This is a genomic window from Bradyrhizobium sp. Kon10, assembly GCF_055807395.1.
This window is the reverse complement of the sequence record NZ_JBVVOZ010000013.1, coordinates 1-57,201: the sequence shown is the minus strand read 5'-3', so window position 1 is coordinate 57,201 and position 57,201 is coordinate 1. Positions and strand designations below refer to the sequence as shown.

The 57,201-nt window shown below is 60.2% G+C and carries 52 protein-coding genes and 2 pseudogenes (1 of these 54 only partly in view); 24 read left to right on the top strand and 30 right to left on the bottom strand.

Annotated elements, in window-relative coordinates; genetic code table 11:
• Nucleotides 1-651 carry the 3' portion of an Ig-like domain-containing protein gene (locus AC0L2O_RS19365; protein WP_473370818.1) on the top strand. It extends 3,228 nt beyond the left edge of the window, so only the last 651 of its 3,879 coding nucleotides appear in the window; its start codon lies off the left edge, out of view; it ends in the stop codon at nt 649-651.
• 434 nt (nt 652-1,085) lie between these two features.
• Nucleotides 1,086-1,304, top strand: a complete 219-nt coding sequence (locus AC0L2O_RS19360; protein ID WP_473370817.1) for a P63C domain-containing protein — start codon at nt 1,086-1,088, stop codon at nt 1,302-1,304.
• Nucleotides 1,305-1,339: 35 nt separating this feature from the next.
• On the opposite strand, the gene tnpC is transcribed toward AC0L2O_RS19360, so the two are convergent.
• The 3 genes from tnpC to tnpA are packed head-to-tail and all read right to left on the bottom strand — an operon-like array spanning nt 1,340 to nt 3,771.
• A complete protein-coding gene (tnpC, locus tag AC0L2O_RS19355; RefSeq protein ID WP_473370816.1) occupies nt 1,340-2,980 on the bottom strand; it encodes an IS66 family transposase in 1,641 nt (546 codons plus the stop codon).
• 42 nt (nt 2,981-3,022) lie between these two features.
• The gene (gene tnpB / locus AC0L2O_RS19350; RefSeq protein ID WP_473370815.1) at nt 3,023-3,373 is read right to left on the bottom strand and encodes an IS66 family insertion sequence element accessory protein TnpB; all 351 of its coding nucleotides are present in this window, start codon (nt 3,371-3,373) and stop codon (nt 3,023-3,025) included.
• Nucleotides 3,370-3,771, bottom strand: coding sequence for an IS66-like element accessory protein TnpA (gene tnpA, locus AC0L2O_RS19345; RefSeq protein ID WP_473370814.1), 402 nt, complete (start codon nt 3,769-3,771; stop codon nt 3,370-3,372). The genes tnpB and tnpA overlap by 4 nt, the downstream gene beginning before the upstream one ends.
• A gap of 273 nt (nt 3,772-4,044) precedes the next feature.
• On the opposite strand from tnpA, the gene AC0L2O_RS19340 reads away from it, so the two are divergent.
• A complete protein-coding gene (locus AC0L2O_RS19340) occupies nt 4,045-4,185 on the top strand; it encodes a hypothetical protein (protein WP_473370813.1) in 141 nt (46 codons plus the stop codon).
• A 155-nt stretch (nt 4,186-4,340) separates the two neighbouring features.
• Here the strand turns inward: AC0L2O_RS19340 and AC0L2O_RS19335 are convergent, their stop codons facing one another.
• The 3 genes from AC0L2O_RS19335 to gmd form a co-directional block, all read right to left on the bottom strand.
• A complete protein-coding gene (locus tag AC0L2O_RS19335; RefSeq protein ID WP_473370812.1) occupies nt 4,341-4,691 on the bottom strand; it encodes a hypothetical protein in 351 nt (116 codons plus the stop codon).
• 156 nt (nt 4,692-4,847) lie between these two features.
• Nucleotides 4,848-5,804 (bottom strand): GDP-L-fucose synthase, encoded by a 957-nt coding sequence (gene fcl, locus AC0L2O_RS19330; RefSeq protein ID WP_473370811.1) that lies wholly within the window; start codon nt 5,802-5,804, stop codon nt 4,848-4,850.
• Nucleotides 5,785-6,852, bottom strand: a complete 1,068-nt coding sequence (gene gmd / locus AC0L2O_RS19325) for a GDP-mannose 4,6-dehydratase (protein WP_473370810.1) — start codon at nt 6,850-6,852, stop codon at nt 5,785-5,787. Before gmd ends, fcl begins: the two co-directional genes overlap by 20 nt.
• Before the next feature lie 258 nt (nt 6,853-7,110).
• Between gmd and AC0L2O_RS19320 the strand changes: the two genes are divergently transcribed.
• On the top strand, nt 7,111-8,457 hold the full coding sequence (locus AC0L2O_RS19320; RefSeq protein ID WP_473370809.1) for a glycosyltransferase family 4 protein: 1,347 nt from the start codon (nt 7,111-7,113) through the stop codon (nt 8,455-8,457).
• 1,018 nt (nt 8,458-9,475) lie between these two features.
• Nucleotides 9,476-10,330, top strand: coding sequence for a class I SAM-dependent methyltransferase (locus AC0L2O_RS19315; RefSeq protein WP_473370808.1), 855 nt, complete (start codon nt 9,476-9,478; stop codon nt 10,328-10,330).
• A gap of 470 nt (nt 10,331-10,800) precedes the next feature.
• Here AC0L2O_RS19315 and AC0L2O_RS19310 read toward each other — a convergent pair.
• From AC0L2O_RS19310 to AC0L2O_RS19285, 6 genes and pseudogenes are all read right to left on the bottom strand, one after another.
• A pseudogene (locus AC0L2O_RS19310) lies at nt 10,801-10,914 on the bottom strand (polysaccharide biosynthesis protein); the annotation flags it as partial.
• Between the two features lie 74 nt (nt 10,915-10,988).
• Nucleotides 10,989-12,092, bottom strand: a complete 1,104-nt coding sequence (locus tag AC0L2O_RS19305) for a DegT/DnrJ/EryC1/StrS family aminotransferase (protein ID WP_473370807.1) — start codon at nt 12,090-12,092, stop codon at nt 10,989-10,991.
• Nucleotides 12,092-12,820 carry a formyltransferase family protein gene (locus AC0L2O_RS19300; RefSeq protein WP_473370806.1) on the bottom strand — a complete coding sequence of 243 codons (729 nt, stop codon included), beginning with the start codon at nt 12,818-12,820 and terminating at the stop codon, nt 12,092-12,094. Before AC0L2O_RS19300 ends, AC0L2O_RS19305 begins: the two co-directional genes overlap by 1 nt.
• Nucleotides 12,821-12,823: 3 nt before the next feature.
• Complete coding sequence (locus AC0L2O_RS19295; RefSeq protein ID WP_473370805.1) at nt 12,824-13,882, bottom strand: Gfo/Idh/MocA family protein; 1,059 nt, start codon at nt 13,880-13,882, stop codon at nt 12,824-12,826.
• A gap of 196 nt (nt 13,883-14,078) precedes the next feature.
• The gene (locus tag AC0L2O_RS19290; protein WP_473370804.1) at nt 14,079-15,404 is read right to left on the bottom strand and encodes a hypothetical protein; all 1,326 of its coding nucleotides are present in this window, start codon (nt 15,402-15,404) and stop codon (nt 14,079-14,081) included.
• Complete coding sequence (locus AC0L2O_RS19285) at nt 15,401-16,666, bottom strand: O-antigen ligase family protein (RefSeq protein ID WP_473370803.1); 1,266 nt, start codon at nt 16,664-16,666, stop codon at nt 15,401-15,403. Before AC0L2O_RS19285 ends, AC0L2O_RS19290 begins: the two co-directional genes overlap by 4 nt.
• A 379-nt stretch (nt 16,667-17,045) precedes the next feature.
• Here AC0L2O_RS19285 and AC0L2O_RS19280 point away from each other — a divergent pair, with 379 nt between their 5' ends.
• From AC0L2O_RS19280 to AC0L2O_RS19265, 4 genes are read left to right on the top strand one after another with little or no spacing between them, the layout of a single operon-like run.
• On the top strand, nt 17,046-18,407 hold the full coding sequence (locus AC0L2O_RS19280; protein ID WP_473370802.1) for a hypothetical protein: 1,362 nt from the start codon (nt 17,046-17,048) through the stop codon (nt 18,405-18,407).
• Nucleotides 18,408-18,422: 15 nt separating this feature from the next.
• Nucleotides 18,423-19,535, top strand: coding sequence for a dTDP-glucose 4,6-dehydratase (rfbB, locus tag AC0L2O_RS19275; RefSeq protein WP_473370801.1), 1,113 nt, complete (start codon nt 18,423-18,425; stop codon nt 19,533-19,535).
• Between the two features lie 3 nt (nt 19,536-19,538).
• Nucleotides 19,539-20,735 carry a CgeB family protein gene (locus tag AC0L2O_RS19270; RefSeq protein WP_473370800.1) on the top strand — a complete coding sequence of 399 codons (1,197 nt, stop codon included), beginning with the start codon at nt 19,539-19,541 and terminating at the stop codon, nt 20,733-20,735.
• Nucleotides 20,732-21,520, top strand: coding sequence for a class I SAM-dependent methyltransferase (locus tag AC0L2O_RS19265; protein ID WP_473370799.1), 789 nt, complete (start codon nt 20,732-20,734; stop codon nt 21,518-21,520). The genes AC0L2O_RS19270 and AC0L2O_RS19265 overlap by 4 nt, the downstream gene beginning before the upstream one ends.
• A gap of 36 nt (nt 21,521-21,556) precedes the next feature.
• On the opposite strand, the gene AC0L2O_RS19260 is transcribed toward AC0L2O_RS19265, so the two are convergent.
• From AC0L2O_RS19260 to AC0L2O_RS19250, 3 genes are all read right to left on the bottom strand, one after another.
• Nucleotides 21,557-22,258: an NDP-hexose 2,3-dehydratase family protein gene (locus tag AC0L2O_RS19260; RefSeq protein ID WP_473370798.1), complete on the bottom strand. Its 702-nt coding sequence runs from the start codon at nt 22,256-22,258 to the stop codon at nt 21,557-21,559.
• A 1-nt stretch (nt 22,259) separates the two neighbouring features.
• Nucleotides 22,260-23,360, bottom strand: coding sequence for a DegT/DnrJ/EryC1/StrS family aminotransferase (locus tag AC0L2O_RS19255; RefSeq protein WP_473370797.1), 1,101 nt, complete (start codon nt 23,358-23,360; stop codon nt 22,260-22,262).
• A gap of 171 nt (nt 23,361-23,531) precedes the next feature.
• The gene (locus AC0L2O_RS19250; protein WP_473370796.1) at nt 23,532-24,560 is read right to left on the bottom strand and encodes a hypothetical protein; all 1,029 of its coding nucleotides are present in this window, start codon (nt 24,558-24,560) and stop codon (nt 23,532-23,534) included.
• 254 nt (nt 24,561-24,814) lie between these two features.
• On the opposite strand from AC0L2O_RS19250, the gene rfbA reads away from it, so the two are divergent.
• Complete coding sequence (rfbA, locus tag AC0L2O_RS19245) at nt 24,815-25,693, top strand: glucose-1-phosphate thymidylyltransferase RfbA (RefSeq protein WP_473370795.1); 879 nt, start codon at nt 24,815-24,817, stop codon at nt 25,691-25,693.
• A gap of 13 nt (nt 25,694-25,706) precedes the next feature.
• Here the strand turns inward: rfbA and AC0L2O_RS19240 are convergent, their stop codons facing one another.
• Nucleotides 25,707-27,281, bottom strand: coding sequence for a lipopolysaccharide biosynthesis protein (locus AC0L2O_RS19240; protein WP_473370794.1), 1,575 nt, complete (start codon nt 27,279-27,281; stop codon nt 25,707-25,709).
• A 91-nt stretch (nt 27,282-27,372) separates the two neighbouring features.
• Between AC0L2O_RS19240 and rffA the strand changes: the two genes are divergently transcribed.
• On the top strand, nt 27,373-28,515 hold the full coding sequence (gene rffA, locus AC0L2O_RS19235; protein ID WP_473370793.1) for a dTDP-4-amino-4,6-dideoxygalactose transaminase: 1,143 nt from the start codon (nt 27,373-27,375) through the stop codon (nt 28,513-28,515).
• Nucleotides 28,516-28,536: 21 nt separating this feature from the next.
• Here the strand turns inward: rffA and AC0L2O_RS19230 are convergent, their stop codons facing one another.
• On the bottom strand, nt 28,537-30,546 hold the full coding sequence (locus AC0L2O_RS19230) for a hypothetical protein (protein WP_473370792.1): 2,010 nt from the start codon (nt 30,544-30,546) through the stop codon (nt 28,537-28,539).
• A 722-nt stretch (nt 30,547-31,268) separates the two neighbouring features.
• Between AC0L2O_RS19230 and AC0L2O_RS19225 the strand changes: the two genes are divergently transcribed.
• The 5 genes from AC0L2O_RS19225 (at nt 31,269) to AC0L2O_RS19205 (ending at nt 36,067) form a co-directional block, all read left to right on the top strand.
• The gene (locus AC0L2O_RS19225) at nt 31,269-31,964 is read left to right on the top strand and encodes a WbqC family protein (RefSeq protein ID WP_473370791.1); all 696 of its coding nucleotides are present in this window, start codon (nt 31,269-31,271) and stop codon (nt 31,962-31,964) included.
• A 503-nt stretch (nt 31,965-32,467) separates the two neighbouring features.
• Nucleotides 32,468-33,448, top strand: a complete 981-nt coding sequence (locus tag AC0L2O_RS19220; RefSeq protein ID WP_473370790.1) for a glycosyltransferase family 2 protein — start codon at nt 32,468-32,470, stop codon at nt 33,446-33,448.
• Nucleotides 33,445-34,092 carry a methyltransferase gene (locus tag AC0L2O_RS19215; RefSeq protein WP_473370789.1) on the top strand — a complete coding sequence of 216 codons (648 nt, stop codon included), beginning with the start codon at nt 33,445-33,447 and terminating at the stop codon, nt 34,090-34,092. The genes AC0L2O_RS19220 and AC0L2O_RS19215 overlap by 4 nt, the downstream gene beginning before the upstream one ends.
• A gap of 5 nt (nt 34,093-34,097) precedes the next feature.
• Entirely contained in the window at nt 34,098-35,240 is a 1,143-nt protein-coding gene (locus AC0L2O_RS19210) for a class I SAM-dependent methyltransferase (RefSeq protein WP_473370909.1), read from the top strand.
• Nucleotides 35,237-36,067: a phytanoyl-CoA dioxygenase family protein gene (locus AC0L2O_RS19205; RefSeq protein ID WP_473370788.1), complete on the top strand. Its 831-nt coding sequence runs from the start codon at nt 35,237-35,239 to the stop codon at nt 36,065-36,067. The genes AC0L2O_RS19210 and AC0L2O_RS19205 overlap by 4 nt, the downstream gene beginning before the upstream one ends.
• A 6-nt stretch (nt 36,068-36,073) precedes the next feature.
• Here the strand turns inward: AC0L2O_RS19205 and AC0L2O_RS19200 are convergent, their stop codons facing one another.
• From AC0L2O_RS19200 to AC0L2O_RS19190, 3 genes are all read right to left on the bottom strand, one after another.
• A complete protein-coding gene (locus tag AC0L2O_RS19200) occupies nt 36,074-36,994 on the bottom strand; it encodes a hypothetical protein (RefSeq protein ID WP_473370787.1) in 921 nt (306 codons plus the stop codon).
• An 8-nt stretch (nt 36,995-37,002) separates the two neighbouring features.
• Nucleotides 37,003-37,671, bottom strand: a complete 669-nt coding sequence (locus AC0L2O_RS19195; RefSeq protein ID WP_473370786.1) for an acetyltransferase — start codon at nt 37,669-37,671, stop codon at nt 37,003-37,005.
• A gap of 385 nt (nt 37,672-38,056) precedes the next feature.
• Nucleotides 38,057-40,258, bottom strand: a complete 2,202-nt coding sequence (locus AC0L2O_RS19190) for an NF038122 family metalloprotease (RefSeq protein WP_473370785.1) — start codon at nt 40,256-40,258, stop codon at nt 38,057-38,059.
• Between the two features lie 328 nt (nt 40,259-40,586).
• Here AC0L2O_RS19190 and AC0L2O_RS19185 point away from each other — a divergent pair, with 328 nt between their 5' ends.
• Complete coding sequence (locus tag AC0L2O_RS19185; RefSeq protein WP_473370784.1) at nt 40,587-41,780, top strand: CaiB/BaiF CoA transferase family protein; 1,194 nt, start codon at nt 40,587-40,589, stop codon at nt 41,778-41,780.
• A 34-nt stretch (nt 41,781-41,814) separates the two neighbouring features.
• Here the strand turns inward: AC0L2O_RS19185 and AC0L2O_RS19180 are convergent, their stop codons facing one another.
• The 6 genes from AC0L2O_RS19180 to AC0L2O_RS19155 form a co-directional block, all read right to left on the bottom strand.
• Nucleotides 41,815-42,789, bottom strand: coding sequence for a UDP-glucuronic acid decarboxylase family protein (locus tag AC0L2O_RS19180; RefSeq protein WP_473370783.1), 975 nt, complete (start codon nt 42,787-42,789; stop codon nt 41,815-41,817).
• 144 nt (nt 42,790-42,933) lie between these two features.
• Entirely contained in the window at nt 42,934-44,436 is a 1,503-nt protein-coding gene (locus AC0L2O_RS19175; RefSeq protein WP_473370782.1) for a tripartite tricarboxylate transporter permease, read from the bottom strand.
• A gap of 11 nt (nt 44,437-44,447) precedes the next feature.
• Complete coding sequence (locus AC0L2O_RS19170) at nt 44,448-44,990, bottom strand: tripartite tricarboxylate transporter TctB family protein (protein ID WP_473370781.1); 543 nt, start codon at nt 44,988-44,990, stop codon at nt 44,448-44,450.
• Nucleotides 44,991-45,209: 219 nt separating this feature from the next.
• Complete coding sequence (locus tag AC0L2O_RS19165; RefSeq protein WP_473370780.1) at nt 45,210-46,196, bottom strand: tripartite tricarboxylate transporter substrate binding protein; 987 nt, start codon at nt 46,194-46,196, stop codon at nt 45,210-45,212.
• A gap of 135 nt (nt 46,197-46,331) precedes the next feature.
• Nucleotides 46,332-47,129 carry an enoyl-CoA hydratase/isomerase family protein gene (locus tag AC0L2O_RS19160; protein WP_473370779.1) on the bottom strand — a complete coding sequence of 266 codons (798 nt, stop codon included), beginning with the start codon at nt 47,127-47,129 and terminating at the stop codon, nt 46,332-46,334.
• A 32-nt stretch (nt 47,130-47,161) separates the two neighbouring features.
• Nucleotides 47,162-48,361 carry a pyridoxal-phosphate-dependent aminotransferase family protein gene (locus AC0L2O_RS19155; protein ID WP_473370778.1) on the bottom strand — a complete coding sequence of 400 codons (1,200 nt, stop codon included), beginning with the start codon at nt 48,359-48,361 and terminating at the stop codon, nt 47,162-47,164.
• Nucleotides 48,362-48,594: 233 nt separating this feature from the next.
• On the opposite strand from AC0L2O_RS19155, the gene AC0L2O_RS19150 reads away from it, so the two are divergent.
• From AC0L2O_RS19150 to AC0L2O_RS19140, 3 genes are read left to right on the top strand one after another with little or no spacing between them, the layout of a single operon-like run.
• Nucleotides 48,595-51,603, top strand: coding sequence for an FAD-binding and (Fe-S)-binding domain-containing protein (locus AC0L2O_RS19150; RefSeq protein WP_473370777.1), 3,009 nt, complete (start codon nt 48,595-48,597; stop codon nt 51,601-51,603).
• Nucleotides 51,596-52,024, top strand: coding sequence for a GlcG/HbpS family heme-binding protein (locus AC0L2O_RS19145; RefSeq protein WP_473370776.1), 429 nt, complete (start codon nt 51,596-51,598; stop codon nt 52,022-52,024). Before AC0L2O_RS19150 ends, AC0L2O_RS19145 begins: the two co-directional genes overlap by 8 nt.
• 32 nt (nt 52,025-52,056) lie before the next feature.
• Nucleotides 52,057-52,179, top strand: a complete 123-nt coding sequence (locus tag AC0L2O_RS19140) for a hypothetical protein (RefSeq protein ID WP_473370775.1) — start codon at nt 52,057-52,059, stop codon at nt 52,177-52,179.
• A gap of 10 nt (nt 52,180-52,189) precedes the next feature.
• Here the strand turns inward: AC0L2O_RS19140 and AC0L2O_RS19135 are convergent, their stop codons facing one another.
• The 3 genes from AC0L2O_RS19135 to AC0L2O_RS19125 form a co-directional block, all read right to left on the bottom strand.
• The gene (locus AC0L2O_RS19135; RefSeq protein ID WP_473370915.1) at nt 52,190-52,516 is read right to left on the bottom strand and encodes a recombinase family protein; all 327 of its coding nucleotides are present in this window, start codon (nt 52,514-52,516) and stop codon (nt 52,190-52,192) included.
• Nucleotides 52,467-52,673 (bottom strand): recombinase family protein, encoded by a 207-nt coding sequence (locus tag AC0L2O_RS19130; RefSeq protein ID WP_473370908.1) that lies wholly within the window; start codon nt 52,671-52,673, stop codon nt 52,467-52,469. Before AC0L2O_RS19130 ends, AC0L2O_RS19135 begins: the two co-directional genes overlap by 50 nt.
• A 124-nt stretch (nt 52,674-52,797) precedes the next feature.
• A complete protein-coding gene (locus tag AC0L2O_RS19125; RefSeq protein WP_473370774.1) occupies nt 52,798-53,016 on the bottom strand; it encodes a hypothetical protein in 219 nt (72 codons plus the stop codon).
• A gap of 1,260 nt (nt 53,017-54,276) precedes the next feature.
• Between AC0L2O_RS19125 and istB the strand changes: the two genes are divergently transcribed.
• Nucleotides 54,277-54,948, top strand: a complete 672-nt coding sequence (istB, locus tag AC0L2O_RS19120; protein WP_473370773.1) for an IS21-like element helper ATPase IstB — start codon at nt 54,277-54,279, stop codon at nt 54,946-54,948.
• 540 nt (nt 54,949-55,488) lie between these two features.
• Here the strand turns inward: istB and AC0L2O_RS19115 are convergent.
• Complete coding sequence (locus AC0L2O_RS19115) at nt 55,489-55,917, bottom strand: hypothetical protein (protein ID WP_473370772.1); 429 nt, start codon at nt 55,915-55,917, stop codon at nt 55,489-55,491.
• Nucleotides 55,918-56,088: 171 nt separating this feature from the next.
• Here AC0L2O_RS19115 and AC0L2O_RS19110 point away from each other — a divergent pair, with 171 nt between their 5' ends.
• From AC0L2O_RS19110 to AC0L2O_RS19100, 3 genes and pseudogenes are all read left to right on the top strand, one after another.
• Nucleotides 56,089-56,307: a zinc ribbon-containing protein gene (locus tag AC0L2O_RS19110; RefSeq protein WP_473370771.1), complete on the top strand. Its 219-nt coding sequence runs from the start codon at nt 56,089-56,091 to the stop codon at nt 56,305-56,307.
• 402 nt (nt 56,308-56,709) lie between these two features.
• On the top strand, nt 56,710-56,982 hold the full coding sequence (locus AC0L2O_RS19105) for a hypothetical protein (RefSeq protein ID WP_473370770.1): 273 nt from the start codon (nt 56,710-56,712) through the stop codon (nt 56,980-56,982).
• A gap of 15 nt (nt 56,983-56,997) precedes the next feature.
• A pseudogene (locus AC0L2O_RS19100) lies at nt 56,998-57,201 on the top strand (helix-turn-helix domain-containing protein); the annotation flags it as partial.

The window sequence follows — 57,201 nt, the reverse complement described above, 5'->3', positions numbered from 1 at the left end:
ATCACCAAGGCTCACATCATTGCCGGAGCGGGCGTCGTTCCCAATAGTTGGCATATCGCCGGCACCGGCGACTTCGACGGTAACGGTCAGAGCGACGTCCTCTGGCGCAACGACAACGGCGCAGTTTCGATTTGGGATAACGGTAATATCGCCAAGGCTCATATCATTGCCGGAGCGGGCGTGGTTCCCAATAGTTGGCATATCGCCGATACGGGCGACTTCGACGGCAATGGCCAGAGCGACATCCTCTGGCGCAACGACAATGGCGCAGTTTCGATTTGGGACAACGGCGATATCAACAAGGCTCATATCCTTGCCGGAGCGGGCGTAGTCCCAAATAGCTGGCATATCGCCAGCACCGGCGACTTCGACGGCAATGGCCAGAGCGACGTCCTTTGGCGCAACGACAATGGCGCAGTGTCGATCTGGGACAACGGCGACATCAACAAGGCTCATATCATTGCTGGAGCGGGCGTCGTCCCCAATAGCTGGCATATCGCCGGCACTGGCGACTTCAACGGCAATGGCCACAGCGACATCCTCTGGCACAACGACAATGGGGCGGTTTCAATCTGGGATAATGGGCAGATTGGGGCAGCGCATCAAACCGTTGGTGCGAACTTAGTCCCCAACGACTGGCACATTGTGTAAAGCAAGCTTCTCGGCGGTCAAAGGTGCGGCCGGGATCCGATCAAAGTCCACCGAATGGGCAGTGTAAGTGACAGATGCCGACCGAGGCGCTCAAAAGAAAAGTCGGCCGCGCTAAAGCGGGATGCCGTATCTATTGTCGCCGCACTTATAGCGCGCCCCCGCAGTTTGCGCAGAACGCCGCGCGCTGGGATGATTATATGAACTATCACAATGCGAGTTTTGGAAGGATCCGGGACACGCGCGCCCGTGGCCTCGCGATAGATACCGCTTTGCTCATTGTCGTCTCTCAAAATGGGGTGGTCCGGCCGGTGGAAGATCAGCCGGCGGCTTCGTGGCATTTTCAACTTAGCGAGCATGAGCCAGCTCCTCAAAATGCGGATTGGCGGACGGCATCCGCAGGGCGGCCATAGGCGGCAACCCAGCGTGGTTTCGACGTGCAGTCCGCTGCACTGGCGCTAAGCCGTCGCCTGCATCGCAACCTGATCGCGGTAGAGCTTCGCCGCTTCGCTCGCGTTGGCATCCGGGCCCCGTGCCTTCTGGAGGAGCTTAAGAAGACTAACCCAAGCCAAGAGGGCGGCCGTCGGAAGCACAAGCATTTTCAGTGGCTCACAAACAACCGCGCATACCCAAATCGCACGGTAACCGTCCGGTGAGGGCCGCGGGAAGATCGCGTGGCGCGGTGGCCCGATCAGGCCGCAGACTGAACGGGGGTTCTCTTCCATTCCCAAGGCAGCAGCTCATTGAGCCGACCTTGCCGGGTGCTGGCGATGCGGGCCAGGACGTCCGCCAGCCAGGCTTGCGGATCGAGGTCATTGAGCTTTGCCGTCATGATCAGCGTCGCCATGACGGCGGCACGGTCGGCACCGCGTTCGGAGCCGGCGAAGAGCCAGGACTTGCGGCCGAGGGCAAAGCCGCGCAGCGCGCGCTCCGCCGCATTGTTTGTCAGGCAGATCCGTCCGTTGTCGACGAAGCGGGCGAACCGGTCCCAGCGGCGCAGCATGTAATCGATTGGCTTGGCGACCGATGAGGAGTTCGACAGCCTGGCACGCTGATCGCGCAGCCATGCTTCCAATGCAATCACAAGCGGGGCGCTTTGTTCGTTGCGCACCCACAGCCGCTCTTCGGCACTTTGGCCGTTGATGCGCACGCTCAATATCGAACAGCGCATCGATGCGCTTGACCGCCTCCAGGGCAATCGGCGAGATCGCCGCGGCGTTCCTGTCTCGCCTTGCATGGCGGCGATATCCGCCAGCTCGAAGAACTGCCGCCTGGCATGGGCCCAACAGTGTGCGGGCGTGATCGGCCCTTGCGCGCGCGAAGCGTCATACAGCTCATTATAGCCGCTATAGGCGTCGGCCTGCAGGATGCCGGTGAAGCTTTGGAGATGCCGTGTGGGATGCTCTTGCCGTCGGTCGCGTGAGGCATAATAGAGCGCCGCTGGCGGCGCCCGGCCACCAAACGGCCGGTCGTCGCGGACATAGGTCCAGATATGCCCCTTCACCGTCTGGCCCTTGGCCAGGATCGGCACCGTGGTGTCATCGCCGTGCAACCGCTCGGCGGTCAGGACGTGGCGCTCGATCAACCCATAAAGCGGATGCAGGGCCGTCGCACAGGCGCCGACCTGGTCGGCCATTGTCGACAGGCTCAGATCGATGCCCTCTCGGGCGTAGCGCTCGCTCTGCCGGTTCAAGGGCTGATGCTGGCCGAACTTCTCGAACAGGATCATTGCCAGCAGGTTCGGCCCGGCAAAGCCGCGCGGCGTCACGTGGAAGGGCGCTGGCGGCTGGGTGATCGTCTCGCAGTTCCGGCACGAGAACTTCTCCCGCACCGTCTGGATCACCTTCCATTGCCGGGGAATGACCTCCAGCGTCTCGGTGATGTCCTCGCCCAGCTTTGACAGCTTCGATGAGCCGCAACAGGGGCAGCTCTCCGGTGCGGCGACCACGACCCGCTCGCGCGGCAGATGATCGGGGAACGGTTTGCGCGACGGGCGCTTACGCTCGAAGGATTGTACGGTCTGCGTCTTGGCCGCCGCCCTCTCCGCTGCGAGTTCGTCTTCGGTCGCGGTTGCTTCCAACTCTTCGAGCTCAAGCTCCATCTGTTCCAGGAGCCGTGCCTTGCGCTCCGAGCGGCTGCCATAAATCTGGCGACGCAGCTTCTCGATCTCGAGCTTGAGGTAACTGATCAGGGCCTCAGCCGCCTTCGCGTCGGCAGCTTCCGCTTTGGCGCTCGCCGCGACCGCTTCCGCTTGAAGACGCGCGGCGCGCTCCGCGAGGATCATCGCATGCGCGGCGGCAAGATCGGTGGGGAGCGATTCAGATGTGGTCACGACGATGATGGAATCACATCCACGATCCGCAAGCTCAAAGCCTCATCCGACCGATGTCGGCCGCCACGTCTCTTGTGGGTGCCGCCAGTCGATCCCGGACAAAAGATAGCCGAGCTGCGCCGACGAGATCGTCACCACACCCTCCGCGGGGCTCGGCCAGATGAAGCGCCCCCGCTCCAAGCGCTTCGTGAACAGGCAGGCGCCCTGGCCGTCATGCCAGATCACCTTCAAAAGATTGCCCCGGCGTGCGCCGCGGAAGCAAAACAGGTGACCGCCAAGCGGATCGCGATGCAAGATTTCCTGAACCTGCAACGCCAGCGACGGAAAGCCCTTCCGCATGTCGGTATGGCCGGTCGCGAGCCATACCCGCACGCCGGCCGGCAACGGGATCATCGTGGCCGTCCATCAGTCAGCGCTGCCACGACTGCGCTCAGCGTCGCCACGTCAACCGCGCCCGTGATCCGCATCCGAGCCCCGGCCGAGAACTCAATCTCGATCGTACCGCAGCTTCCGGAGGGACCCGTCAACGATTGCCGGTCGGGCGCAATGGAGACTGCCGCAAAACGGACTTCGCCATCCTGCCGCTGCATCGGCTCGGGCCCGCAAGCGAGGACGCCTGTGCGCGCCTGCCGCCGCCAGGCCGTAACCAGATTGCGGTGAACGTCATGTCGCCGAGCAACCTCGACAACACTGGCTCCAGGCGCCAGACTCTCCTCAACGATCCGAAGCTTCTCGGCGCTCGTCCACCGCCGCCGCCGCTCTGGACCGGACAGAACCGTAACCGTCGTCACGTTTGCTCATTTGCTTGCGAATTAATGAGCAAATCATCTCACGCTCGAACCCGATCCGGGAAGGCGGCCTCCACCGGAGGCTTACATCGCACGAGCATCTTGGCGCGGTGGTCGCCACTATGAAGCTCAGCAGCGGTTGGCACGACTTCAAAGCCAAACTGGATTAAGAGAAATTTTCGGGGAGCGAACGGCTACCCATCGGCGGCTGGGCCGGCAAGATCGCTCCGAGTTCGCCTTGCCGCATCCAAAAAGCCCGTTGATGAGGTCGCTGTGATGGATATTGAAGCAAGAGACAGCGCCATCAAGGCGTTGTTCGGCGAGATGCACATCAAGCTCAGGAAAGCAGAACTGGTCCTCAAAGCTGCCTGCGCCTGTGCGGACGCTTCAGCATCTCGGATTCCGTTCGCGTCTTGATGGATCAGCATCAACACGTCAAAGAGTTCAGCAGCCTACATGACGCAATCACTTTACTCGGGTGCTTGACTGGCACAATACTGCGATCACGAGTTGATAGGCGCCGAAGCTAAAAGGGGCAAGCACATTCGCCCGCACCAAACACTAGTTCGCACTCACCAGGGAACGAAGATTGCGACATACAAGCCGGCGGTAAGGACTAAGACAGCCGTGAGCAAGAGACCCGCAGATTCAAAGGGTTGGTGGAGACGAGCAGCGATGGCTGGTCGATCCTCCTGAACAACCTGCTGCGAGTGCAGCCCGCGATCTGCCATCACCCAACCAAACAATTCGCGTGCCTTCTCCCACCGACCCGGCCGACCGACCGCCGCCAAATTCTCAGCAGCTTGCCGACAATCTTCAGCAACCTTCAAAAACGCGGCCCGCTCAATTTCCGTGGGTGCGGCTAGCGCCTGATCCAAGCAGATCCGGTGCATTCTCCGGAATTCTTTCAGATCTCTGCTCATCCCGCCTGGTTCCTTTGATGAAGGTGGAGTCGCGAACGTATCCCAGAGCGCGAACGCTTTCAACGTGCGGCATCTCTTTTGGTCATCCCGATCTTCGCAAAATCGAAATGAAGAAGCTCCAACAGATACGCGCTCCCTGACGCAATTCGAGCGACATCACTGGGGCGCGCAACTGTCTAGATGTTCGTACAGGCGATAGGCTTGCCTCAAACCTTCCTCAAGGGAACTCTGCGCGCGCCAGCCGAGCTTGTCGAGGCGGCTGACGTCGAGCAGCTTGCGAGGCGTGCCGTCGGGACGCGAGGTGTCGAAGCTGATCTCGCCGCGATAACCGATGATCTCGGCGACCAGGCGCGCGAACTCGGCGATGGCGATGTCCTTGCCGGTGCCGATGTTGATCAGCTCCGGACCCGAATAGGTCTTCATCAGGTGCACGCAGGCATCGGCCATGTCGTCGACATAGAGGAATTCTCGGCGCGGCGTACCGGTGCCCCAGACCACGACGCTGGTTGCGCCCGACACCTTGGCCTCGTGAAAGCGCCGGATCAGGGCGGCAACGACGTGGCTCATTTCGGGGTGATAATTGTCGCCTGGGCCGTAGAGATTGGTCGGCATCACGCTGATGAAGTCGCTGCCATACTGGCTGCGATAGGCCTCCGCCATCTTGAGGCCGGCGATCTTGGCAATCGCGTAGGGCTCGTTGGTCGGTTCCAGCGGACCCGTCAGGACGGACTCTTCACGCAAGGGCTGAGGGGCATGCTTCGGATAGATGCAGGACGAGCCCAGGAACATCAGCTTCTCGGCGCCGTTTCGATGCGCGGCGTGAATCACATTGGCCGCGATCGCGATGTTGTCGTAGATGAACTCGGCCCGCAGCGTGTCGTTGGCGACGATGCCGCCAACCTTGGCAGCCGCGAGAAAGACGACCTGCGGCCGCGCCTTCGCGAACCAGTCGAACACCGCGGCCTGGTCGCAGAGATCGACCTCGCGCCGGTCCACCGTGACCAGCTTGACGTCCTCCCGCGCGAGCCGGCGCACCAGTGCGCTGCCGACCATGCCGCGATGGCCGGCGACGTAGACGCTCTTGCCTTTCAGCTCAAACGGAGCGTTTGCCATTTGCGACGTCCCGTTTGACCTCAGCCAGATCGCTGGCCACCATCTCCGCGACCAGTTCCGCAAAGGTCCGCTTCGGCGTCCAGCCGAGCACCTCGCGCGCCTTGCTAGCATCGCCGACGAGGAGATCGACCTCGGTCGGGCGGAAATAGGTCGGGTCAATCTTCACAACCGTCTTGCCACTCTTGGCATCGACACCCGTCTCGTCGACGCCCTGGCCGTGCCATGCGATGCGGCGGCCGACTTGCGCAAACGACAGCTCGACCATCTCGCGGACCGAGCGCATCTCGCCAGTGGCGAGCACGAAATCGTCCGGCTTGTCCGCTTGTAGGATCTTGTGCATGCCCTCGACGTAATCCCTGGCGTGGCCCCAGTCGCGCTTGGCCTCGAGATTGCCGAGATAGAGCGTCTCTTCCAGCCCGACCTCGATGCGGGCGACGCCACGCGTAATCTTACGGGTCACGAACGTCTCGCCGCGGATCGGGCTCTCATGGTTGAACAGGATGCCGTTCGAGGCGAACATGCCATAGGCTTCGCGATAGTTCACGGTGATCCAGTAGCCGTAGAGCTTGGCGACGCCGTACGGCGAGCGCGGATAAAACGGCGTGGTCTCCTTCTGCGGGATCTCCTGCACCAAGCCGTAGAGCTCTGAGGTCGAGGCCTGGTAGAACCGCGTCTCCTCCATGCCGAGGATGCGGATCGCTTCCAGCAAGCGAAGCACGCCTACCCCGTCGGCGTTAGCCGTATATTCAGGGCTCTCAAAGCTGACGGCGACGTGGCTTTGGGCGGCGAGATTATAGATTTCGGTCGGCCGGATCTGCTGCATCAGACGGATCAGATTGGTGGAATCCGTCATGTCGCCGTAGTGCATCTGGAACGGCACGTTGCCAAGATGAGGGTCCTGGTACAGATGGTCGACGCGGGCTGTGTTGAACGAGGACGAACGCCGTTTGATGCCGTGCACGACATAGCCGAGCGACAGCAGATATTCGGCAAGATAGGCCCCGTCCTGGCCGGTCACACCGGTGATCAGAGCAACCCTTTTGGTCATGGCCTGCCTTGTTCCCGCAGCAATTGAAAGAGATGGCCGCCGAGGAAGCGTATTCTCCAGCCTCTCTCTTGGACATGCGGCCATTCGCGGTCAACCCCAATTCGTTGCTTAGACACCCCTGCTCTTGACTAGCCTGGAGGAGGACCGCAATACCCGTCCCCAATGGATGGCACTTCCTAAACATGATACTGGAGATCACGGCCTCGTCGAACTGCATCGGCAGTTTGCTCCCCAAGAGAACGCAATGGTCAAGCTGGAATGTCCCAAAATCGTGAAAGCACATCATCGACCAACTGCCGCGCCACGCCGCGGGCTTACCGGGCCACGTCTTTCGGCACGGAAATCTCTTGGGCTTCATTATCCCGATCCTGGCGGTCACGCAACGCCGTGGCGAGGGTTCCGACATTCATTCTTGCGACGGAATTTTATCCACCGGATGGAAGCACAACCGCAACCTATCTCGGTGCGATTGCGCGTGCGATCGCACTGGATATGAAGGCAGTCGTCTTTTCCGGAACGCCCTCTTCTGCGAGCCGGGAACAGGCAGATCAGGCGACACCTGTCGTGATCGAAGTCGCGCACTGGAAGCCCCCCCAGCGCGCGCTTGGGAAGCGCTTCATCGCGAGTTCGGCGCTGGCCATACGGATGTTCTGGGCGGTCTACCGTCGAGCACGCCGGGGCGACGTCGTCATGTCGGTGACTAACCCTTTCACCCTGCCCTATGCAATCACGCTTGCGGCAAGGCTGCGACGCGCCAAGACGGCGCTCCTGATCAACGACCTTTATCCGGAAGCGCTCGAGGTCGCCGGTCTTGCCAAACGCAGCTCCCTGATTGCGCGCACCCTGCGTCTTGCCAATGCATGGCTGTTCAGGTCGCTGAGCGCGATCTTCGTCATCGGCCGGGACGTGCCCCCTCTTCTGTTGTGTTACCCGCGAGTCAGTGCCGACAAGATCCATTACGTGCCCAATTGGACATTGCTGCCAATCGGCTTCCGCGAGCCCGATAACGAAAGTCACTTCAGGAAGTCCTGCCCCGCGCAATTCGTTGTAGGCCTGTGCGGCAATCTCGGCTTCACGCACGCACCTCGCACCGTCTTCGAGGCCGCACGGCTATTGCAGAACGACAAGGGCATACACTTCGTTCTCTCCGGATGGGGAATAGGCTGGACCGAACTGAAAAGCCTTCAGGCCTCGGAGCATCTCAGAAATCTCACCCTGCTCGATCCCGTGGCCGAGGACCAGCTCGCAGAGTTTCTGTCGATGGCCGACACCTGGGTCATTCCCTACCGACGCAACGTCGCCGGCGTTTCGATTCCAAGCCGCCTCTACAATTTGCTAGCGGTCGGCCGAGCCGTCATCGTCGGAGCGGAGGCGAATTCCGAAGCCGGCATTGCGGTGACAGAGGAGGAAATCGGCTGGGTCGTGCCTCCAGAGGATTCTACTAGCCTCGCGCAGGCAATATCCGAAGCGGCTGCTGATCGCACAGCAACTCTCGAACGGGGCCGCTTGGCCGCGGGCGCCGCACTGAAATACAGCGAACACGCTTCGACGCTTCGTTACCGGGAAATTGTGCGACGCCTCCGCGAGGACGGCGGCTCGAATTAAAAGTTCTTGATTAACCGAGCAACCTCGCCCTGCTGCTCGCAGGTGATCTCCGCGAACATCGGAGGGAGAGGATCTTGAGAAGCTCGCTTGATGGATAACAAAGCAGGTGCCGGTAGAGTATTGAATTACTCTCTTCGGCGATTTTGATGGCACGCTGCTCGGTTCGGATCATCGGCATGTTCTATGCCTAATGTCCGGTTGAGAGCCCGCAGAATTGTCGGGTCCGGTCCCGGCTTGATTGGCATAATCGATGGCGCTGAAAGTCACGGCCGAGTCCCCGCGTCGGCCGTTCGCTGAGCGTCTTCGGAAGGACCGCGCCGCTACCGTGATGCTGCTTCGGCCGGGCCGGAGACTACCGATTTCGAAGGAGCTTTGGGCGGCCACCGGAGTGCATAGGAAAAGCGAAGGAAATGTGGTCAAAGCGGCACCAGCTCGCAGCTCCTGCTGGAGGTACCAGGCCAATGAACGCGCACCTTTCGATGGCCACCAGCCACAAACGGTAAGTCCTATACGAATCGGATCGAAGTCTTCCGCTCCCAATTGAGACCGTCTGCACCATCATCAGGCAGTTCAGAAGAAAAGTCCAGGCACATCGCTCCCAAATCGGCAATCGAAGGGCTCCTCGCCGTCAATATCGCCGGACTATCCTATGAGATGCAGCGCTATTGTGTGCTCGAGTTCGCCTAGAGCGGTTAGCGCCAGAGAGAAGTGAGATTACGCTTCTGCGCAGGAAGCGGCGGGCATCGCTCCTGAATTGCAAACCAGTGTGGACTTCTACAACGCCTAGGATTTGCCAATTCAATACGATTCACGAATAAGCACTCCATCAGAATGAAGTCAACGTTCAGGCGGCGTATCCTCGTCTTTAAAACGGCTTAAATGGCGCACAGCTTGGACCTCCTCCTAAGAACTCAAATTTGCGTCCAATCAACTTCCGTTTTCAAATTGGATAGCCCAGTCAGCTTGACGCAACATAACTGAGCACCGATACTCACCGTCTTATTTGGAAATGATCTATATGCAGGTCAGAAATCGCCTGAGCGCGGCCAAGCGCCGCCTGATGAAGTATCCTTTTTTCCCGGCAATCAATATGCCGTTTCGGGCTTACGAAACTGGAAGAGACTATATTGCTCCGGTTGTTGCAAACTGGACTAAGTGGCTTTTCAGATCGCGGGCTGACGCCAACTTTACCTATAACCTCACCGATAGGTGTCGGACCAATCTTGCTGCCGGCCTTAGTGGGATCGTCGGTGTCCCCTTCGAAACGATTCGATCATATTTCCGAGAAATTGAAGAGGATGTCGAGTTTAATAATCACATAAACGGGCTATGGAAAGACCATCCAGAGCGGTTTCGTACGGACCAGTGGCCTCACGTAGGACGCCGCATGGTCTGGTACGCTATCGCTCGATCGGTGAAACCAAGGGTTATTATCGAAACCGGTGTCGATCAGGGGATGGGAGCAGTGGTGCTGTGCGCCGCACTATTGCGCAACACAGCGGAAGGACACCCCGGTCGTTATTACGGAACGGATATCAACAAAGACGCTGGCTTCTACTTGAAGCCTCCGTATTCGTCCATTGGAGTTGTTTTATACGGAGATTCTATCCAGTCTCTCCGCGCCTTTGACAGCCGGGTCGATTTGTTCATCAATGACAGTGAACACAGCGCAAAATATGAGGCCGAGGAATACCAGGCCATAAAAGAAAAGTTGTCCGCTCATGCAATCGTTCTTGGTGACAACTCGCACGTCACTTCTAAGCTTGCTGAATTTTCAATGCGCGAGGGACGGCGATTTGTCTTTCTAGCGGAAGAACCTGCCGACCACTGGTATCGAGGCGCCGGCATCGGTGTCTCTTGGAAGGTCACCTAGGGCTCACAACATGGCCGACCCTCGCCTGCAGGACCACAGTGATCTGGCACCCGTTCCGTCATCCAATCTATCGTCTAATCTTATGGTGGCGGCAGCAATACGACACCTGCCATGTCCCCGCGCGCGACACCGGTTCCGATCACTTCGGCCCGTCGTCTGTTGACCAGCTTGAGGCGTTTGAGCACACGCCGCTGTCGCGCCTGGGAAGACTTCTCGTAGCGCTCCAGGCCGAGCAAGTTTTGCCTTTGCTCCGGGGCACCGATAAGCACCGATTAATCGGAACCTAAGATCTCGGATCCGATCCTGCCGAGCTTGGCTAGAGCAGGTCCTGCGCACCGACCTAGGCGATCTCGGCCATGATGCCATGATCGCCGCCGTCGTGCTTGGATCCGGCGGGTAGTGCTGGCTCGCGACGACTCACCGTGACTGCGCCCTTCTTGCTGCCTTATGCGGCGGTGGCTGCTGCAAATCGGCTTGGCGTCGCCGCTGCCTGCCGCAAGGTCACGGTCGAGCGCCTGGCAATACATTTCGGCGAAGCGCTTGGTCAGGCCCAGCATCGACACCGGTTCGATCGCCTTGTCGGCGTCGCCGGCAAGTACAGCGAAGACGTCGCGATCCAGCGCTATCGCGAAGTCGTCGGCGCTGCGGGAAGCAGACCCTAACCTTCGAACTTCCGGATCAAACCGACGACGTAGTTCTGCTGCTCCCGGCTGATCTCGGCGAACATCGGCAGAGAGAGTATTTTCTGCTGATTGCCAACCGCGTTTGGAAACTGCTCCGAGGTGTGCTCATACCGGCTGTATGCTGGTAACAACGGCAACGCCGTCGGGTAATTGATTGCCGTCTGCACGCCGTTTGAACTCAGGTAGCTCGCCAAGGCGTCGCGCTTCGGATGCTTGACGGTGTAGAGATGGTAGACGTGCGTGCGCCCGGGCGCGACCTGCGGCACCTGGAGATCCTCGATCTGCGTGAGGCCGGCATTATAGACCGATGCAGCTTTTTGTCGGGCCTCGGTCCAGGCTTTGAGATGCGGCAGCTTGGCCGACAGGATTGCCGCCTGCATTCCGTCCAGACGGCTGTTGATGCCCTCGATGTCGTGCTTATGCTTCACCACACCACCATGCCGGGCAAGCTTGGTCATGTGTTCGGCTAATGCGGAGTCACTGGTAACGACCGCACCCGCATCTCCCATCGCGCCCAGATTCTTGCCTGGGTAGAACGAGTAGGTTGCAGCCGCTCCGAACGTGCCGATGAGCCGGCCCTTGTAGCGAGCTAAGTGCGCCTGCGCGCAGTCCTCTATCACCCACAATTTGTGCTTCCGCGCGATCGCTATGATGGCGTCCATGTCAGCCGGCTGGCCGAACAGATGCACTGGGATGATGCCGACGGTCTGGGGGGTGATCGCCCGCTCGATCGCTGCCGGATCGATCGTGAACGTGGAATCGTCGGTATCGCAGAACACGACCTTGGCGCCGGAATGAGTGATCATCGCGGACGTTGAGATCCAGGAATGCGCCGTCGTGATCACTTCATCGCCCGACTTCACCCCGAGCGCGACCATCGCAAGATATAGCGCGTCCGTGCCGTTCGCGCAGGAAATGCAATGCTTCGCCTCGGCGGCCTCGGCGAATTCCGCCTCGAAGGCGTCTACAAAAGGCCCGCGGATGAATGCACCGTCGCGGATGACGGCCGCGATCGCGCCGTCAATTTCGGACTGCAGGTTCCGATACTGAAGGTGCAAATCGGCAAATGGTACTCGCATTAGACCTCCTTCCAACTGCGAGCCGAATTGGCCGCAAATCTCGCCTTGTACGACGGGAACTGCGCGACCATTTCTCGCTCCAAGTCAATAGGCATGCGCCGTCGCGCTGGATTAGTCGGATATTGAGCGCTCGATCGATTCGGCACCCTCAATATACTCATAAATTCGCACAGGACTTCAAGTTCGAGCTCATAGTGACGCCCGGCGAGCACCTCCAGATCGTCCTCCGGAAACATCGGCGTCTCGACGACCGCAAGCGTTTGCCCCGCATCCACCTCCGCGTCGATAAAGTGCAGTGTCACACCAAGTGGCACCCCATCAAGAATCGCCCATTTAAACGAATCGAGTCCGCGGGTGCTCGGAATTATGCCTGGATGGCAATTGACGATCCGCTTTCTCCCAATCGCAGCGTCGGAGAAAATGCCGGCGCCCGCGACCAGATAGTAGTCGGCCACATCTGGAATTGAATCATAGTTGCATGGCAGAAATTCAATATTGTGGAAGCACGCTAATTCGCGCGTGCTTGGCGCTCGAGTTTGATCCGGTCGATGCTGGAACAAAACGTTCCGTTCCGCGCGCTGAACGAATGGCAACGCCAATAGCTTCAACTCGTAGACCGGCCCGCGGGAGAGACGCGCTCTCAGGCGAAGACGATGAACGATCTGCTCCGTCTTCAGATGCGAGTGATCGTAGGTGATGATGCCGACGGAAATCGGAAGGTTACCCATGGCTCATCTTTGCCCCAACCTAACCTTCTGGGGAGAGAACCGAATCGACACTTCTCTGCCCGTTTCGATCGACTCATAGAGCGCCGAGATCAGCTCAAGGCTCTTTCGCCCCTCGAGACCGTCGACCAGCGCGGCGCGCTCGTGAAGCAAGCAATCCACCACATGCTGGTAATAGGCCTGATGGCCAAATCCATAGACGTTAGGCGGATTGACCGAGAATTTCTCGACGACCTCCTTGTCGGTCGGCAGCTCATCGACGAAACGCCAGTGCCTGATCTGGTTGACGGCGAAGCCAGCGATCTCGACCGTACCCCTCTCGCCGAGGATCGAGAGCGAGCCTTCGAGGTCGGTCGGACGCGCCGCGGTGGTCGCCTCGATGATGCCCAGCGCCCCGTTGCGGAATTTAAGCGTCGCAACGGCGGTATCCTCGGTCTCGATATTCGCGAGCGCGGTTGTGGCACGGGCATGGACGCTGACGACGTCACCGAAAAACCATTCGAGCATATCGACGTGGTGACTCGCCTGGTTCGTGAGCACGCCGCCGTCATAGGCCCAGGTGCCGCGCCAAGCATCTTGGTCGTAATAATCCTGATGGCGGCACCAGCGCACTCGGACCGTTCCGAGCGTCAGCTTGCCAAAGCGGCCGGCGTCTAGGGCCTCGCGCGCCTTGACCACCGGCACGTTGAAGCGATTTTGCTTGACCACGAATAGCTTAACGCCGGCCTGATCGCAGGCCCGGATCATGTCGTCGGCATCCTGGAGCCGGAGCGCCATAGGCTTTTCGACGACCACATGCTTGCCCGCCTTCGCACACGCGATAGCATGCTCGGGATGCAGGCCGCTCGGCGTCAGCACGGTGACGACGTCGATGTCCTTCCGGGCAAGGAAGGTCTCGATGTCATAGTATGCGGATACGCCGAATTTCGTCGCCACAGCGTCGGCGCGGTCACGAACCGGATCGCAAACCGCGGTCAGCCGGGCATTTTCGATCTGATTAGAGCCAAGCAGATCCGAGTGCCGTTTGGAGATACGTCCACAACCGAGCAAGCCGAATCTGAGCATAGAACTTCCCCCTGATCGCGCAGGTCGAGGCCAAGACACCTCAACTATCCTTCTCGCGGCCTAGAGGTCTATACGCAAAACCTCTTTTAGATCAAGCCAGTTGGGACGCTAGGGGGAACCGCGCTCCACTCCTCAAAGATTGTTTGCTAAAAGCGTCCCCTTGCTGGTCCAGATAACTGGAAACTGGAACTGAGAGCTAAGAAACGCTCCTGTCGGAACACCATTGCCGCAAGTCTGAGGGTGACAAAAACCAGAGAAGTATTAGAAGCGCAAGGCCATTGGTCGTCATTGTCACAGAAAGCGGAACGTTCAGAAGCGTAACAGGGATCATCGCTCCGGAAATAAGCACGAAGCGAGCGGGCAAATGAGCCGATACAGCATTTGCGAGAGTGAAAACGACGCCGCATCCGAACGAGACGAGAGGCGCGAACACTGGTCCGACCGAAGCGATGCCCTCGGTTGCGAGCAGCGAAGCATTCATGCGTCCCATGTCGAAGGCACGCTCCATCACCAAAGCCAACGGCTCACGATAGGGGCAGGCTGTTAGCCGCTTGACTAAGCCGATCTGGCAAAAGTGGGTCAATGGGTGATCGTGAAAAAATGCCAGATAGTGCTCGAGTGACAGCGAGGGAAAAGCAATGAATCGGAACGCTGGGATCATGAATGCGTCCCATCGCCAACAGGACGCCTTGATCGTTCCCCAGTCGACGCCAGCGATCGCAATTACGCCGATCAACAGCGGCAACAACAGAGATGCCATCACGGCCAGTCGAAGAGTAAGCCATCGTGAGGCAACTGCAACAAACAGCAAGAATGGAGCGGCAAAGAGTGCCGTCTTGGTTAATGTGACGGGATAATAGAGCAATGTCACCATGACTAAGACAGCGCACATTATCCAACGCCGCTGCTCAATAAAGCAAGCGAACGCGAATGGTATGGCCGCTCCGATAAGATTGCCTATGATATAGTTCATTCCGGCAGATCGAACGATGTCATCCCGATGTTCAATCATCCCCTCAATGCCAATCAGATAGAAACCATGGAACGAGCCGGCTACCAGTACGCCCGCGGCAATTATTAGGATGGCTTCGGGCGATCGCTTGGGTAACACGAAAGGACGCCGCTCGATGAAAACGTTTCTCGTTACTAGTGCTGGTATCAAGAACAGAATGAGAGAGAGAACCACCAACCAGAATGCCGCTGCTTGATCATAGTCAAGCATGCTGAATGTGTTGACCCACAAGTAGCCCGTGACAATTGAAAACAAGTAGTATCCGACGAAATATCCGAAATTGAAGCGGGCGAATACGAAGATTGAGCCCAGCAGCATCGCAAGGCAGGCTGGAAGCACAAGGACGGCGGCGCGATCATGAGGCAGGCCGATATGATAGTTATGGGCGTGAAAATATTCGGCCGAGCGCCATAGCAAGAAGTAAAGAGCTCCCACAAAAGAGGCGACGAGCACCAAAAGATAAAGTCTTTCCCGACTGATCAATCGGTCAGCGACAAGGTTTTTGCTCATCTTGCTGCCTCTTTTCGCGCTAGGCCGATGAGCTGCGATCCATACCCTGCGAACGCGAAAAGCAAGATCTCGTTTATGAGATGGCCGTGCGCCATGTCCATGATTGTCACGAAAGCGAAGCTGCAGAGCACAAAGTTGACCTCGGATGATCTATGATCTCGATTTGTCCAAAGTCCTCGCACAACCGATAGGATAACTAGCGCTAGAAAGAATGCTCCGAAGGGACCGAACTCAACTGCCGCTTGCAGAATCGAATTGTGAGGATCTCGTCCCAAACAAGAAATGCCGGCGAAAGAAGACAATCCAATTCCGAGCAGGCCGGCCCTCGGGATAATTTGGAGTGATTGACTTATCAAGGTTCGCCGCATCGAGACCGAATTGTTGGTTTCCCGGCATTCGGGGCCCGCGTTACTTAATCTGATTTGCCGAGAAACTGCCGTCGCCGCGATCGTCGCAGGGTCGGCAGTGCCCGCGAGAGACTGAGCCGGCGGTGTGCTGATGATCTCAGGAGCAGACAGCGATGGAACTGGAAGTAGCGCTTGAAGTAAGAATTCCGCGCTGGCATTTTGACGACAAATTAGCCCGATAACTGTAGATAGCACCACCACGCCAAGGACGGCAAATACGTAGAGTCGCTGCTGTTTCCTGACAATCAACCAACCCAGTGAGAGCGCGAGGCCCAGCGCAATAAAGGTAAAGCGGACTTGTGCAGCGGCGAAAACAGCGATCGGTATTGTTATCGCAATGGCTACGAAAGTCGCCTTTTTGGGTGTCAGGGTGTTCTCGACCACCAAGCCGATAATCAGGATTGCCAAAGAGAAAAGAAAAACGGCTGCCGCATGATCGAATAGACCGAACACTAGAGGTTTGCCATGCCTGTCGCTCCATTGGCTGATCAGGGCAATTGCGCTCACCACCGTGCCGACCAACACAATCATGGATGTCAGAACAATGAATGCACCGTGTTCCCGCCGCCGTGGCCCGAATCGACATGCCGGATAAGCCATAAGTGACAACGCGAAAAGTCCCAGCGATTTTTGCGGTGGAAGCCCATTGGCCACAATCGACGCGATTGCTGTTGCGGCAAAGGCAGAGAAAAACAGGTCAACTTCGTTTTTTTGAAAGTTTGACCATCGGCTAAATCCGAGTAGCCCAACCATCGGTACGCCTAGGAGCGCCGCGGTGATTGCGGGATTTCTTGTGTTTCCCGTCACGCCGGCAACTAAGATGGTGAGTGGCACGCTCGAAATCAGCGCGGCCAAGAAGATCTGCCAACCAACGGATTTCGATATGCATCGCTGAATGATGAGTGGATACAACTAGGAGCCCTCAAATTCTCAACGAAAACTCGTCTAGCATCGAACCCTCAACTGTCAATAACGGCAGCCGTGTGCATCGCAGCATCTTTTCGGATGCAAGCATTTCTCGTGTCTCATCATCAATCCGGTCGATCGATGACAAAGCAGCGCATTACGGCCGATCTGAATTCTTCTTGGATGGTGGTGGATGCTTGGGACGGCTGCTGCGTCAGCCGGTTCGACTGCGCGATCATACAATTTGCCGATGTAGAGCAGCATCGTCCTCGCTTGCACCGGTCTTCCTACTCTGGTACGTGAGCCTTCCATTCTTCGGCAAGCCAGAATGAAAGCCGCGGAACGATCCCTCGCACCGCTTGGCCTGATGATTCCCGCATCGTGGCGGGGACGCTTGTTGTTAATTTGGGTCCACCTCTTCGCCTGCTGCCTGTCGCTGGTCTATGTCGCCCAGTTCTACGGTTACACCGGAGCGGTCGCGTTCGCGCAGGCACGTTTGCCGATGGCGGGGCTGATCGTTCTGCTGCTCGCTGCAGTCGGCGCGCTTTTTGCGTTTGCCCGGTTCGGTTTCGGCTATTTCGTGGGCTTCTATCTGTACACTCTGGTCGTCGGCTATGCGTGGCTCAGCGCGTTCTCGAAATTCCCTTACGATCGGGCACTGCCTGTCGCTTCTGCCATTGTCTCGATCATCGCGTTCCTGGTCCCGGTTCTTTTTATCACCGCGCCCATCAAGCAATATGTTGTATTAAGCGATGATGCAGCGAAGAGGTTGCGGCTGGGCATCCTGATAATCGCGGCCACGACGGTCGCGACCGGCACATTTTACAATTTCAAGCTGGCAAGCATTGACAAAATCTATGACTTCCGGAATGCATTGGAATTTCCTGCTCCCCTACGATACGCAATCGGCATCACTTCAAACGCGCTGCTGCCGTTCGCCTTTGCGAGCTTCATCATGTGCGGCGAACGAGTGAAAGCTGCGATTGCCCTCCTCCTGCTGCTGGTGTTCTATCCTATCACCTTGACCAAGACGACTTTCTTCGCGCCGTTCTGGCTTCTCTTTCTCGCTGTCCTCGCCCGAAGATTCGAACCCAGAGCCGCCATTGTCCTCTCGCTGCTCCTGCCGATCTCAGGCGGACTCTTGCTGATCATTCCTTACAAGCTCGGAGCGATCCCCTACGATCTGTTCATCAAATACTTCTCGACAATCAACTTCCGAATGATCGCGTTTCCCTCGATTGCACTCGACGTCTACAACGACTTCTTTTCGACCCATCAACTAACGCATTTTTGCCAGATCCTTCTGGTCAAGACGCTCCTTGGCTGTGCCTATAGCGACCCACTATCTGTCTTGATGTCCAAGAATTATGAGCTTGGGAACCTGAACGCATCACTGTTTGCCACGGAAGGTATCGCGTCGGTCGGCCCCTTTTCGGCGCCCGTTGCGGCGGTCGCCTGCGGACTGGTCATTTCGCTCGGAAACCGAGCGGCCGCCGGCCTGCGTCCGAGGTTCATCATTCTATCGGGGGGAATGTTGAGCCAAGTGTTCCTGAACGTACCATTGACCACGACGTTGCTGTCGAACGGGGCCCTACTCTTGTTCGTTCTCTGGTATATCACGCCAAGGGCAGTTTTCACCGCCCAGCAGAACGTTCCGGCCGCAACTGCTCATTTACAAGGCCAATGCTAATCGTCGAGGTGTTGCATGTATAATGTTCTGATCACTGGAGGAGCCGGGTTCATCGGCCAAAATCTGGTGCATGCGTGGCGGACAGCTCGTCCAAACGACCGGCTGGTCGTTATGGATGCGATGACATATGCGGCCAACATCCGCAGCCTCGAACCATTGATCACGAACGGCAAGATCGTCTTCGTCAATGGCGACATCAGGGATGCCAGTCTGGTGCGCGCGCTGTTTGACGAGCAGAAGTTCGATCGCGTGCTGCATCTGGCCGCCGAATCACATGTGGACCGTTCCATTGCCGATCCCGAGGCGTTCCTCCAGACCAACGTGCTCGGCACGTTCACCCTGCTTAAGGCGGCTCTCGATGCCTGGCGCGACTCGGACATTATGCATCATGCCCGCTTTCTCCACATCTCGACCGACGAAGTCTACGGATCACTCGGACCCATGGACCCGCCCTTCTCCGAGTCAAGTCCCTATCGTCCGAATTCGCCCTACGCGGCCAGCAAGGCGGCCAGCGACCATCTGGTCCGCTCTTTCGTGGTGACTTACGGGCTCCCGGCACTGATCACCAATTGCTCAAACAATTACGGCCCCTACCAGCATCCGGAAAAACTGATTCCCCTGGTGATCATCCATGCGCTGGAGGGAAAGCCGCTGCCGATCTATGGGGATGGATCGAACATTCGCGACTGGCTGCACGTTTCCGAGCACTGCAGGGCGCTGATGACGGTCATCGAACGGGGATCTCCGGGCGAGACTTACAATGTCGGTGGCGGCAGCGAGCGGAGCAATCGCGAGGTCGTCGGCACGATCTGCGATCTGATCGACCGCGCGTTTGCCGAAAATCCGGCGCTGGCCGCGCGCTTTGCGTCATGCCCGCCGGCCGCCGGTCAATCCTGCCGCTCGCTGATCCGTTATGTCACGGATCGGCCCGGCCACGACCGTCGCTACGCGATCGATGCACGCAAGCTCGCAACCGAACTCGGCGAAAGCTGCAGCATCACTTTCGAGGCCGACCTTGATCAGACAGTACACTGGTACCTCGACCACCAAAGCTGGTGGGGTGAGATCGTAAGCGGCGGCTACAAAGACTGGCTCGACAAGAATTACAGCTTCCGGATCGCGGTCTAGCGGATGCGCATTCTCATACTCAATGCCGACTACCCGCGTTTCCTGGCGTGGCTGTACCGGCGCGAGGCTGCCCTGTCTGAAGCCTCTTACGCTGACCAGATGTCGGCTAGGAACGCGACCCTGTTCGGTGTGGCCGATTTTTACTCGCGCAACTTCGCGGAACTCGGCCATGCCGCGGCGGAGGTCCACGTCAACAACTCATATCTGCAATCGGCCTGGGCGCGTGAACATGGCATGGGGGTCGAAACACCTGCGGAAATCACGTCCGGTATGGGACAGCGGCTCCCTGGCTGGGTGCAACAGGCAGTCATCCCCTTCAAGCCGTTGCTGCGGCCGCTTGCGCGGCGCGTGGGCCTCAGTCCGCGTCTCGATCAGCAGGGCGAACGCATCCTGCTCGCGCAGATCGAGGACTTCCAGCCCGATCTCATTCTCAACCAGGACGTCTTCCATGTCGACACGCGGCTGATCCGCCGAATCAAGGCGGTGTGCAACTCGCTTATTATCGGACAGGTTGGCATTAAGCCGTCCCCCGGCGAAGACTGGGCCGCCTACGACCTAATAGTTTCGCTGTTGCCGACGATCGTCGAGTGGTTCCGTAGACGCGGCATTCGGGCCCAAGTCAACCATCTCGCTTTCGATCCGGTCGTGCTGGAGCGGCTTCCGGCGATGACGGCGGAGGCTCCCGTCGACGTGTCGTTTGTCGGCACGGTCTCCGACGACCATCGACAGCGGATCAAGCTGCTCGAGGCCGTGGCGCAACGGTATGACCTGAAATTGTGGGGCGCGCTTTCGCGAACGCTTCCCGCCTCCTCTCCTTTGCACGCCTGCTTCCAAGGCGAGATCTGGGGCGCCGACATGTACCAGGTGTTGCGGCGGTCGAAGATTACGCTGAATTCGCACATCGACCTCGTCGGCCACCAAGCCGGGAACATGCGTTTGTTCGAGGCGACCGGCGTGGGGACATTCCTGCTCACCGACTTCAAGGACAATCTTCACACCCTGTTCGAGCCCGATCGCGAAGTCGCCGTGTGGCGCACGGTCGACGATTGCCTTAAGACCGTCGAGCGATATCTCAGCGATCCCGGCGGCCGCACCGCCATCGCGCAGGCGGGTCACGCAAAGACCCTGGGCGAACACACCTATCGTCATCGCACGAAAGAAATTCTCAGCTACGTCGAAAGCTTGAGGCTGCGACCATGAAGCTGCCCCCCGCGATCAGGCAAATCGGCAAGCGGGTTGTCAACGCGTCGCCGCTGCTCCGCCGACAGATCCTGACGTCGACCGACTACAATGTGCTTGGCGGGGTCGAGGAAGCCCGGAACGCTCAGGCTTCATCGGGCGGTTGGCTCGCTGCGCGGACCGTGCGCCGCCAGGAGCGGGCCTATCTTGGCCTGATCGCGGCCATGAAGCGGGGAGAGCCGCGGCTCGACCTCAGGGTGGCCGCAGAGGCCGTTGCTGCGACCGGCATCGCGCAGCCTCGATTGCTCGAGGTGGGATGCGGCAGCGGCTACTATTCGGACGTGTTTGATACCTTGGTCAGAGGCGGTCTGCGTTACACCGGCATCGACTATTCAGCCGCGATGATCGAGCGGGCGCATACCAACTACCCTTCCGCAGCCTTCGAGGTTGCCGACGCGACCGCCCTGCCCTATGCCGACGCCGCCTTCGATATCGTGTTCAACGGCGTATCGCTGATGCACATCATCGATTATCCCGCAGCGATCTGCGAGGCGGCGCGGGTCGCCGCCGACTGCTGCATCTTGCACAGCGTGCCGGTGTTCGACGATCATCCAACTACGTATCTGCGGAAATATGCCTATGGCGCGCCCGTGGTCGAGATCGTTTTCAATAGGCAGGAACTGATCGGCTTGTGCGAAGCAGCCGGGCTGCGCCTGGAACGAAGCTGGCCATCCATCCCGTACGACTTGTCCAAGGTGACAGGTCATCATTCAAAAGCAGAGACCTATCTTCTCTCGAAAAGGTAACAATTGAGGTGAGAGGTTGTCGCTATCAACTGAACGTCACAGCGGCGCGACGACGGTCCTGACGTAGGGTCCCACGACGTTGTCGAGAAGCGTCATCTGCTTGATTTGCGACAAACTTGCCCAGCGGTAGGTGCGATCGTCGATCGTCAGCGCGGACGCGTCCTCCACGAACAGGATCATGTTCTCGTTCGACTTCTGCCAGAAGCGGCTGCCTTCCTCATTGTGCTTCGATCTGTAGATCAGACGAATATTGTCGGAGGGATCGAGGCATTCCGCGAACGGCGCGCGGCGAGCGCCTTTCAGGCCGCGGATGTTTTCCCACGTGCTCTGAACGGTCGGGCATAACTGCAGATGGCCTATGTTGCCCGGATCAGCCTTTGCCTGCAGCAGAAACTCCACGCCACGATCTCGCGTTTCCCGGCACAACAACGCGAGAACGCCGCCATCGCTCTGCGTGAAAATCGGCTGGTCCCACCCGGCTATCTCGCGAAGGCCAGGTGCGCTCTGCACCCTGACGCCTTCGATGCGGAAGAATTGTCCGCTCACATTGTAGATATTGCCGCCGTTGTCCTGTCGCCAGTTCGCAACATCGCGCAACGCGATCAAGTGGGCGGCAAACGGTACCTGCTTGCGCCGCCCTTCCAGCCATTCAATCAGTTCGGAAGGGTCACTGGCTTCCGCGTGCAGTGACGCCCGCAGCCTGTCCCTCAGCCAATCAAGGTTCTGGTTCTCGGCCATGCTAGATCTCCGCTCTCACGACATCAATGATTGCATCGACTTCGCCGTCCGTGAGGTGCGGATAGATGGGCAAGGAGAAAACCCTTCGCGCCTTCTTCTCTGCAACGGGGAACTGTCCAGAGCGATAGCCGAGATCGTGATAGCCTCGCATCAGGTGGATGGGCCACCTGTACTGTACGCCGCATTTGAGACCTCGCGCCTGGATTCGGGCCAGGGTCTCGTCGCGCTCACCCGGCGCCTCCACCACGAAAAGGTGGTAGACGTGACGGCCATAGTTGTTCTCGGCCGGCATCTCCAGACCGCAACCTGCAAAGCCGCGCCTGTAACGGGCGGCTACGTTGCGGCGACGCTCGATCCAACCTTCCACCTTCGGCAGCTTCAGCGACAGAATTGCGGCCTGGACCTCGTCCAGCCTCGAATTGAACCCGTGTCTTTCGGCGTAGTAGGTCTGCTCCATCCCATAGAAACGCAACGAACGAGCGAGATCGATGACCGCCTGATCGCCGCTGAGCACCATTCCGCCGTCGCCGTAGCCGCCGAGCAGCTTGGTCGGATAGAACGAGAACGAGGACGCATGACCGATGCTGCCCGACTGACGCCCCTTGTAGAGCGCGCCTTGCGACTGCGCGCAGTCCTCCATCACCTTGAGCCCGTGCCGCTCGGCCAGCGCCATCAGGGGGTCCAGATCGACGCACTGGCCATATAAGTGGACCGGGATGATCGCCTTCGTGCGTGGCGTGATTGCCGCCTCAACCTGTTCGACATCCATCAGGAAATCATTGTCCCGGATATCGACGAAGACTGGCCGTGCGCCGAGCGTCCGGATCGCCGATACGGTCGGAACCGCGGTGTTCGGCACCGTGATGACCTCGTCGCGGGCCTTCACGCCAAGCGCGGCGAGCGCAATATAGATCGCGTCAGTGCCGCTGTTGACGCCGACGCCTCCCGTCACTCCGACGGTTTCGGCCATCTGACGTTCGAACGCCAGCCCCTCCGGCCCGAGAATCAACTGGCCCGATCTGAACACACGATCGACTGCCGCGAGAATTTCGTCCCGCAACTCGTCATATTCACGTCCGTATTCCCAAAACGGCGGCAGCATTGGTCACCACTGATTCATGGTTCTTGACGCTCTGAAGTAGGTTCAAAGACGAACTAGCAAACCTCAACTTGAATGTCGACAGCGGCGGCTTCGACGGATCACGGCCAACGGCATCGATCGAAAGGTCCTGCCGTGCCCCCGAACACGGACGCCAGTCGGGCGCGCGGCTTCTCAGCGCGCAACTCCTTTGTAGACGAAAAAGGCCCGGCCGGTCACGATGTCGAGCAACTGCAAAATGCGCGTTGCCAGATTTCGCGCCTTGCCCTCCAGATATTTCCTGAGACCGACAATCGATGACCGCCCATGCGGCTTCATTTTGGGAACATCGATGAACGCGCTGGTACGTCTTTCGATCTCGAGCAACTCATTGACGTAGGGCTTGTAGATGTGTTCGCGCGCGTCCGTGCAGAAAGGCGCCCGATAGCGCCGGTGATTGTTAAAAATGAACCAGCCCAGCCCCTTCTTCAGCCCCTGAAAATGGAAAAATATCAACGGATGCGCCTTGTCGATGAGGACCGCGTCGTCGCCGAAATCGATGCGATAATTGCCGATGTTCCAGGGAGCCAGGTTCGCTCCAATGTTATCGACGACCTTCACCCGCGCCGACAGGCCGGGAAAGGCATCAAGATAGCCCTGGTCGGCAAAGCGCCCGTTGTCCACGTAATCATAGCACCATTCGATGCACTTCTTTCGCCACCACTCGATGACCGCCCGACCGTCCGGTTCGTTGCGAACGCCAACCCAGCCGACATTGTAAGTGCCGAACTTCTTCAGCCGCGCGATCTTCCGGGTATAGCGGTGGGGAATGATCGCGACCGACGAGCCTACGAGCTCCTGATAGATCGGCTCGGGCGATGCGTAAAAATATAGATCGCCGTCGAGATACGTCACCCATTCCGCGTCTTGCTCTCGTTTCAGCACGAAGAGCATCCAGGCGGGCGAACAGGTGAAGAAATATTCGATCATGCTGCGCGTCGACCGCGTCGCCGTCACCTCAGGATCAGCGGCCTCGAAATCGGCGAGTCGGCACGGCACGAGATGCGGAAGGTCGAGGGCTAAGAGTGCGCGGTAGCAGATGTCGTTGAGACAAAGCACCCACAACCGCGCACCGGGCGCATGCCGTTGCAGCGACTGATACAGGGCGATGCCTCGCGGCAGGTAGTTGTGGTCAAAGTAAGTGCAGTAGACGCGCTTCGCCATGGTGCCCTGTCGGTCAGCCGGAAGGGACGCGGCGGGTGGAACGTCGTGCCGGAGACGCCCCCGCTCCATTCCTAGCCCGGAGATGGAGGCCTCGCAATCAGCCTAGATCCAGCCTAAAACCTTGCAACAATTAACGATTTCCTCTAGGTACGTTGTCGGCGTCGGCACGGTTGGCCCTGACCTTTGAGTTGGCTCCGGCGCGTGCTAACGGACCACCTGAGCGGCCGTGAACAATCGACATAGAGTGCGAGCACATGAAACGCAAAGGTATTATTCTGGCTGGCGGTCGGGGAACCCGGCTCTATCCGTTGACGCTAGCGACCTCGAAGCAATTGCTGCCGATCTACGACAAGCCGCTGGTCTACTATCCCCTGTCCACCCTGATGCTTGCCGGAATCCGCGAGCTGCTGATCATCACCACTCCGGAAGAGATCGATCAGTTTAAACGGCTGCTCGGCGATGGCCGGCAGTGGGGAATCGAGCTGTCCTTCGCCGTCCAGGATCATCCCGGCGGCATCGCACAGGCATTCCTGATCGGCCAACAATTCTTGGCAGGCAGCCCCTGCGCGCTGATCCTGGGCGACAACATTTTCTATGGCGACAATCTAAGCGCCCTGCTGCGCGATTCCGCCGAGCAGACGCGTGGTGCAACGGTGTTCGCGAGCTGGGTCGACGATCCCGAACGCTATGGCGTGATCGAGTTTGACGCATCGCACTGTCCGGTGGGAATCATTGAGAAGCCAAAGGCGCCGAAATCCAACTATGCCGTGACGGGCCTTTATTTCTATGACGAGCGCGTCGTCGACGTCGCTCGCGAGATCAAGCCTTCGGCGCGCGGGGAACTTGAGATCACCGACGTCAATCAATGGTATCTTGACCGCGGCGAGCTTCGCGCCGAGCGCTTTGGTCGCGGTTATGCATGGCTCGACGCTGGCACCCACGAATCACTTCTGGAAGCCTCCGAGTTCATCTACATCGTGGAAAAGCGGCAGGGACTGAAGATCGCCTGCCCCGAGGAAGTCGCCTTCATCCAGGGCTTCATCGACGCTCAACAGCTCGTGAAGCTTGCCGAGCCGTTGAAGAATACGGCCTACGGCAAATATCTCATCCGCCAGGCCGCACTTCAGGAGTAGAATCGTCAGTCCGCTAGTCCGGAATGGACGTCATGAGTGGCTCGCGCACGCCACGCAACCAGATCACGCCGGCGACAAGGCCCATCGCGAACAGCCATAGCACGCTTTCGCCGACGAGACGTGGGAAGCCCGCAAGCGGCAGAGAGGACCTGATGAACGCGCCGAGGCCGTACCCGAGGAGAATGATAGCCGCGGCGACAACTCCGCTGAACAGCAGGTGACGAAATGCATTCTGCAGGGTCTGGCGCATGACGATGAGGCCGAGCACGCCCATCTGAACCAGCAGGTCGCTCAGGACGATCGCAATGGCCGCTCCCAACAGTCCCAGCAGGGGGATCAGCGTGACGGAGAGAACGAGGAAGGCAACGAGCTGTAGGCCCTTCGTGCGAACGAGAAGGTCCCGGCGATTGCTGTAGTTGGCGAAGGAGAGCGCGAGCAGCGATGGGGCCGTGGCGACGGAGCCAAGCAGCAGGCTCGCCGTGAGCGGGGCGTCGTAGGGAACGCTGCCGTGCGTCCATAAGGCGAAGAAGTCGGGCCAGAACGGCAGGAGACCCGATACGATAAGGCTGCAGAGTACCGTGATAAGCAGCGAGCCCCGCGCAAAGAGCTGGCGCAGACGCTCCCTGTCCCCGAGGGCGTGGTCGTGCCCGAGTTCGGCGGCGAGCGGCAGGCTGACCTGGACGCACAATCCTCTCAAGAGCCCGACGACCACCCTCGTCAGTCCCCACTGCGCCACAGCAATGCGATCGATCAGGAGGGCGCTGACCAAGAGCACGGGTGCGTTGAGCAGCGCGAGTTCGGTCACGTTGGCAACCGCGAACGGAAACGCCAGCCGGAATTGCCCGGCCGACCAGCGCAAAGACTGACGCCGGAACACGAGCGCCTGCTTTCGGCGAAGAAACGGAAAGAGGCGCGGCGCATCGATTGTGACGAGGAAGAGAGCCATCGCAACCTGCGTCGAGAGGAAGGCGACGGCGACGGCGACCAGCGTACCAAACGTCAGGATGGCAGCGAGCTGAGCCACCTGTGCGACGAACATGGCGCTATTCTGAAGCCACACCGCGCGACCATACTCGCCACGCGCCCGGTACAACGCCGACACCAGATTGGACGGCAGGATGAGCAGCACGCCGATCGTCATGATCGGAAGGGCAGCATCGAAGTCCCCGACTCCCTGGAATCCCAGCACGGCCGACGGCGGCGCAAGTTGCGTGAGCGCCAGCACGACAACGCTGAGCGCGCCGGCAACGGCGAAATAGATCCGCCGTATGCGCCCGTAGAAGCTTGCCGTGCGCCCATCGGGGTCGACGCTCGAGTTGAAGCTCAGGAAGCGGTTGATCGCGTGGAGCTGCAGGCCGGCATCTGCGACGAGCATAAGGTTTCCGGCGGCGACGATTGCCAGCCAGGCCGCGAGCACCTCGCTGCTCCAGAAATGCAGGAAGACCGGCACGAGGAGGACTTGTTGCGTGATGCCCAACGCCAGCTGGACCAGATTTGCCGACCAGCCTTGAACAAGGCGGCGAACCCGGCTATGACCCCCGGGATCGGCCGACCCAAAGCTTCCGCTCGCATCGGTTTTTTGCTTCAAGGCCATCTCTCTCCACGGGAGCGAGCTAGCAGCCTGGTGGATGGATGTCGATATGATTCCGGCGAGACCTCGAAGGTTGGATGAGTGAGGAATGGGATCCGAGTTCATACCTTTTAATCGGCCGCATCTGACCGGAAACGAGCTTGGCTATATCGAGCAGGCGCAACGGAATTTCCACTTGTCGGGAGACGGTCCATTCACAAAGCGCTGCCACGAATGGCTCGAGCGGAAGACCGGATCTGCCAAGGCGCTGCTGACGCACTCCTGCACGTCCGCTCTCGACCTTGCCGCATTGATGCTCGACCTCAAGAGCGGCGACGAAGTCATCGTGCCCTCCTTTACCTTTGTCTCGACCGCGAACGCATTCGTTCTTCGCGGTGCGGTGCCCGTGTTCGTCGATGTTCGCGAAGACACGCTTAACCTGGACGAGCGGCAGATCGAAGCCGCGATCACGTCGCACACGCGCGCGATCGCCCCCGTGCATTACGCCGGCGTCAGCTGCAACATGGACCCGATCCTGGCGATCGCCGAGCGCCACAACCTCAGCATTGTCGAGGATGCCGCCCAGGGCATCATGGCCGACTACAAGGGACGCCCGCTCGGGGCGATCGGGCGCATCGGAAGCTTCAGCTTTCATGAGACCAAGAACATCATGTCCGGCGAAGGCGGATGTATCCTGGTGAACGATCCCGAATTCGACACTGCCGCCGAGATCATGCGAGAGAAAGGGACCGACCGCAGCCGGTTCTTCCGCGGCGAGGTGGACAAGTACAACTGGCAGGATGTCGGCTCCTCCTTCCTGCCGAACGAGATCACCGCGGCGTTTCTCTGGGCCCAACTCGAGCAGGCAGAGCGCATCACGGCCGAGCGCCTAGCGATCTGGAATCGCTACCATGACATGCTCGCCGGGTTAGAGCAGCGGGCCGTGCTGCGCCGGCCCATCGTGCCTGACGCCTGCCGCCAGAACGGACACATGTACTACGTCCTACTGGCACCGGAGATCGACCGCGGCGCAGTCCTGGCCACGCTCAAGGAGCGCGGAATTCACGCGGTGTTCCATTATGTGCCGCTTCACTCGTCGCCGGCAGGGCGGCGGTTTGGCCGCGCGGCCGGCGAGCTCAAGATCACGACTTCGGTCTCGGAGCGACTGATCAGGCTGCCGTTCTGGATCGGTTTGAGCGAATCGCAGCAGCAGCGGGTCTGCGAAATGCTGCGGGACATTCTCTTGCGCTGATCCGGTGCGTAGCCCTGGTTGCTACGGCTTCACCGTATTGGCTCGCTCGCACGCATCAGCAGCAGCCTTCAGGTTTCGCACCGGCTTGTAAAGGCGCTGCTCGAATTTGACCGGCGCGAAGGCCCGGACGGACTGGACCGCCCCGACTTCCTTGTAGTCGCGCAGGACGTCGATTCCGAACGGACTGAGCTCGTCAAACGAAAATGAATCCCGCGAGCCGGGCTCCGTCAGCAGCCAAGACGAGACGAGCTGTGCGCACCCGACGTTTGCCAACGCAGCTTTCAGGAAATTGCTGCTGCCGGGATATCCGGCACTCAGCCAGGCGGCGCCGGGGGCCTCCCCCCCAAGAGCATAGACAGCGCCGGGACTAACGCCGCTCAAATCGATCACGGGGCTACCCGGCGCAAATCCGTTGTCGGCCGCAATGGTCTTGAGGTTATGAACATAGGCTGCCGCTTCAGAATTCAGCAGAAGGTGTTGATTGCCGATGCCGAATTCGGTCACCGTATTCTGCATCCGTAAGGGTGCGATCTGGCGATAGGGATGCTCTGCTGAAGCAGACAGAATTCCAACCGTTGCAAGCAAGGCCGCCGCAAGGACGGGGTTAAGGCGCCGGGAGAGAGCCCCCTCTTTCGCACCCGGCGCGGTGTTGAGCACGACAGCTGCCAACAGCCAGAAAAATCCGGCTCGCGCGCCCTGTTGCCAATAATTGTTGTTGGTCCCAACGGCGTATACATACGGCAGGACGACAAAGAATGCGGTGGTCGCAAGGATCTCCCGCGAAAGAAGCGCACTCCTCCGCTGCGAAAAGGGCAGTGCCGCGACGACTGTCGCAAACAGGATCGCGCAGAATAGCAATGGCTGAAAGGGCTCGTACGAGATCGTCGGAGTCATCCACCCGAGACTCACACTGACCACAACTGTTGAAGCAATCGCGGCGATGATCGCGGACGCGATCCTGAGCGCCGATATCGCACTGGCGGTGAGCGCGATCAGGACGAAAGCCAGGACGAGGAGCTTGCCAAAATTGTTGCGCTGCTCCTGGCTTAGGGTAAAGACATCCAGGTGAAACAGATTTCCGACGGACTGACCGGCCGCCATCACAGCGCTGAACTCGAAGCCATGCTGCATCCGGGCTACAAACCCTTGGGGCGAGCCATCGACGGCGATCGCGACGAAGATCAGGATCAGCAGTGCGGTCACAATGGACGCGAGCAATCCGCGAATCGAGAATTTGCCGACTGCAACCGTGAATGCGAGCACGAGGGCGCCGAGAAGAGCCGCCGCGGGCGGCTTGGCAAGAAAGGCCAACGCACCTCCCGCTCCGACGACAACCCATCCGCCGAGGCTCAGTCGTGTTAAAGCGCGGCTGCTCAGGAGCACCCCGACGGAGGTAATCATCAAGGATACGAACGTAAGGGAATTGTAATTCGGAGTCGGCAGCCACAGGTCAAAAAAGGTTAACGAGCCGCTAGCGATTACTAGCGCGGCGGCGAATAGACGGCCCGCCGGTACATCTGATTTCCCAGATGGACTTGCGAGCAGCGTGTGGAGGGTAGTGAAAGACAGTAGGAAGCCACAACAAAAAATGATCAATACGTTTGCTTGCCTGAGCAGCACAACATCCTGTCCGACAAGTCGGAATAGAGGATTATATACAAATCCAAACTGCGAAATCGATGCGCGATACTCTTGCGGAACTGCAATCCAGTTCAAATAAAAACCTTCGTCGGTGAAATCGAGCCCGTGCTGGCAGAGGCGCAGGATCCAAATCAGAACGGAGAAGCTAGCAATCAAGCATGCGCAAAGGGCCGTTGCTTCGAACACCTTCGCCGATCGCACACTTCGCATATTTTCTGTTGCGGTCGATGACCTTTGAGCGTTGAGCAAGGTTAAATCCGAAGGCGCAATTCGTTGATCTCGGGTGCTGACCGAACTCGATGCGAACATCGAAGACCGACACACATCTAGCAGGTGATGTTGCGGTTCACCACGCCAAATCACATATGTCCTGACAACAATCCAGTCCATGTCTGCAGTCGCGGTATAGTTTTTTGATTGCTTTTCGAGAGGCCATACGGTTATAGGTCAGTCGAGGTACTTACCTTTCCGCTTTGATGACCGCCATGGACCGCATAGATCACGTTCGGCCGCACGATGGGCATACGCGGTGTCCAGGTCTATTGCGCCGACTATCGCTGCAGCCACACCGTTGCGCTGAGCGCCGGCATCGACGCGCGATGACCCGCCTCGACTAAGTGCAATTCTTGAAGTACTCGATTGCTCGTTCTCCCGGCTTGCGACGAGGGTCCTACATCGAGCAAAGCTCGTCGGAAAAGTCATCAGCAAAGAAATAATCAGTCTCCGCGTTCGAGGCCTTCGAGAATGATATCCGCTCCACCCAATCTATGGCTTGGGCGTCCTGACACTTGCGCCTTTCGCCGTGCGCCGTCGCAGAAGAGGCAGTAAATCGAAGTTTCCTCACACGATTGCGGTCAAACGCCGGCATTTCCTTGATAGCAAAGCCCGCCGAACAGGCTCTCCTGAACGTCTATTGGATGGAGAACTTTGGGACGCCGCTACGAACGTCGATTGCAAGTCAAGCAGAACTGTGGACCGTTGTGAACGCAAAGTGTACAAGCCCGGCCGAAGAGTAAGCCGTGCCAGCCCGACAGGAAGGGAGCGCAGAGCTTCAACGTAGACACACGTGTTCTTTATCCTCGGCAGGACAGAAATCTACCAGGTGCCATAAAGTGAGAATCGCTATCATTCAGTCCTGCTACATCCCATGGAAGGGATTTTTTGACCTAATCGGGCGATGCGATGAGTACGTGATCTTCGATCGCATGCAGTTCGTAAAACGACACTGGCACAATCGAAACCGCATCAAAACTGCCAAGGGCCTCGAGTGGCTCACGATACCTGTGGTGACCAAAGGGCGGTTCGACCAGGCAATCGACGAAGTCGTGATTGAAAAGCCGTGGGCCGAGAAGCACTGGCGGGCACTCGAACTAGCCTATTGTCGCGCACCGTTCTTCGACCTGCTCGCGCCAATCGTGCGGGCCTGGTACGAGCGGGCCGACAAGGAGACGCGTCTCACTGATGTGAATGAACTATTCACTCGCGAAATTGCAGGCCAACTTGGTTTAAGGACCCGCATTGTCCGGGATATCGTCTATCCCGCTGACGGTACAAAAACCGCGAGGCTTCTTGCGATCGCGCGCGCCGCAGGCGCGGACCGCTATCTGAGCGGCCCTTCCGCACGAGCGTACCTTGACGAGGCCCTTCTCGCCGCTGACGGAATCGCCACCGAGTGGATGAGCTACGACGGGTATCCGGAATATCCGCAGCTCCATGGTAGCTTTGAACATGGTGTGAGCGTGCTCGACCTGCTGTTTGACACGGGTCCTGGAGCATTCCGGTTCACCCAGCGTCGAGGCACGGACTGACGCACAAACCGCAATTACGGGCAAAGACACCCCGGTCGTGGTTGGAGACTTAGGCGGCTCTCATTGCTTACCCGAAATTGCTGATGCGCTACCCCTACTGGACGCCGCTCCGAGCCACGTAGTCGCCAGGTCCAGGTTGTTAGCACAAACAACTGTTCGCCCGTCGCATTATCCCTGACTGGCCGCCACACTTTGGCTACACAACCTTTGGTCAAGTAAGTGCATCAATCGATAAGACGGTCGGGAGAGTTCCGGATTAATGCCGATTCTGGCGCCCGGCTCCGGGAGCAGATCGGGCCAACTCAGAAAGCTTCCGGCGAAAAGCGGGAGCCACATGCCTTGAAGTTCGCGATTTAGGAGCTCCGCACGTTTGCGCGTACTGCTCGCCTGTCGTATGACAACTCGACGGTCGGTCATTCCCAATACCCAAGTATTGCAATGAAGCATCGGCGACTCTTATACTATTCGCGGCCAGCGGGCCTCCCCAATCAGAGGAGCGGCTGATGAAGCTTTCGATCGTCACCACCCTCTATCGGTCCGCATCCTACGTCCAAGAATTCCATCGGCGAACGATCGAAGCTGCTCGCAAGATCACTCCCGATATCGAACTGATCATGGTCAATGACGGTTCTCCAGATGAGAGCCTGGAGATAGCACTAAAGGTGCAGCGATCGGACCCTCGGGTCGTCGTCGTCGATCTCTCCCGCAATTTCGGCCACTACAAGGCCATCATGACCGGATTGGCTCATGCCTCCGGCGACCTCGTGTTCCTGATCGACAGCGACCTCGAGGAGCAGCCGGAAGACCTGACTCTATTTTACGAACGCTTTCGTCAGGGTGATTGCGACGTCGCGTATGGCGTGCAGCAGGCCAGACGCGGCGGGTTCCTGGAACGCACGGGCGGCGCGGTGTTTTTCGCGCTGGTCGACGCGCTTGGCGACCGTCCTTTGCCGCGAAATCTTGTGACCTCGCGATTGATGACCGCCGCATATGTCAAGGCGCTGATCCGGCACCGCGATCGGGAATTCGTCATGTCCGATCTCTGGGAGGTCACTGGATTTCGCCAGTTCCCGATGACTATCGCAAAGCTCTCGAGTTCGCCCTCGACCTATTCGATCTGGAAGCGAATCGATCTTGCGGTGAAGCATCTGACGACCTCTTCGACACGACTGTTGTATCTCGTTTTTTATACCGGGCTTTTGATCTCGATGACTTCGGTTTGCGTCGTGATCTACTTCCTGGTTCGTTACCTCACGAATGGTATCGGAGTGAGCGGATTTACCTCGCAAATCATTTCGCTGTGGTTTCTCGGAGGACTGATCACATTGATCCTGGGAATATTGGGAATCTACATGGCCAGCATTCTGGCCGAAACCAAGCGCAGGCCCTACACCATCGTGCGTTCTGTTCACCGCTCCACCAACCTGCCTGTCGGGGAGCAGAGGCAGCCCGCCTCTCTCATTGGAGTCGAAAGCCAAGAGTGACAGAGCAAAGGCAAGATCAAATCCTGTCCGACGTCGCGGCGTACTATAGCGCCCGGCTCGAGGCCCACGGGGCGACACCACGCGGCGTCGATTGGAATGGGACTGAGTCGCATCAGCTTCGCCATCGCCAGTTTCTCCGGTTAGTTCGGCATGACCAAGACGGATCGATCATCGATCTCGGCTGCGGATTTGGGGATTTTCTAGGCTTTCTCAGAGGTGCGGGTCATCGTGGACATTTCAGGGGCTACGATGTCGCGCCGAGCATGATCAAGGCGGCTCGGGAGCTTCACGGAGAGGGCGGCGATCGGTGCTGGCACGTCGGAGCGTCACCCAATGAAACGGCCGACTTTGCCATCGCCAGCGGCATATTCAATGTCAGGGCTGACGTCGGAGATGAAGTGTGGCTCGGATATATCCGCGAAACACTGGACGTCCTCGCCTGCGCCGGACGGAAAGGATTTGGCTTCAACGTCCTGAGCCTGTCGAGTGATCCTGACCGGCGCAGACCGAACCTTTACTATGCAGATCCGTCGGAGATGCTCAGCTACTGCCTTTCGCGCTACGGCCGATCGGTCGCGCTCTTGCAGGACTATGGACTGTACGAATTCACGGTCCTGGTACGGCATCCAGAGGTGAAGCCTTGATCGAAGTGGCCTCATCGACCATACACTGCCCGCTTTGCGCAGGCGGCGCCGCCGCGCTGAAGCTCCCGCATCCGTCCCGATCGATGCTCAGCGACGGAAGGTTGATCCCCCGCGCATTGGCCAAAATGTCCTGCCTTGCGTGTGGCTCGGCATTTCATGCGTCGAGCACGGCAGATGACGAAATTCGCGCTATATACGAGGATGACTACGAGCTCGCTACTACTGCCCCGAAGTCGGATGCTGCTCGGGCCCGGGCATACGGGGACTGGATCCGCGGCGAATTCAACCCGCCGAATGCTGTTCTGGAGATCGGCTGCGGCTCCGGAGCGCTGCTGTCGGAGCTCCTGCGAAACTGGCCTGATGCGCGTGCGTGCGGCGTGGATCCAGCCTTGCCGGCGACCGCCCAATCACAGCAGAGGCTCAGGCTTGTTCGCGGATTTATCGAGGATGTACCGGCCGACATCGGTCCTTTCGATCTGATCGTCGCAGTCAATGTCATTGAACATACGATCAATCCGAGCGGGTTTCTCCGGTTGCTGCGTGATCATCTTGCACCGAACGGACGCATCGTCATCATATGCCCGGACGGACATTCGCCGAACGTGGAGCTGATGTTCTTCGATCATCTCTACAGCCTCACGCGAGACGGCCTCCGGATCTGCGGCAGAGGCGCCGCTTTGGCGACGGAAAAGCAAATGCCCGCGCCGAGCAACCTCGGCGATTTCCTGATGTCGATCTTCGCCGTGCAGACCGACCACCGTGACACCCCTCCCGTGCGCGATACGGATCCGGCCCGTCTCCATTCCGAGCGGCAAATCTACCTTGAACACTGGCAGACGTTGGACCGGTTCCTCCTCGATCAGTCCCGATCCGCCGCAGGCCTGTTGACCTTCGGCGCCGGCCAGACTGCGGCCCTGCTGCGAGCCTATGCGCCAGAGACCTGGGCGCTGATCGACGCGCTCGTGCTCGACGACCCGCCCGAGGCCTGGGATCTCGGGCGACCGGTTGCGTCCTACCGGGATGCGGTTCAGAATCCCGGCCAGGCGACCCTAATCGCGACCGCGCCTCACGCTCAGCAAGCTGTTGCCAAGCGACTGGAACGTGATGGCCTCCATCCAATCACCTGGAACGAGCTGATCCCGAGATGAATACGCCGCAACATGATGCGCCCCGACGCTATGGTGTCCTCGAACAGGCGCAGTCGATCAATGAGGTCGAGAGGACATGCGAGTCCATCCGCCAACTGGGATATGGCGTGATCGACGGCGGCTATGGCCGCGAACAGTTGGCAACGTTGGCTGGCGCTTTTGATCGGGCGCAGGAGGCTTATGCGGCCGGCCACGGCGGCATCGATGCGCTCAGGTCGATTGACGAGCATAACACCATCCGGTTGCCTCTGGCTCACGATCTGGCTTTTCTCGAACTGGCTGCCAACAGCAGAATTCTGGATATCTGCAGTCGGCTGATCTCCGGCTACGCGGTGCTCAACCAGCAGAACGGCATCGTGAATCCGCCGAATGGGAAGTCGTACAATCAGGGCGCATGGCATCGGGACTTGCCGTATCAGCATTTCGTATCTTCTCGTCCACTGGCCATCAATGCCCTGTTCTGCCTCGATGCGTTCACTTTGGAAAATGGAGCTACGATGGTGCTGCCGGCCTCGCACCGTCAGGAAGCCTTTCCATCGGATCATTTCGTGACGACCCAAGCCTTGCCCGTTGCCGCGCCTGCGGGCTCGTTCATCGTGCTCGACTGCATGGTATTCCATAGCGGCGGCGTCAACACGACAGGGCGGCCACGGCGTGCAATCAACCACGTCTACACCATTCCGTTGATCCGCCAGCAGATTGACCTGCCAAATGCGTTGGGAGACGAGTTCACCGGCGACAGTAAGCTACGCAGATTGCTAGGCTACGATGTACGTCAGCCTGGCTCAGTCGCTGAGTACCTCGCCAGACGCCCGAAAAACCCCTGAGGGCCTCTAAAGAGGAAAAGGACCTTCCCACACCGCTAGACCGAAGCCGGTCGCCCCGTATCCGTTGCCGTTGTACGCCAACCACAGGCGATCGCGATGCCAGAACAGGGAAGGATAGCACGTCATTTCGCTATCCCAACCGCGATCCGAGGCCTCGAGCCCCATCCCGGCGTCGAGCCGCGTCCAGCTCACCCCACCGTCGCTCGAAGCGGCGGCGCCGATACGGTAGTTCTGACCGCGACACGCAAAGCACATCAACAGATTGCTACCGACCTTGGTCACGCTCGGACGGGCCAGCGCATACTCAGCTTCGTTCGCGAAACCGATCACAGTCCTGCCGTCCCGCCTCCAGTGAATTCCATCAACTGATCGCGCCTGCTTGATCACGTGCTGCATGTCGGCATTGCCGACCGCAGGCAAAAGATTTGACCCGTACCACATCCGCCAGTCCTCGGGCGCGAACGGCAGTACGCAAGGGTAGGACAGCGTGTACGGGTCCTCTGGCGAGCGATCCAGAATCGGACCAAGCGAATATCGCGTGAATGTACCGCCGAGGGATGAGGATCGCGCGAGGCCGATGGAATTTCGCCAAGGCGAGCGAGTTCCGAGATTCCAGCCCATATAGTAGATCGAAATCCCGCTATCGGTAGCGACGACGCTCCCGATTCCGACGCCGCTGTCGTCGAATGCGCCATCCGCTCCAGGTGCAAGCACGGGGCTTTGCGCGACATCGTGGACGCGAGGCGCCTCGCACACCTCCACGTCTGCCCATCCGACATGCGAGCGCATGTCCGCATCGCGCGAACTGCAGAAGAAGCGAAAGATGTCTCCTCTCAGATGTGAGGGAGTGGGCAACGCCGCATGGCTCCGCGCCCAAGGCAGCGTTCCGCTCGAAGCATAGACAAGACCCAGGCGTTGCCACGGCATCGCGCGACTCAGAGCTTTCGGAGACGATTGCTGGGCACCGGTGAGCGTTCGGATCCGCGCGGCGCAATCACCGAAAGGTCCGGCTGATCTTCGAGCACCAGAGCGCCTGCGCCAAGGACGCATTTCCTGCCGACCGTCACATGATCGCGGATCGTGACGTTCACGCCTACAAAACTTGCCTGCCCGATCCGCACGCCGCCAGACACAACGATATGCGACGCGAGGAACACATCATCCTCAATCGTCGAGTGATGGCCAATATGATTGCCGCTCCACAATGTCACGTTGGCGCCAACCGTCGCAAAGGGCTGGATAGTATTGTCTTCAAGGATAAAGCAGTTCTCCTTGAGCTCGAAACCGGGGAACACCGTGGCGCGGCTGCTCAGGTAACTTGCGAGCCGATAACCCTTCGACCTGGCGGCCGCGACTTTTTCCGCCCGGACCGCGTTGATCTTGGCGTAGCTGACAGCAACGAAGAAGCTAAACCCGTCGGGCGGAAACTCCTCGGAGATCTGTTCGAAGGCGACGACCGGACGTCCACGAAATTCATGCTGCTTCAGAAACGCGGAATCGACCGCGAAAGCCGCAACCTCGTAAGCGGAATCGTGCGTAAAGTAAAAATCCGCCAACTCGGCGATTTCACCGATCCCGAAAACAACAATACGCTGCTTCTGCACAGATTCTCCTGCTGCAACTTCCCACAACGATTTTGCGCGCATCCTGATTGTGGGGCGCAAATTCCTGCTGTCCTCGCGCCCGGTCGGTTAGCTGGCCAACCGGTCCCGACAGTTGCCTCTACGCCCACGCTGACGCCCGACTTTTCGATAGATGGACCAGAGGATCACGTCCAGCCCCACCTGTCCGTATCTTACTCTGAAGAGAACTATCGCGTCCAACAGGATTTGTCTGGATCAGGTGTCCCCCGGATTGAAGCCAACTTCCGTCGAGGATAGGCGTTCGGCACCGCTCCGCTCGCTTGCGCTACTCTTTGACATTTTTGGGCCGATAGGCGGCGCGTCAGCACCACACCGGCGTTACACGCCTGTCGGAGCTGCACACGATTCAATGATGAAGAATAAACCCGGCCAGCAGCTCTTGGTGAAGAGCGAGTTGATGTCCGACGCCATCGGCAATGTATTCGCCGACGCTTCCTATGCCGACAAAGTCCGCTGGGTTGACCGCGAATTTGACCGGGTCCGGGGCGGTCGTTAGCTGCGAGAAATCGAAGCCGCCGGAGTGCCACTGCTCACCGGTGCCTGCTCCGAACACGAAGCCATCTCTGGCGGCGGCAACCTGTCCGGCAGTATTCGTGCTAGTAGGAATGCCGATCGCTCCATCGCCATTTAGGTCTTGATGGAAGCTAGCTTCAAGCGTTTCCAGCGCCGTGCTGTTGCCCGGCCCCGGCATGTAGAAGTTTCCGATATAGTTGCCGTTGGTGTCCGTGCTCCACACCGAATACTGGCTCGTGGTGGCATTCTTCCAGGCCACCTCGTAGCCGTTCGTCACCGGCTCCACGCCGATTGGAGCGTAACTGCCGAACTGACCTGCGGTAACGGCGGCCCCTTGATATTTCAGCATCGGTCCCGTGCCACCGGCAACGGGATTCAGAAGATAATTGTTGCCTGACATTACCAGGGTGCTCGTTCCGATCGCCTCGATCACGGACTGGACGATGCCGATCGTGCCGTCACCGTTCAGGTCCTGATGGAAGCTGGTTTCGAGCGTTTCCAGCGCAGTTCCGTTTGCCGGACCCGGCATGTAGAAATTGCCGGTATAGTTGCCACTGGAGTCCGTGCTCCAGACAGAATACTGACCCGTGCTCGCGTTCTTCCAGGCTACCTCGTAGCCATTCGTCACCGCCTCGGTGCCGATCGGAACATAATTGCCGAACTGGCCGGCCGTGACGGCGGCCCCCTGATATTTCAACATCGGTCCGGTGCCGCCGGCAACTGGATCGAGAAAATAATTGTTTTCTGACACGATCAGGGAGGTCGTTCCGGTTGCCTCGAGCACGGACTGGACGATGCCAATAGCACCGTCACCGTTCAGGTCCTGATGGAAGCTGGTTTCGAGTGCTTCCAGGGCAGTGCTGTTGCCGGGACCCGGCATGTAGAAATTGCCGGCATAGTTGCCGTTGGCGTCCGTGCTCCATACTGAGTACTGACCTGTGGTTGTGTTCTTCCAAGCCAGCTCGTAGCCGTTCGTCACCGCCTCCGCGCCGATCGGAACATAATCGCCGAACTGTCCCGCAACGACCGACGTCCCGCTGTATTTAATCGACGGACCGGCACCGCCGGCTGTCGGATTTACAAAGTAATTGCTGCCGGCCTGCACTAGGCTCGTCGCGCCATAGGCCTCGATCGTCGTCGGTGAGCTGACGGCAAGATGGAATCCCAGCGCGTCGAGCTGCTTCAGATCCGTCTTCGTCAATCCCTGAATGGTGGTGCTGGTGTAGTATTCGTTGAAGGGATCGTTAGGCCCCTGCACGCCGCCGTTCAGGAAGTCGCTCGGGTCGGAGTTCCGGCCGTAGTCGGCGATCTTGGTTACGCCGTTATCGAGGGAGAAATACGCCGCAGGTGCAGTCGCGCCCCCCTGAAAGAGTCGGGCGTTGGGGCTGGTGAAGCGGAACAGGTCAAACACGTCGGGCGCCGAACCATAGGGCACGCGGCCCATCGCATGGGTGAGTTCGTGCAGCGCGACGCCAACCAGCAGGTTGGGATTGATGTCGGTGGAAAAATTTGCGCTTGCGTCGTCCGTCGTGGTGTCGTTGGCGCCAATGACGCCCCAGAGCTTGAGCTGCGCATTCCAGACTGCGACGTTCGATTGTCCCTGTATCGTGGTTCCGGTCGGCAGGCTGTTGAACGTGGTGTCGCCGGCGCTCGCATTGTTGACCAACTCCGAGCGGGTCCACGCATAGGTTTCATAGTAGCCGCTGTCCGGGCCGGCCGCAGCGCCGCCCCCCGTGCCGCTGTAGTCGATATTGATGTTGACGGTGATCTTGTCGGTGATGTCGGCAGCCAGGATCGAGACCGCCTGCTGCAGGCCAGCCTTGAAGCTGGCGGGCGCAGCCTGTGCCGCCGCGTCGAGGATAAGGTTGATGATGATGCCGCCGGAGGTGACCGACATGACGGAGCCCGTCGTGGTGGTCGAGCTCGCAGTGGTTCCCGCGGTGTCCGGGAAATAGCTTCCCTGAATGCTATTACCGACAACAGTATAGAAGGGGTCGTCGGAGAGCAGGCCGTCCTGGGTAAATGTCGATCTCATCGTCTCGTCTCGACTTTGGGGGTCCGGCGTACATGCAGCGCAACAGCAATCCGCATTTTGCGTCAACCCTATCAGCGTCACCTAAAGAATTGATCCGCCACTGTTAATTTGTGGTTTCGGCGGAGGGCAAACACGACCGGGCCCGGCAACCATTTGTCCACCCCGCCGACTCGACCGGAGCTAATTACCAGTAATTGCGGGAGGTTTGTGGCAAAAGCCGGGGTCGATAAGCCGTGTGGCCTGTTCCCCAACGCCGGCCATTGAGTTTCCGCTAGATTTGCCTAATCAGAAGCCGGCGTATCGTCCTTACGTCCGGAGTTCCCCGCAAATGCCCTTCCCACATGCCTCGGAAGCCCTGTCGCGCTTCACCGTGCTCGATCTGACCCGCGTCCGGTCTGGCCCAACCTGCGTGCGACAGCTCGCGGACTGGGGCGCCAATGTCGTCAAGGTCGACGCGCTGACCGAGGACGCCGGCGGCGAGCAGCCGGGCGGCCCGCGCCGGGGAGCCGATTTTCAGAATTTGCACCGCAACAAGCGGGCGATGACGCTGAACCTGAAGGACGAGCGCGGTCTTGCCGTCTTCAAGCGCCTCGCCGCCAAGGCCGACGTGGTGGTCGAGAATTTCCGGCCCGACGTGAAGAAGAAGCTCGGGATCGGCTATGAGAGCGTCGCCAAGATCAATCCGCGCATCGTCTATGGCAGCATCTCCGGGTTCGGCCAGGACGGTCCCTATCACAAGCGTCCAGGCTTCGATCAGATCGCGCAGGGAATGGGCGGCCTGATGTCGATCACGGGGGCGCCGGGCGAGGGCCCGATGCGGGTCGGCATTCCCGTCGCCGACCTCACCGCGGGCCTGTTCTGCGCCATGGGCATCCTCACCGCGCTGCTCGAGCGCGAGGTCTCGGGCAAAGGCCAGTGGGTGCAGACTTCGCTGCTCCAGGCGCAGATCTTCATGCTCGACTTCCAGGCCGCGCGCTGGCTGATGGAGAAGGAGGTGGCCCAGCAGGCCGGCAACAATCACCCGACCAGCATTCCGACCGGCGTGTTCAAGACCTCCAACGGCTACATCAACATCGCCACCACGGGTGGCCGCATCTGGGAACGCTGTGCGCAGGCAATCGGCGCGCCTGAGCTCTACAGCCATCCCGACTATGCGACGGCGCCGTCCCGCTCCAAGAACCGCGCCGCACTTAACGCCGAGATCGAGAAGCGCACGGTGACGAAGTCGACCGAGACTTGGGTCAGGGAGCTCAACGAGGCCGGCGTACCTTGCGGACCGATCTATGCGATCGATCAGATGTTCGAGGATGCGCAGGTCAAGCATCTCGGCATCGCCCAGGACGTGCCGAACGAGGAGGGTCGACACATCCGTCTGGTCGGCCAGCCCGTCACGCTGTCGCGCACGCCGAGCAAAATGGTGGCGCGGCCGCCGGAATTCGGCGAACAGACCGATGAGGTACTAAAAGAGTTTGGCTTCGGCCTCGAGGAGATCACCAGGCTCCGGGACGCCAAGGTGGTCTGACGCAGCACCGGCTCCCGAGCGGGACGTCAGCTGGTCAGCTCTTCTGGAGCGAGTGCTTGAAATAGGCGATCGTCTCCTTCAGGCCGTCCTCGAGCGCGACCTTCGGCTTCCAGTTCAGGACCGCCTTGGCCCTGGTGAGGTCGGGCTGACGTTGTCGCGGATCGTCCTGCGGCAGCGGCTTGAAGATCAACTTGGAACGCGAGTCCGTGAGCTCGATGACTTTCTCTGCAAGCTCCCGGATCGTGAACTCGGAACTGTTCCCGAGATTGATCGGACCGGTGACGTCATCCCCAGTCAGCATCAGCCGCATGATGGCCTCGACGAGATCGTCGACATAGCAAAACGAGCGGGTCTGTTCGCCGTCGCCGAACACGGTGATCGGCTCGCCCTGGAGCGCCTGGACGATGAAGGACGACACCACGCGCCCGTCATTGGGCTGCATGCGCGGGCCGTAGGTATTGAAGATGCGCGCGATTTTGATCGGGAGGCCGTGCTGGCGCCAATAGTCGAAGAACAGCGTCTCGGCGCAGCGCTTGCCCTCGTCGTAGCAGGAGCGGATGCCGATCGGGTTGACGTTGCCCCAGTAATCCTCGGTTTGGGGATGGATCAGCGGATCGCCGTAGACCTCGCTGGTGGATGCCTGGAATATGCGCGCCCTGAGTCGCTTGGCGAGCCCCAGCATGTTGATGGCGCCATGCACAGAGGTCTTGGTGGTCTGCACCGGATCCCGCTGGTAGTGGATCGGCGAGGCCGGACAGGCCAGGTTGAAGATCGCGTCGACCTCGACGTAGAGCGGGAAGGTGACGTCGTGCCTGACCGGCTCGAACAGCGGATTTGCGATCAGGTGGGCGATGTTGCGCCGGCTGCCCGTGAAGTAATTGTCCGCAGATACCACCTCGGCCCCTGCATCGAGCAGTCGCTCGCAGAGGTGCGATCCGATGAAGCCCGCACCCCCGGTCACGAGGATACGGCTGGTCTTGTAGCTTGCGAAAGACAATTTGGCCGCCATTTTGATCGAAAAGGTCCCGATAGTCAGCCGAGCAGATACCGTATCGACGCCAGCTGCAAGCGCCACAACTGTCCGCTCGATCAGAAAGATACCGCAAGGGCGCCTCTTGGTCCGTGGATGTGGTTTACCGCCGTTCGATGCCGGCTACGCCCGTTGCGTCCATCCAATGCAGCCCAACAATCTGTCGATCACCGGCCAGAACAGCAGCAGGATGGCCAGCGTCGTGATCGAGCCGACCAAGCCATTCGACCAGAACACCTTGAGGTCGCCACCAGAGCCGATCATCGACAGGCGGAAGGCATCCTCGGCGCGGTTGCCGAGCACCAGCGCCAGCGTGAATGGCGCCAGTGGAATCCCGATCTTCTTGAAGACGTAGCCGACGACGCCAAAGCCGAGCATCAGCCAGATGTCGAACATCGCGTTCTGGATCGCATAGGCGCCGATCGCGCAGGACACCACGATCATCGGTGCCACCGCGGCGAATGGCACACGCAGGATCGAGGCGAAGATCGGCACCGTCGTCAGCACCAGCACGAGGCCGACGACATTGCCGAGATACATCGAGGCGATCAGGCCCCAGACGAAATCCTTGTGTTCGATGAACAGCAGCGGACCCGGATTGAGGCCCCACACCATCAGCCCGCCGAGCAAGATCGCGGCGGTGCCGGAGCCGGGAATGCCGAGCGCCAGCATCGGCAGCAGCGCCGAGGTGCCGGAGGCGTGTGCCGCCGTTTCCGGCGCGAACACGCCCTCGATGCGGCCCTTGCCGAAACTCTCGGGATCATTTGAAAAGCGCTTGGCAAGATTGTAACCCATGAAGGACGCGGCAATCGCACCGCCCGGCGTGATGCCGAGCCAGCAGCCGATGAAGGAGGAGCGCAGCAGCGTCACCCAATATTTCGGCAGGTCCTTCCACACGCTCAACACCACGCGCAGCGAGATGCTCGCGGCATGACCGCGCAGCGCCAGGCGCTCCTCCATCGTCAGCAGGATCTCGCTAATGCCGAACAGGCCGATGACGGCGACCAGGAAGTTGATGCCGCGGAGCAATTCGGCCGAGCCAAAGGTCATGCGCAACTGGCCCGACACCGTGTCCATGCCGATGCCGGCAAGCAGAAGGCCGAGCGACATCGAGATGACCGTCTTGTGCTTGGCCTCGCGTCCCAAGCCGACGAAGGAGCAGAACGTCAAGAGATAGACCGCGAAGAACTCGGGCGGGCCGAACTTCAGCGCAAAGGACGAGATCATCGGCGCCAGGAAGGTGATCAGGAGCACTGCGACCAGCGAGCCGATGAAGGAGGACGTGAACGCTGCGGTCAGCGCCTCAGCCGCCCTGCCCTGCTGCGCCATCGGATACCCGTCGAAGGTGGTCGCGACCGACCAGGCTTCGCCGGGAATGTTGAACAGGATCGAGGTGATGGCGCCGCCGAACAAGGCGCCCCAATAGATGCAGGACAGCATCACGATCGCCGAGGTGGGATCCATCGTGAAGGTGAGCGGCAAGAGGATCGCGACGCCGTTGGGGCCGCCGAGCCCCGGCAGCACGCCGACGAAAATGCCGAGCACCAGCCCGACCATCATCAACACCAGCGTCTTCCACGTGAGCAGGACGGCGAAACCGTGGATCAGGAGACCGAACGCTTCCATCGCAACCTGCTCTAGTAGCCGAACGCCGCTTCCAGCGGGCCCTTCGGCATGATGACGTCGAAGGCGATGTCGAAGGTGACGAACATGATCGCCGTGAAGAGGAAGGCGGTGAGCAGCGACTTCCACAGCGCGATCTTGCCGACGAGGCGCATGAAGCCTGTGATCAGGAAAAAGCTCGCGACATAGAGGCCGAGAAACTGCGTCACCAGGCAGAACAGCAGCGTCGGCACGAACACCGCCATCACGCGGCGCGCCTGCGCGCGCGTGACGAAGGTCTTGGACGCTTCACGACACGCGAGTGGTGCGGTGACCAGACCATAGATGCTAGCGCCGCTGAGGATAATGGAGAGGTAGAACGGGAAATATCCGGGCTCGGGCCCGGTCGAATCCCAGGAGGCGCCAGTGCGCCAATTGTCGTAGCCGAGCGTTGCGGCCAGCGCGAGCAGCAGAAGGTAGACAACGATTTCGACCGTGCCGGAACTCGCAACGGCAGGGGAGTTATCTTCAGGCGCGGTGGGATCGTCCACGACGATTTCAAGATCGGTTTCGGACATGAGCTCTGGTGTAAGGCTGGGAATTGTTCACCTCTCCCCGTTCTTGCGGGGAGAGGCATAGGCCGCCGACGGCGGCCGTTCTCGAAGACGCCGAAGCAAAGCTTCGGTACTGGCGAGGCGCCGGGTGACGGGCTCGCTTCGTGGGTTCGACTCACGGAGAACCCCCTCACCCCTGCCTCTCCCCGTAAGGACGGGAGAGGGAAAAGTGGAGAGGAGCAGCTACTTCGCGACGAATCCCGCTTCCGTCATCAGCGACTTGTTGAGCGCATCGTCTTCCTCGAGGAATTGTACCATGTCCTTGCCGGTGAGGAAGATCGGCTTCAACGCCTGCTTCTCCATGTAATCCCTATACTCTGTGGTCTGCGTCACCCTGTGGAACAACTCGACATAGAACGCCTGCTGCTCTGGCGTGACCTTGCCGGGCAGGAACATCGCGCGCAGCATCAGATACTGGACGTCGACGCCCTCCTCCTTGCAGGTTGGGATGTCGGCCCAGGACTGCGTGTCCGTCACCTTCGCGGTGTAGGAGATGCGCTCCTTGTCGAACACGCAGAGCGGACGAACCTGTCCGGCGCGCCAGACTTCGAGATTCTCGCTCGGATTGTTGACGTTGGATTGGGTGTGGTTGCCGACAAGCTGGGTCGCGGCTTCACCGCCGGACTTGTAGGGCAGATAGGAGAATTTCGCTCCGGTCTTCTGCTCGAGGAACACCGTGAGCACGTGATCCTCTCGCTTGGAGCCGGTGCCGCCCATCTTGAACGGAGCGCTTGCGGCCTTTGCGGCCTCGACGAACTCTTTTACCGTCTTCGGACCGGCACTGTTATCCCACAGCACGAACTGGTCGAGTGCGACCACCGACACCGGGGTCAGCTCGCGCCAGTTGAACGGAATCTTCGCCGACAGCGGCAGCATGTAGATCAGCGAATAGGCGATCAGCACCTTGTTCGGATCACCTTCGCTGGACTTCATGTACATTAGCGCCTCAGCCCCTGATGCGCCGCCCTTGAGCGAGACCACAATCGGCTGCTTCATCAGATTGTTCTTCTGGATCGCGGCCTGCATCATGCGGGTCATCTGATCGGAGGCACCGCCTGCGCCCGCCGCCACCACCATCTCGACCGGTTTTGTCGGTTCCCAGCCGGCAACGGCAGGGGCGCACAACAATAGCGCTGCCGCGGCGCCGACAGCCTTCACTGGAGTTCGCACGAGTTTCGTCCCCTGGTTATTTTGGTTTTGTACTGCCGAGATCTATCTGAGCATTGTGCGGAGTAAAGCTGGCGGGTTCAAGCAGGCGGGCATCCAGCTGCATATGACTTTCGGCTGAGGCCAGGCGGAGAGGGGCTACTTGCCCTTCCAGTTCGGTGTGCGCTTGTTGAGGAAGGCGTCCATGCCCTCGCGAAAATCTTCGCTCATATAGGCCTTGAGGATCAGATCCTCGCCCTCTTCGCGCGACAGTGTGCGGCGGATGCGTCGCACCGCTTCCTTGGTGGCCTCGAGCGTGAGCGGTGCATGGCTTGCGACAAGCTTTGCGGTCTCATCGGCGCGGCGCTGGAGCGTCTCGACGTCGGGCACGACCTCGTTGAGCAGACCGAGCGCCAGCGCCTCCGGTGCCTCGACCAGGCGCGCCTTGAAGATCAAATCCTTGGTGCGGGCCGGACCGACCAGCGAGACGACGCGGCTGATGTTCGACATCGACAGGCAGTTGCCGAGCGTGCGCGCGATCGGAAAGCCGATGCGGGTTGTTTCGGTGCCGATGCGGAGGTCGCAGCAGGCGGCGATGCCGGCGCCGCCGCCGGTGCAGGCACCTGCGATCGCCGCGATCACGGGCACGCGGCACTGCTCCAGCGTTCCGAGCACGCGGTCGATCCGCGCCTCGTAATCGAGTGCGTCCTGCGCGGTCTTGAACGCACGGAACTGAGAAATGTCGGTGCCGGAGGCGAATGCCTTGTCGCCGGCGCCGGTCAGGATCAGCGCCTTGATCCAGCGGTCGCCGTTGATCTCCTGGCAGATCTCCGCCATGCGCTCATACATGGCGAAGGTCAGCGCGTTACGTGCCTGCGGGCGGTTGAAGGTGATCCGCGCGATGCCGTCCGTGACGGAGTAGAGCAGGTCTTCGCTGGTCGTCGTCGGTGCGTTCATCGCGCGCTCGCTTCTTCTTCAAGTTGGATCGATCAGGCCACCTGAGCCTTGGCCATCGGCACCGCGTCGCGTCCCTTCAGGACGTCCATGGCCGCCAACACGCCGCCGCTCCGGTGCGGGATCTTGGCAAGGTCCAGGCCCATCTCGACGCCGGCGAGCGTACCCATCAGCATCAGATCGTTGAAATGCCCGATATGGCCGACGCGGAACAACTTGCCCTTGACCTTGTTCAGGCCGGTGCCGAGCGACATGTCGAAATTCTCCAGCACCACCTTGCGGAAGTGATCGGCGTCATGGCCGTCGGGCACGCGCACGCCGGTCAGCGCCGGCGAATGCGCAGCCGGATCGGCGCACTGCGTCTCCAGGCCCCAGACCTTGACCGCGGCGCGCGTCGCTGCGCTGTGACGCTTGTGGCGGGTCCACACGTTCTCGAGGCCTTCCTCCTCCAGCATCTTGACGGCCTCGCGCAGGCCCATCAGCAGATTGGTGGCGGGCGTATAGGGGAAGGTGCCGAGCTTGTTGAAGCTGATGACTTCCTGCCAGTCCCAATAAGAGCGCATGCCCGGATTGGCTTTGGCGACGGCGAGCGCCTTCTCCGAGACGGCGTTGAAGCCGAGCCCGGGCGGCAGCATCAGGCCCTTCTGGGACCCTGCGACCGAAACGTCGATGCCCCAGGCATCGTGCTCGTATTCCATCGAGCCGAGGCCGGAGATGGTGTCAACCATCAGCAACGCCGGATGCTTGACGCGGTCGAGCAGCTTGCGCACCTCGAGCGGCGGCGTCACGCAGCCGGTCGATGTCTCGTTATGGACGACGCAGACCGCCTTGATCTTATTCTGCTTGTCGGCGATGAGGCGCTGCTCGATCTCGGCAAGGTCGGCGCCATGACGCCAGTCGCTCGGGATGAAGTCGACGTCGAGCTTGAACTTGTCGGCGATACTGCGCCACAGCACGGCGAACTGGCCGGTCTCGCACATCAAGACCTTGTCGCCGGGGGCGAGCACGTTGACCATCGCGGCTTCCCAAGCGCCGGTGCCGGACGATGGGAAGATGATCACGGGCTGATTGGTGCGGAACACGCGCTGCATCGCGGCAAGCGCGGCGAAACCGAGCTCCGCGAACTCCGCGCCACGATGATCCAGCGTCGGCATGTCCATCGCCCGCAGCACCCGGTCGGGCACGTTGGTCGGTCCTGGAATCTGGAGAAAATGCCTTCCAGTGTGCACGGTCATCGGCGTCCTTCCCGGTCTTTGAGTCTGTCTTTTGAGCCTGTCTTGGCTTTGAGCCCAGCTTGACTTCGAGCCCTTCTGGCCTGAAGGGGGCTGCGCGAGCCGCTCGAATATCACTATTCGCCGGGCTTGTCCCTCGCCCGGCGGGGTCCGTCAATGCACAAGAAGCAGGGCTCGCCTTGCCAAGGACCGTGACCGTAGGCAAGACGGGGGCGGCGAATAGGCAAGAGCGGACCATGGCGGCGGAAGTACCCGGGAAATCACAGGAATCGGCCAAAACGGACGGCATCGCGGCACGTCTCGCCCGAGAGATCACCGGCGACGTCCTGTTCGATCCTTTCAGCCGCGGCCGCTATGCCACCGACGCGTCGTTCTACCAGATCGTGCCGGCGGGCGTGGTGGTGCCCAGGACCATGGACGAGGCGCTGCGAGCGCTGGCGATCGCCCGCGACGAGGGATTGAAGGTCACCCCGCGGGGCGGCGGCACCTCGCAATCCGGCCAGACCGTCAATGACGGCCTCGTCGTCGACCTCTCGAAGCACCTGACCCGCATGCTCTCGCTCGACGTCGACAACCTCATTTGCGTGGTCGAGCCTGGAATCGTGCTCGACGACCTCAACCGCCAGCTCAGGAAGCACGGCCTGTGGTTTCCCGTCGACGTCTCCACGGCGTCGCGGGCTACCATCGGCGGCATGGCCGGCAACAATTCCTGCGGTGGCCGTAGCTTGCGCTACGGCACCATGCGCGACAACACCCTGTCGATCGAGGCGGCGCTCCCCGCTGGCACGCTGGCGCGCTATGGCGAGGTCTCGCGCGATCTTTCCGATGTCGATGCGGGCAACGGCGCCCGCGCGCTGTTCCGCGACATGCTCGATCTCGGCGCCCGCGAGGCCGACGAGATCGTGGCGCGCTTTCCCAAGGTGCAGCGGCGCGTCGGCGGCTACAATCTCGATGCGCTGGTGCCGCGCAACGCGCCGAACAACATGGCGCATCTGCTGGTCGGCTCCGAAGGGACGCTGGCCTTCACCACCAAGGTCGAGCTGAAGCTGTGGCCGGTGATCCGCAATAAGGCGCTCGGCATCTGCCATTTCGGCAGCTTCTACGAGGCAATGGACGCCGCCCAGTATCTGGTCAAGCTGAAGCCGATCGCGGTCGAGCTGGTCGATCGCACCATGCTCGCGCTCGGCCGTGACATCGCGATGTTCCGGCCGATCATCTCGGCCGCGATCAAGGGCGATCCGGACGCCGTGCTGGTGGTGGAGTTCGCCGAGGAAGACCAGGCCGACAATCTCGTGCGCCTGAAGCAGCTCGGCGAATTGGTGGGCGATCTCGGCTTCGGCTGGAACAACGACAGGCGCAAATGGGGCGGCGTGGTGGAGATCACCGGGCCCGCGCTGCAAAGCGGCATCGCCGATTTCCGCGCCGCCGGCCTCAACGTCATGATGTCGATGAAGGAGGCAGGCAAACCGGTCTCCTTCGTCGAGGACTGCGCGGTGCCGCTGCCGCATCTCGCCGACTACACTGCGCGCTTGAATGAGGTGTTCGCAAAGCATGGCACCAGCGGCACGATGTATGCTCATGCCTCCGAGGGCTGCCTGCATGTACGTCCCGTGCTGAATTTGAAGCTGGAGAAGGACGTCAAGGCGATGCGGGCCATCGCGGAGGAAGCGTTCGCGCTGGTGCGCGAATACAAGGGCTCGCATTCGGGCGAGCATGGCGACGGCCTGGTGCGCTCTGAATTCCATGAGAAGATGTTCGGCGAGCGTCTCGTCGCCGACTTCAAGGAGGTCAAGCGGCGCTTTGATCCAGCCGGCGTCCTCAACCCCGGCAAGATCGTCGATGCGCCCAAGATGGACGACCGCTTGCTGTTCCGCTACCGGCCGGACTATCGCGTCGGCGAGCTGAACACCAAGCTCGATTGGTCCGCTTATCCCGGCGCCGGCGGCGGCTTCCAGGGCGCGGTCGAGATGTGCAACAACAACGGCGCCTGTCGCAAGCTCGAGGGCGGCGTGATGTGCCCGTCCTACCGCGCGACGCGCAACGAGAAGGATGTCACGCGAGGGCGTGCCAATACACTGCGGCTCGCGATCTCCGGTCAGCTCGGCCCGGATGCATTGTCTTCGGATGAGATGATGGAGACGCTGAAACTCTGCGTCTCCTGCAAGGCCTGCCGCCATGAATGCCCAACCGGCGTCGACATGGCCAAGATGAAGATCGAGGTGCTTGCCGCGCGCGCGGCCTCGCATGGCCTGACCTTGCGCGACCGGCTGGTCGGCTACCTCCCGCGCTATGCCGGCATGGCCTCGCGCTTCGCGCGGCTGGCGAACCTGCGCAACCGAAGTCCGTTGCTGCGAAAGCTGTTCGAGCGCGTCGCCGGCATCAGCGCGCGCCGCGCGCTGCCCGCTTTCCGCAGCGACGTGTTCGCGCCGTCCGCGGATGCCGTTGGTCCGGAGGCCGGGCACGAAATCGTGCTGTTCGCCGACACTTTCAACCGTATCTACGAGCGCGAGAACCTCGAGGCTGCTCTGCGCGTGCTCGGGGCCGGCGGCTATCGCGTGCATCTGCCGAAGCCGTCAAGCGGCGGCTGGCCGCTCTGCTGCGGCCGCACATTCCTCTCGGCCGGTCTCGTCGACCAAGCCAAAGCCGAACTTGACCGGCTGGTCGCCGCCTTCGCGCCCTTCGCCGCCCGCGGCGTGCCGATCGTGGGCCTGGAGCCGAGCTGTTTGCTGACGCTGCGCGACGAGCTAGCCTCGCTGCGCAAGGACGATGACGCTAACGCGGTCGGCGCCCATGCGCTGACCTTCGAGGAGTTTCTGGTGCGGGAGGCCGAGGCCGGCCGGCTGCAACTGCCGCTCGGTGCTGTCGCCGACAAGGCCCTGGTACACGGCCATTGCCATCAAAAATCCTTCGGCGCCTTCAAGCCGGTCGAGCAGGTGCTGCGCCTGGTGCCCGGCCTGAAGGTCGAAACCATCGAGTCGAGCTGCTGCGGCATGGCAGGCGCCTTCGGCTATGGCAGCGACACCTACGATGCCTCGATCGAGATGGCCGAACTGTCGCTGCTACCCGCCGTGCGCGGCGCGGACCCGACGACGCTGGTCGTTGCCGACGGCACCTCGTGCCGGCACCAAATCCAGGACGGCACGCAACGCGAAGCCCTTCACGTCGCGCGCGTGCTGGCGATGAGCCTCGATCGCGCCAAAACCCACTCCACCACTCCCGTTGCAAAGGAACCCAGCCATGGCTGAACTGACCCTCGACACCGCCCGCAAGATCCTCGACGCCGCCTTCGCAAAGGCCACGGAGTTGAAGCTCAAACCGCTCGTCGTCACTATTCTGGACACGCGCGGCGTGCTCAAGCTCGCCGCCGCACAAGACGGCACCAGCCTGATGCGCGCCGAGATCGCCCACGGCAAGGCCTATGGCGCGCTCGCCATGGGCATGGGCTCGCGCGCGCTGTACCAGCGGGCGCAGGAGCAGGCCTATTTCATCGACGCCGTGAACACGATTGCAAAGGGCGCGCTGGTGCCGGTCCCCGGCGGCGTGCTGATCCAGGACGGCACGACCCTGCTCGGCGCTGTGGGAGTCTCCGGCGACACCTCCGACAATGACGAAGCATGTGCTGTGGCAGGTATCCAGGCGGCGGGGTTGAAGGCCAACGCGGGGTAGCATCCGTGAAGGATGGATCTTCGGGACCGGTGATGAACGACAAACTCCCGAAAGATGTGGGCGACGATACGCTGCTCGTTTTCCGCCCCCGGCCGGATCACGACCCGATCAGTCTGCAGATGCTTGCGTTTGCCTTTAGCAAAGATGCCCTTTGAACAACCGCTTTCATCGATCAGTTCTCGTTCGAGGCCGAACCCCGCGGACTGCCTTGCTTGAACCGAGATTAGCGACGCGGCAGGCGCCAGCATGGACCTTGACCGAAAATTCTCGTGAGTATTCGGCCGCCATTACCCGTTTGAGATTCTTCACGATGCTCGCGATGACGCTACCCTTATTGTCGAACTGCTCCGCACAATAGCAAACCTTGATCCCCGCCTGGCGGCAGGTAAACTCGTAATACGCGCTTTCATCGATATCTTGAAATCTCCCCCAACGGCTCACGTCATAGACGAGGATGTGGTCGAAAATCCGTCCGGCCGCAACGGACGTCATCCATAAGCTCGATCAACCCTTCGCGGTGCTGGATGCAAAGACCGCTTCGCACTTCGTCCGTATAGGTACGCACAATGAGGAGATCACGCTGTGCGGCATACACCGCGATTGCGGCCGCCTGGATCTGCGTTGAGTGACGCTGATTGTCCGTTGACATCCGGATGTATTGGGCGGCCCGTCCGCATTTGTCGGACATAGCAGATCGGACCCGGGGCGAATGATTAGGGCGTCGGCCATGCGCGCCCTCCGCTGCGGAGCTGCTCCACTTCGGTCTGGCGCGGTCACCAGAGCAATGAAAAGCCGTGCTTGCTCAGCCGGCCTAGCACGGCGGAACAGACGAGGGAAAACAGGCCGCCCCACAGCCAAGAACGCCCGCGCGCGGCACTGATAGATCTCAGATACAGGAAGGCCCCAAGCAGGGTTCCGTAGTTCCTTCTGAAGTCGCCGTTGAGCTTAGCGATTCTGGACAGATCGCAGGAGATATTGACCTCGTCAGCCATCACACTGGTCTCCCAATAGTTTAGAGCCAGCGCCTTATGAAGCACTGATTTGCCCAACGGAGCAAGCCAAATTTCGGTATTTCGAAAACGTTCCTCAGGGCCAGCCGGTCGTCCTTGACCAACACCTGGCCCGATCTCGCGGGATCTCTCTAGCTCTAGCGACTTGACTCCATCGCCTCCGACCTCCGATGCAGATGCGCCTCGGAAAAGCAGCGCGTCGCCCCACTCACCGGGCTAGTGACCGCCTGAGGCGCGCAGCTCTTCCAAAGCTGGCCGCCGCCGCTGTCGACGATCAAGGCACTAGGGGCTGAGACGGCGCCGAGGTGGTGGGCAGCCACTCCGATCCGAACTCCGTGTCTATGACGCTGCTCGGAGCGGCGGAGCCGAGGGCAGAGCGCAGTTTGTATCCGGAGGCGCTCAACTGCGCGCACATCGACTGCACCGCGTCCGCTGTCATGTTATCACCTGCCGCCTCGAGGCCGACCAGCCGTTCAATTCGTCGATCAGACGCAGTCCTTCGCTCTGGAGCAGGACAGCAATGGCCCGGCTCTGTCGATCTTCAATCAGCAGCTCAAAAATGAGTGCAAAGATCCATCCTGATTCCGAGCGTAGCGGGCCAGGCCAGCCGCGGCTGACTCGCGGCCGTCGTAGTTTGAGAATTCCGGCAACTCCCGCAGCAGCTGCTGCGGGACTGTCCGTGGTTGCGGGAGGCGCAACCGCGGATAGCAACACTCGCGCAAATTGCGAGCTGATCGAGGCCACCCCTGCGTCCCGAACGCAGTGGACATGTTCTAAGTTATTGATGTTTGTGCTTTAGCAGTCGTTCTCTTCCCGTTTTGTTCACGTACGTTTCACCCAAATTCCTTGCGATTTCGTTGCGGCGTTACCCTACGAGAACAGCGCTTGCTAGGGCGTTGGAATCTTCGGAAGTTCAATGCGTTTGGCCGGAGTCGGAGCAAGCCCGGCGAACAAGCGGGGCCGTTGAGACGGCCGCCTCGCAAAGACTCGTGCCGCGACCACTTGTACGCGACGCCCCAACTTAAGACCGCGAGAATGACCTTTTGTCGTGGGTTCGATTCCGGCCAGGGGCACCAACTAGGCTGTTCAAGCCAGTTCGAAATCGTCCGCAACCATCCGCGCAGTGCTCAGAAGCCCTTGAAAAATGGGCCTTTCTGCGTACATACGCGTTCGTCACCGTTTGTTCTTATCCGATCCCAGCCGGCCGGTTTGCTGGTATTTTTGCTGGTATCGGGAGAACAAATGGCCGATACCTTCGTCGAACTGCAGAACAATCCCGAGGCGGCCGAGATGCCGCACGCCGATTGGCTCGGCCTCCTCGTCGATCGCGAGGTTACCGCCCGCGACAACCGCCGCCTCACGCGCCGCTTGACCAGTGCCAAGCTCCGTCAAGCCGCCGCCATCGAGAACGTCGAGTATCGCACCGCCCGTGGTCTCGACCGTTCGCTCTTCCAGAACCTTGGCACCTGCCAGTGGATCCGCGACAGCAACCACCTGGTCATTGTCGGCCCAACCGGCACCGGCAAGTCCTGGCTGGCCTGTGCGCTCGGGAACAAAGCCTGCCGCGACGGCTTCTCCGTCCTCTACAAGCGAACCACCCGCCTGTTCGCCGATCTCGACCAGGCGCGCGGCGAAGGCCGTCTGGCGCGCCTGATCGCCGCGCTCGAGCGCGTCAATCTCCTCATCCTCGACGACTGGGGACCCGAACCGCTCACCGCCGACCAGCGCCGGGATCTGCTCGAGATCGTCGATGATCGCTACGACAAGGGAGTCCCCGTGTCGCAATGGCATGACGTCATTGCCGATCCTACCCTCGGCGATGCGATATTGGACCGCATCATTCACAATGCCCATCGCATCGAGCTCAAGGGCGACAGCCTGCGCCGTCAGGCTGGCGAAAAGAGAAAACCGTGAGCACCTCGCGCCCGATCGCCCCGCCGGCCCACAGGCCCTCCCGCGCGCGTCGCTGCGTCGCTCGTGGGGGCACTCCGCGCCGCGCACGGGTCCCTCCCATGGACCGCCGGGACAATCTTCGAACCAAGCCGCCAGCCTTGACGAGGAGGCCATTTCCAGCACACTTAAACCCGTCAGCCGTGTTCGCCTCCGCACCTGATCACGATCACTGGAATCCGTGATCACCATCGCCTGGAACACCTGATCACCATCCCTGGAATGTGCATTCAAAGGGGGAAAGAGAGCGCCGAACGCGATCACCACAAGCGACGAGCGCAACCACCGTCAGCCCGATCGTGCCGGGGAGCCGCAGAAGAGTCCGGTTAAGGAGCCCGAATGTCGACGCAAGACACAACAGCACGGCTATGAATGAAAGTGGTGCCATGCTCTCATCCGCTCACGCGCGGCGCGTCCTGGACTGGCGGGTCTGGTTGCTTCCGCAGTCCGGATGCCGAAGGCCTTCCTGCGGCCGGTAAGGATGCCGGGTCGCGCCGGCGTTGCCTACTTGTGCCCGCCAGCATTCTGATGGCTGGAGGAGCCCGTTGCCGGAGAAGCTGAATTGGCTGCGCCTGACCCCGACCCGACGGTGCTGGAGCCCGAACTCATGGCCTCGAAGACCGACATGCCGTGCGGTCCGATCGTCATGACCACCGGGTTGCCGTCGCTGGATTTGGCTTGGACGACGAATGACTGCGCGACGATCTTCACGTCGGTAAACCCGGCATTCTCCAGATCCTTCCTGATCTTCTGAATCGCAGCCATGTTCTGTGCTGCCCGGCCGCCGTTCTGGGCTTGATCCCCCGAGTTCTTCTGATCGCTGGCGCTGGAGGCCGCGTCCATCTGCGAGCTATTAACCGGAGCTGAGGTCTGCGCGAGCCCAGAAGCGGCTGAGCATGCGAGCAATGCTGCGACGAGGATCAACTGTTTCATGACGTTCTCCTGGCTTGGACAATTTAGGGGGCACCGATCGGCGCGGCCCCCACATGCTGCGCTGGTGGTCTCGCTCATGACGGTACGATCGGAAAAGCAGGAGTTGATCAGATTGTTTCTAGTAGCCGATCCTCAACGATCATTGCCAGATGTGCACAGCGGGACAAAACGATGAGACAAATAGAAACCCCTGCGCGGCCAATTCATTGGGCTCCCAGGGATCACAGGAAGAACGCAATGGCTGCACATGCTGGAGAAGCCGCGGAGCAAACCGGCGATTTTCGCTGTGAGCGATGCCACGAAACGACGCACGTTGCGAAGGGGCCCAAGATCCCAAAGTGCCCGAATTGCAGGAATACGAGCTTCGACACGCGTCGGAACGAACCGTAGGGCGCGCGGGTCTCACGAGCGAACCACGCCTTCGCGCCGTGAGGTTCACGCCAAAGTGGCTTGCCTAGGCGTTGAACTGACCGAAACCAACAGTGTCGGACCTGTCGGTCATTCCCGTTGCGCTCTTTCTTTAAAAAAGCGGTCGATATCCGGTGGTCGGAGATTCACGCGGTAGCCGCGCCTATCCCATGATGTAGCTTGCACTCCTCGGCTGCACGTTGTCGCAGCGGCTGCGTCGCTTGCCGGCTGACGGGACGCCCGGCAGCCGCGAGGCGCATCTCCCGCGGCCGAGCCCCCTTGTGGGGTCGAAGGAGAGGATGGTTTAAACGCTACCTCGGAAGAGCACAGCGGGCACACTTTTGAGGGACTTGCCCCGGCAGATCCCGAGCCGAATAGTAGTGCATGAATAAGGTCGATCTCAGCCGCACGCGCGACTATCAAAAGTCGACTGTTCGCCACGCCGCCGTAGCAAGGGGCGCTGATGAGGATGAAGGTGTACGCTTTTTTCGTGGCCTGATAATTGGGGGTGCGATCAGCCTACTGCTCTGGGCTGGCCTCTTTGTTTGCGTCAAAATACTCATCTTGCTTGCGTCAAAATGCTCACCAGGCCTGATCTGCTTTCCTGAAGATTGGGCGGATAGCGGACTAGTACCCCTTTCCTTAGAGGGTGAGTGATGATTCAAGATCGGGATGGTACCCGAAGGAAGAGAAGTTCAGCTTTCGCGGAAAGATCGCAAGGTGTGAGGCGCGTTGTCGCTCGCCGGTGACATTGCAGCGCGATTTAAAGCGGGCGCGGATCGTTCTATTGGCGGCGGAGGGACGCAGCACCCGGTCGATTGCCAAGGAAGTTGGGGTCCAGCCGCGGATTGTCAGCCGTTGGCGGCATCGCTATGC

Bases quoted from the DNA above. Each gene is read 5' to 3' on its own strand.
- AC0L2O_RS19190 (WP_473370785.1), bottom strand. From the start codon at position 40,258: ATGAGATCGACATTTACCCAGGACGGCCTGCTCTCCGACGACCCCTTC.
- AC0L2O_RS19335 (WP_473370812.1), bottom strand. From the start codon at position 4,691: ATGAGCAGAGATCTGAAAGAATTCCGGAGAATGCACCGGATCTGCTTG.
- AC0L2O_RS19255 (WP_473370797.1), bottom strand. From the start codon at position 23,360: ATGCTGCCGCCGTTTTGGGAATACGGACGTGAATATGACGAGTTGCGG.
- AC0L2O_RS19105 (WP_473370770.1), top strand. From the start codon at position 56,710: ATGAATAAGGTCGATCTCAGCCGCACGCGCGACTATCAAAAGTCGACT.
- AC0L2O_RS19185 (WP_473370784.1), top strand. From the start codon at position 40,587: ATGCCCTTCCCACATGCCTCGGAAGCCCTGTCGCGCTTCACCGTGCTC.
- AC0L2O_RS19290 (WP_473370804.1), bottom strand. From the start codon at position 15,404: ATGAGCAAAAACCTTGTCGCTGACCGATTGATCAGTCGGGAAAGACTT.
- AC0L2O_RS19220 (WP_473370790.1), top strand. From the start codon at position 32,468: ATGAAGCTTTCGATCGTCACCACCCTCTATCGGTCCGCATCCTACGTC.
- AC0L2O_RS19170 (WP_473370781.1), bottom strand. From the start codon at position 44,990: ATGTCCGAAACCGATCTTGAAATCGTCGTGGACGATCCCACCGCGCCT.
- AC0L2O_RS19265 (WP_473370799.1), top strand. From the start codon at position 20,732: ATGAAGCTGCCCCCCGCGATCAGGCAAATCGGCAAGCGGGTTGTCAAC.
- AC0L2O_RS19145 (WP_473370776.1), top strand. From the start codon at position 51,596: ATGGCTGAACTGACCCTCGACACCGCCCGCAAGATCCTCGACGCCGCC.
- AC0L2O_RS19180 (WP_473370783.1), bottom strand. From the start codon at position 42,789: ATGGCGGCCAAATTGTCTTTCGCAAGCTACAAGACCAGCCGTATCCTC.
- AC0L2O_RS19315 (WP_473370808.1), top strand. From the start codon at position 9,476: ATGCAGGTCAGAAATCGCCTGAGCGCGGCCAAGCGCCGCCTGATGAAG.
- rffA (WP_473370793.1), top strand. From the start codon at position 27,373: ATGGGATCCGAGTTCATACCTTTTAATCGGCCGCATCTGACCGGAAAC.
- AC0L2O_RS19305 (WP_473370807.1), bottom strand. From the start codon at position 12,092: ATGCGAGTACCATTTGCCGATTTGCACCTTCAGTATCGGAACCTGCAG.
- AC0L2O_RS19155 (WP_473370778.1), bottom strand. From the start codon at position 48,361: ATGACCGTGCACACTGGAAGGCATTTTCTCCAGATTCCAGGACCGACC.
- AC0L2O_RS19340 (WP_473370813.1), top strand. From the start codon at position 4,045: ATGGATATTGAAGCAAGAGACAGCGCCATCAAGGCGTTGTTCGGCGAG.
- AC0L2O_RS19135 (WP_473370915.1), bottom strand. From the start codon at position 52,516: ATGACGTCCGTTGCGGCCGGACGGATTTTCGACCACATCCTCGTCTAT.
- gmd (WP_473370810.1), bottom strand. From the start codon at position 6,852: ATGACCAAAAGGGTTGCTCTGATCACCGGTGTGACCGGCCAGGACGGG.
- AC0L2O_RS19260 (WP_473370798.1), bottom strand. From the start codon at position 22,258: ATGGCCGAGAACCAGAACCTTGATTGGCTGAGGGACAGGCTGCGGGCG.
- rfbA (WP_473370795.1), top strand. From the start codon at position 24,815: ATGAAACGCAAAGGTATTATTCTGGCTGGCGGTCGGGGAACCCGGCTC.
- AC0L2O_RS19230 (WP_473370792.1), bottom strand. From the start codon at position 30,546: ATGGACTGGATTGTTGTCAGGACATATGTGATTTGGCGTGGTGAACCG.
- AC0L2O_RS19125 (WP_473370774.1), bottom strand. From the start codon at position 53,016: ATGGCTGACGAGGTCAATATCTCCTGCGATCTGTCCAGAATCGCTAAG.
- AC0L2O_RS19295 (WP_473370805.1), bottom strand. From the start codon at position 13,882: ATGCTCAGATTCGGCTTGCTCGGTTGTGGACGTATCTCCAAACGGCAC.
- fcl (WP_473370811.1), bottom strand. From the start codon at position 5,804: ATGGCAAACGCTCCGTTTGAGCTGAAAGGCAAGAGCGTCTACGTCGCC.
- AC0L2O_RS19320 (WP_473370809.1), top strand. From the start codon at position 7,111: ATGTCCCAAAATCGTGAAAGCACATCATCGACCAACTGCCGCGCCACG.
- AC0L2O_RS19150 (WP_473370777.1), top strand. From the start codon at position 48,595: ATGGCGGCGGAAGTACCCGGGAAATCACAGGAATCGGCCAAAACGGAC.
- AC0L2O_RS19270 (WP_473370800.1), top strand. From the start codon at position 19,539: ATGCGCATTCTCATACTCAATGCCGACTACCCGCGTTTCCTGGCGTGG.
- AC0L2O_RS19115 (WP_473370772.1), bottom strand. From the start codon at position 55,917: ATGAAACAGTTGATCCTCGTCGCAGCATTGCTCGCATGCTCAGCCGCT.
- AC0L2O_RS19110 (WP_473370771.1), top strand. From the start codon at position 56,089: ATGAGACAAATAGAAACCCCTGCGCGGCCAATTCATTGGGCTCCCAGG.
- AC0L2O_RS19175 (WP_473370782.1), bottom strand. From the start codon at position 44,436: ATGGAAGCGTTCGGTCTCCTGATCCACGGTTTCGCCGTCCTGCTCACG.
- rfbB (WP_473370801.1), top strand. From the start codon at position 18,423: ATGTATAATGTTCTGATCACTGGAGGAGCCGGGTTCATCGGCCAAAAT.
- AC0L2O_RS19300 (WP_473370806.1), bottom strand. From the start codon at position 12,820: ATGGGTAACCTTCCGATTTCCGTCGGCATCATCACCTACGATCACTCG.
- AC0L2O_RS19130 (WP_473370908.1), bottom strand. From the start codon at position 52,673: ATGTCAACGGACAATCAGCGTCACTCAACGCAGATCCAGGCGGCCGCA.
- tnpB (WP_473370815.1), bottom strand. From the start codon at position 3,373: ATGATCCCGTTGCCGGCCGGCGTGCGGGTATGGCTCGCGACCGGCCAT.
- AC0L2O_RS19205 (WP_473370788.1), top strand. From the start codon at position 35,237: ATGAATACGCCGCAACATGATGCGCCCCGACGCTATGGTGTCCTCGAA.
- AC0L2O_RS19160 (WP_473370779.1), bottom strand. From the start codon at position 47,129: ATGAACGCACCGACGACGACCAGCGAAGACCTGCTCTACTCCGTCACG.
- istB (WP_473370773.1), top strand. From the start codon at position 54,277: ATGGCCGATACCTTCGTCGAACTGCAGAACAATCCCGAGGCGGCCGAG.
- AC0L2O_RS19250 (WP_473370796.1), bottom strand. From the start codon at position 24,560: ATGGCGAAGCGCGTCTACTGCACTTACTTTGACCACAACTACCTGCCG.
- AC0L2O_RS19140 (WP_473370775.1), top strand. From the start codon at position 52,057: ATGAACGACAAACTCCCGAAAGATGTGGGCGACGATACGCTGCTCGTT.
- AC0L2O_RS19200 (WP_473370787.1), bottom strand. From the start codon at position 36,994: ATGCCGTGGCAACGCCTGGGTCTTGTCTATGCTTCGAGCGGAACGCTG.
- AC0L2O_RS19280 (WP_473370802.1), top strand. From the start codon at position 17,046: ATGAAAGCCGCGGAACGATCCCTCGCACCGCTTGGCCTGATGATTCCC.